49 protein-coding genes (1 of these 49 only partly in view) are annotated in these 56776 nt (G+C 65.5%); 31 read left to right on the forward strand and 18 right to left on the reverse strand.

Going from position 1 to position 56776, the window contains the following annotated elements; translation table 11 throughout:
- From G394_RS0110810 to G394_RS0110865, 12 genes are all read left to right on the forward strand, one after another.
- A protein-coding gene (locus G394_RS0110810; RefSeq protein ID WP_028577664.1) for a 50S ribosomal protein L25 crosses the window boundary here: on the forward strand, nt 1–505 show its 3' portion. Its footprint begins 86 nt before the window's first position; only the last 505 of its 591 coding nucleotides appear in the window; its start codon lies off the left edge, out of view; its stop codon occupies nt 503–505.
- 79 nt (nt 506–584) lie between these two features.
- Complete coding sequence (pth, locus tag G394_RS0110815) at nt 585–1181, forward strand: aminoacyl-tRNA hydrolase (protein ID WP_028577665.1); 597 nt, start codon at nt 585–587, stop codon at nt 1179–1181.
- 96 nt (nt 1182–1277) lie between these two features.
- Nucleotides 1278–1808: a CarD family transcriptional regulator gene (locus tag G394_RS0110820; protein WP_028577666.1), complete on the forward strand. Its 531-nt coding sequence runs from the start codon at nt 1278–1280 to the stop codon at nt 1806–1808.
- A 254-nt stretch (nt 1809–2062) separates the two neighbouring features.
- On the forward strand, nt 2063–3310 hold the full coding sequence (gene rho, locus G394_RS0110825; protein ID WP_028577667.1) for a transcription termination factor Rho: 1248 nt from the start codon (nt 2063–2065) through the stop codon (nt 3308–3310).
- Between the two features lie 9 nt (nt 3311–3319).
- Nucleotides 3320–4222, forward strand: a complete 903-nt coding sequence (nadE, locus tag G394_RS20235) for an NAD(+) synthase (RefSeq protein ID WP_028577668.1) — start codon at nt 3320–3322, stop codon at nt 4220–4222.
- On the forward strand, nt 4222–5637 hold the full coding sequence (locus G394_RS18870) for a beta-barrel assembly-enhancing protease (protein ID WP_043775531.1): 1416 nt from the start codon (nt 4222–4224) through the stop codon (nt 5635–5637). Before nadE ends, G394_RS18870 begins: the two co-directional genes overlap by 1 nt.
- Before the next feature lie 81 nt (nt 5638–5718).
- The gene (yajC, locus tag G394_RS0110840) at nt 5719–6069 is read left to right on the forward strand and encodes a preprotein translocase subunit YajC (RefSeq protein WP_028577669.1); all 351 of its coding nucleotides are present in this window, start codon (nt 5719–5721) and stop codon (nt 6067–6069) included.
- Nucleotides 6070–6218: 149 nt separating this feature from the next.
- Nucleotides 6219–7814 carry a protein translocase subunit SecD gene (gene secD / locus G394_RS0110845; protein ID WP_028577670.1) on the forward strand — a complete coding sequence of 532 codons (1596 nt, stop codon included), beginning with the start codon at nt 6219–6221 and terminating at the stop codon, nt 7812–7814.
- A gap of 10 nt (nt 7815–7824) precedes the next feature.
- A complete protein-coding gene (gene secF / locus G394_RS0110850; RefSeq protein WP_028577671.1) occupies nt 7825–8898 on the forward strand; it encodes a protein translocase subunit SecF in 1074 nt (357 codons plus the stop codon).
- Between the two features lie 373 nt (nt 8899–9271).
- Nucleotides 9272–10516: a sulfite exporter TauE/SafE family protein gene (locus G394_RS0110855; protein WP_028577672.1), complete on the forward strand. Its 1245-nt coding sequence runs from the start codon at nt 9272–9274 to the stop codon at nt 10514–10516.
- A 159-nt stretch (nt 10517–10675) separates the two neighbouring features.
- On the forward strand, nt 10676–11329 hold the full coding sequence (locus G394_RS18875) for a hypothetical protein (RefSeq protein WP_156902578.1): 654 nt from the start codon (nt 10676–10678) through the stop codon (nt 11327–11329).
- Nucleotides 11330–11396: 67 nt separating this feature from the next.
- A complete protein-coding gene (locus tag G394_RS0110865) occupies nt 11397–13103 on the forward strand; it encodes a PEP/pyruvate-binding domain-containing protein (protein ID WP_028577673.1) in 1707 nt (568 codons plus the stop codon).
- A gap of 66 nt (nt 13104–13169) precedes the next feature.
- Here the strand turns inward: G394_RS0110865 and nadB are convergent, their stop codons facing one another.
- The 3 genes from nadB to nadC are packed head-to-tail and all read right to left on the reverse strand — an operon-like array spanning nt 13170 to nt 16655.
- The gene (gene nadB, locus G394_RS0110870; protein WP_028577674.1) at nt 13170–14756 is read right to left on the reverse strand and encodes an L-aspartate oxidase; all 1587 of its coding nucleotides are present in this window, start codon (nt 14754–14756) and stop codon (nt 13170–13172) included.
- Between the two features lie 10 nt (nt 14757–14766).
- Nucleotides 14767–15786 (reverse strand): quinolinate synthase NadA, encoded by a 1020-nt coding sequence (gene nadA / locus G394_RS0110875; RefSeq protein ID WP_051307119.1) that lies wholly within the window; start codon nt 15784–15786, stop codon nt 14767–14769.
- On the reverse strand, nt 15783–16655 hold the full coding sequence (nadC, locus tag G394_RS0110880; RefSeq protein ID WP_028577676.1) for a carboxylating nicotinate-nucleotide diphosphorylase: 873 nt from the start codon (nt 16653–16655) through the stop codon (nt 15783–15785). The genes nadA and nadC overlap by 4 nt, the downstream gene beginning before the upstream one ends.
- A gap of 176 nt (nt 16656–16831) precedes the next feature.
- Here nadC and G394_RS0110885 point away from each other — a divergent pair, with 176 nt between their 5' ends.
- The 4 genes from G394_RS0110885 (at nt 16832) to G394_RS20240 (ending at nt 22054) form a co-directional block, all read left to right on the forward strand.
- Nucleotides 16832–19435, forward strand: a complete 2604-nt coding sequence (locus G394_RS0110885; RefSeq protein WP_028577677.1) for a tetratricopeptide repeat protein — start codon at nt 16832–16834, stop codon at nt 19433–19435.
- A gap of 64 nt (nt 19436–19499) precedes the next feature.
- Nucleotides 19500–21032 (forward strand): glycosyltransferase family 9 protein, encoded by a 1533-nt coding sequence (locus G394_RS0110890; protein WP_028577678.1) that lies wholly within the window; start codon nt 19500–19502, stop codon nt 21030–21032.
- Between the two features lie 61 nt (nt 21033–21093).
- A complete protein-coding gene (locus tag G394_RS0110895) occupies nt 21094–21711 on the forward strand; it encodes a DUF8043 domain-containing protein (protein WP_028577679.1) in 618 nt (205 codons plus the stop codon).
- Nucleotides 21704–22054 (forward strand): hypothetical protein, encoded by a 351-nt coding sequence (locus tag G394_RS20240; protein ID WP_028577680.1) that lies wholly within the window; start codon nt 21704–21706, stop codon nt 22052–22054. Before G394_RS0110895 ends, G394_RS20240 begins: the two co-directional genes overlap by 8 nt.
- Before the next feature lie 365 nt (nt 22055–22419).
- On the opposite strand, the gene G394_RS0110905 is transcribed toward G394_RS20240, so the two are convergent.
- Both G394_RS0110905 and G394_RS0110910 read right to left on the reverse strand, forming a co-directional pair.
- Nucleotides 22420–23157 (reverse strand): purine nucleoside phosphorylase YfiH/LACC1 family protein, encoded by a 738-nt coding sequence (locus tag G394_RS0110905; protein ID WP_028577681.1) that lies wholly within the window; start codon nt 23155–23157, stop codon nt 22420–22422.
- A complete protein-coding gene (locus G394_RS0110910; RefSeq protein WP_028577682.1) occupies nt 23154–23750 on the reverse strand; it encodes a 5-formyltetrahydrofolate cyclo-ligase in 597 nt (198 codons plus the stop codon). Before G394_RS0110910 ends, G394_RS0110905 begins: the two co-directional genes overlap by 4 nt.
- Nucleotides 23751–23816: 66 nt before the next feature.
- Here G394_RS0110910 and G394_RS0110915 point away from each other — a divergent pair, with 66 nt between their 5' ends.
- The 3 genes from G394_RS0110915 to G394_RS0110925 are packed head-to-tail and all read left to right on the forward strand — an operon-like array spanning nt 23817 to nt 25860.
- A complete protein-coding gene (locus G394_RS0110915; RefSeq protein WP_028577683.1) occupies nt 23817–24485 on the forward strand; it encodes a metallophosphoesterase family protein in 669 nt (222 codons plus the stop codon).
- Entirely contained in the window at nt 24482–25252 is a 771-nt protein-coding gene (locus tag G394_RS0110920) for an exodeoxyribonuclease III (protein WP_043775535.1), read from the forward strand. The genes G394_RS0110915 and G394_RS0110920 overlap by 4 nt, the downstream gene beginning before the upstream one ends.
- Nucleotides 25253–25284: 32 nt before the next feature.
- A complete protein-coding gene (locus tag G394_RS0110925; RefSeq protein ID WP_342663420.1) occupies nt 25285–25860 on the forward strand; it encodes a TetR/AcrR family transcriptional regulator in 576 nt (191 codons plus the stop codon).
- 106 nt (nt 25861–25966) lie between these two features.
- On the opposite strand, the gene G394_RS0110930 is transcribed toward G394_RS0110925, so the two are convergent.
- Entirely contained in the window at nt 25967–26317 is a 351-nt protein-coding gene (locus G394_RS0110930) for a DsrE family protein (protein WP_028577686.1), read from the reverse strand.
- A 199-nt stretch (nt 26318–26516) separates the two neighbouring features.
- Between G394_RS0110930 and G394_RS0110935 the strand changes: the two genes are divergently transcribed.
- The 3 genes from G394_RS0110935 to G394_RS0110945 are packed head-to-tail and all read left to right on the forward strand — an operon-like array spanning nt 26517 to nt 29746.
- Entirely contained in the window at nt 26517–27932 is a 1416-nt protein-coding gene (locus tag G394_RS0110935) for an RtcB family protein (RefSeq protein WP_028577687.1), read from the forward strand.
- A gap of 9 nt (nt 27933–27941) precedes the next feature.
- Nucleotides 27942–29051, forward strand: a complete 1110-nt coding sequence (locus G394_RS18885) for an aspartate kinase (protein WP_051307120.1) — start codon at nt 27942–27944, stop codon at nt 29049–29051.
- Nucleotides 29048–29746 (forward strand): TVP38/TMEM64 family protein, encoded by a 699-nt coding sequence (locus G394_RS0110945; protein WP_028577688.1) that lies wholly within the window; start codon nt 29048–29050, stop codon nt 29744–29746. Before G394_RS18885 ends, G394_RS0110945 begins: the two co-directional genes overlap by 4 nt.
- A 46-nt stretch (nt 29747–29792) precedes the next feature.
- Here the strand turns inward: G394_RS0110945 and G394_RS0110950 are convergent, their stop codons facing one another.
- On the reverse strand, nt 29793–30659 hold the full coding sequence (locus tag G394_RS0110950; protein WP_028577689.1) for a universal stress protein: 867 nt from the start codon (nt 30657–30659) through the stop codon (nt 29793–29795).
- Between the two features lie 88 nt (nt 30660–30747).
- Entirely contained in the window at nt 30748–32853 is a 2106-nt protein-coding gene (locus G394_RS0110955) for a transglutaminase-like domain-containing protein (RefSeq protein ID WP_028577690.1), read from the reverse strand.
- 151 nt (nt 32854–33004) lie between these two features.
- Between G394_RS0110955 and murJ the strand changes: the two genes are divergently transcribed.
- The 3 genes from murJ (at nt 33005) to G394_RS0110970 (ending at nt 36632) form a co-directional block, all read left to right on the forward strand.
- Nucleotides 33005–34540: a murein biosynthesis integral membrane protein MurJ gene (gene murJ, locus G394_RS0110960; RefSeq protein ID WP_028577691.1), complete on the forward strand. Its 1536-nt coding sequence runs from the start codon at nt 33005–33007 to the stop codon at nt 34538–34540.
- Between the two features lie 75 nt (nt 34541–34615).
- Nucleotides 34616–35839 (forward strand): LL-diaminopimelate aminotransferase, encoded by a 1224-nt coding sequence (locus G394_RS0110965; RefSeq protein ID WP_028577692.1) that lies wholly within the window; start codon nt 34616–34618, stop codon nt 35837–35839.
- Nucleotide 35840: 1 nt separating this feature from the next.
- A complete protein-coding gene (locus G394_RS0110970) occupies nt 35841–36632 on the forward strand; it encodes a tRNA1(Val) (adenine(37)-N6)-methyltransferase (protein WP_028577693.1) in 792 nt (263 codons plus the stop codon).
- Between the two features lie 33 nt (nt 36633–36665).
- Here the strand turns inward: G394_RS0110970 and G394_RS21205 are convergent, their stop codons facing one another.
- From G394_RS21205 to G394_RS18890, 3 genes are all read right to left on the reverse strand, one after another.
- Nucleotides 36666–36806 (reverse strand): hypothetical protein, encoded by a 141-nt coding sequence (locus G394_RS21205; RefSeq protein ID WP_156902583.1) that lies wholly within the window; start codon nt 36804–36806, stop codon nt 36666–36668.
- 93 nt (nt 36807–36899) lie between these two features.
- Nucleotides 36900–37565, reverse strand: a complete 666-nt coding sequence (locus G394_RS0110980) for a CBS and ACT domain-containing protein (RefSeq protein WP_028577694.1) — start codon at nt 37563–37565, stop codon at nt 36900–36902.
- A 107-nt stretch (nt 37566–37672) separates the two neighbouring features.
- Nucleotides 37673–38485: a carbon-nitrogen hydrolase family protein gene (locus tag G394_RS18890; RefSeq protein WP_084435548.1), complete on the reverse strand. Its 813-nt coding sequence runs from the start codon at nt 38483–38485 to the stop codon at nt 37673–37675.
- A 26-nt stretch (nt 38486–38511) separates the two neighbouring features.
- Between G394_RS18890 and larC the strand changes: the two genes are divergently transcribed.
- Complete coding sequence (gene larC / locus G394_RS0110990) at nt 38512–39672, forward strand: nickel pincer cofactor biosynthesis protein LarC (RefSeq protein ID WP_245578322.1); 1161 nt, start codon at nt 38512–38514, stop codon at nt 39670–39672.
- A gap of 49 nt (nt 39673–39721) precedes the next feature.
- Here larC and G394_RS0110995 read toward each other — a convergent pair whose 3' ends face one another.
- The 5 genes from G394_RS0110995 to G394_RS20245 form a co-directional block, all read right to left on the reverse strand.
- Nucleotides 39722–40189 (reverse strand): YaiI/YqxD family protein, encoded by a 468-nt coding sequence (locus G394_RS0110995; protein ID WP_245578323.1) that lies wholly within the window; start codon nt 40187–40189, stop codon nt 39722–39724.
- Complete coding sequence (locus tag G394_RS0111000; RefSeq protein ID WP_028577697.1) at nt 40186–41442, reverse strand: peptidase U32 family protein; 1257 nt, start codon at nt 41440–41442, stop codon at nt 40186–40188. Before G394_RS0111000 ends, G394_RS0110995 begins: the two co-directional genes overlap by 4 nt.
- Nucleotides 41443–41444: 2 nt before the next feature.
- Nucleotides 41445–42314, reverse strand: coding sequence for a PHP domain-containing protein (locus G394_RS0111005; protein WP_028577698.1), 870 nt, complete (start codon nt 42312–42314; stop codon nt 41445–41447).
- Nucleotides 42315–42419: 105 nt separating this feature from the next.
- Entirely contained in the window at nt 42420–42638 is a 219-nt protein-coding gene (gene infA / locus G394_RS0111010) for a translation initiation factor IF-1 (protein WP_028577699.1), read from the reverse strand.
- Nucleotides 42639–42753: 115 nt separating this feature from the next.
- Entirely contained in the window at nt 42754–44928 is a 2175-nt protein-coding gene (locus tag G394_RS20245) for an ATP-binding protein (RefSeq protein ID WP_051307122.1), read from the reverse strand.
- 441 nt (nt 44929–45369) lie between these two features.
- On the opposite strand from G394_RS20245, the gene G394_RS20250 reads away from it, so the two are divergent.
- Nucleotides 45370–47988: a PAS domain S-box protein gene (locus G394_RS20250; RefSeq protein WP_169725555.1), complete on the forward strand. Its 2619-nt coding sequence runs from the start codon at nt 45370–45372 to the stop codon at nt 47986–47988.
- Nucleotides 47989–48123: 135 nt separating this feature from the next.
- On the opposite strand, the gene G394_RS0111025 is transcribed toward G394_RS20250, so the two are convergent.
- Nucleotides 48124–49602: a protein adenylyltransferase SelO gene (locus G394_RS0111025; RefSeq protein WP_051307124.1), complete on the reverse strand. Its 1479-nt coding sequence runs from the start codon at nt 49600–49602 to the stop codon at nt 48124–48126.
- 181 nt (nt 49603–49783) lie between these two features.
- On the opposite strand from G394_RS0111025, the gene G394_RS0111030 reads away from it, so the two are divergent.
- From G394_RS0111030 to G394_RS0111040, 3 genes are all read left to right on the forward strand, one after another.
- Nucleotides 49784–50065: a hypothetical protein gene (locus G394_RS0111030; protein WP_028577701.1), complete on the forward strand. Its 282-nt coding sequence runs from the start codon at nt 49784–49786 to the stop codon at nt 50063–50065.
- Nucleotides 50066–50314: 249 nt separating this feature from the next.
- Nucleotides 50315–52108, forward strand: coding sequence for a diguanylate cyclase (locus tag G394_RS0111035; RefSeq protein ID WP_028577702.1), 1794 nt, complete (start codon nt 50315–50317; stop codon nt 52106–52108).
- Nucleotides 52109–52187: 79 nt separating this feature from the next.
- Nucleotides 52188–53747: a mercuric reductase gene (locus tag G394_RS0111040; protein WP_028577703.1), complete on the forward strand. Its 1560-nt coding sequence runs from the start codon at nt 52188–52190 to the stop codon at nt 53745–53747.
- A gap of 253 nt (nt 53748–54000) precedes the next feature.
- On the opposite strand, the gene G394_RS0111045 is transcribed toward G394_RS0111040, so the two are convergent.
- Entirely contained in the window at nt 54001–54894 is an 894-nt protein-coding gene (locus G394_RS0111045) for a YitT family protein (RefSeq protein ID WP_028577704.1), read from the reverse strand.
- A gap of 481 nt (nt 54895–55375) precedes the next feature.
- On the opposite strand from G394_RS0111045, the gene yjjJ reads away from it, so the two are divergent.
- Nucleotides 55376–56695, forward strand: a complete 1320-nt coding sequence (gene yjjJ, locus G394_RS0111050; RefSeq protein WP_028577705.1) for a type II toxin-antitoxin system HipA family toxin YjjJ — start codon at nt 55376–55378, stop codon at nt 56693–56695.
- The last annotated feature ends 81 nt before the right edge of the window (nt 56696–56776 follow it).

The following is a 56776-nucleotide window of genomic DNA, read 5'->3' on the forward strand; positions in this document are numbered from 1 at the left end:
TCCCGGTGTTTTCTACAACTCCAAGGGTGAAAACATCTCCTTTACCGTAGACAACATGGCTTTGGGCAAGGTTTTCGAGAAGGTTCGCTACTCGAAAATGCTCGAACTGCACATCGATGTCGACGGCCAGGTCGAGAAGCGCAACGCTCTGTTCAAGAAGCTGGTCTCCCATCCGGTCAAGCGCCGCTACGATCATGTGGACTTCATCGGCATCGAACTCGACAAGGAAGTGCAGGTCACCGTTCCGGTCGAGACCGTTGGACGCGCCAAGGGCGTGGTCCTGGGCGGCAAGCTCGAGATCCTCGAGGAGCGCGTCATGGTCCGCTGCCTGCCGACCATCATCCCCGACTCCATCGTCGTCGACGTGGCCGATCTGGACATCGCCGAGAAGGTCTTCGTCGAGCAGCTGGTGCTGCCCGAAGGGGTCAAGGCCGTTTACGACCGCAACTTCCCCGTCGTCACCATCCAGGCCGGTCGCGGCGCGAAGGCCGGCGAGGAAGAATAGTCCGTTCATTCCGGAGGCCCTGCCCGGCAGGGCCTCCGTTCTCTCCGTCCTGTCCATTTCTCTCCCCTGACGGTTCCCCATGACGTACGACGGCCTGATTGTCGGGTTGGGCAACCCGGGTCCAAAGTATGCCCGGACCCGCCATAATTTCGGTTTTCTTCTTGCCGACCGCCTCGTGGCCCATTGGGCCTCCGAGCCCGGCGCGTCGTGCGAAGCCAGGGGCGTGCGCTCCAAGGCCGAAGTGTGGGACGTGAGCGAGAATTATGGGGCCAGGCGATGGCTCGTGGTCAAGCCGCAGACGTTCATGAACCTGAGCGGCCAGTCCGTGGGCGAGCTCTGCCGCAAGAACGGCGTCACCCCGGAGCGCGTCCTGGTACTGCACGACGAGCTGGATCTGCCACTGGGCACGGCGCGCTTCAAGTTCTCGGGCGGGCTTGCCGGTCACAACGGCCTCAAGTCCGTGGCCGCCCATCTCGGGACCCGCGATTTTGCCCGGCTTCGGCTGGGCATCGGGCGGCCCGAAGGTCCGGAGGCCATGGCCGACTACGTGCTGAAGGGCTTTCTTCCCGCCGAGTGGGAGCAGGTCGGCCAGGTTCTCGACGCCGCCGTGACGGCGGTCCTGCAGTATTGCCGCGAAGGCCTGGACGCCGCGACGGCCCGTCTGCACGCGCGCTGACCACTGGCTGACTTCAGAGCTTAGTGGACGCCGTTTTGTTTTTGCGCTATTCTTTTTTTTCCATGCAGTCCGATTTCGTTATTGTGGAGGTCGCTTGTGTTTTCAGTTGATGAACTTGTCGTCTATCCCGCGCAGGGGGTCGGTAAGGTCGAAAGGATTGAGACCCAGGAGATCGGCGGCGTAGCCACGGAACTCATCATCGTGCGTATTCTGAGCAACAACGTCACGCTGATGGTCCCCGTGCGCAACGCCAAGAATGTCGGGCTGCGCGGCGTCTACACCTCTGCCCAGGCCGAGGAGATCCGCGAGTACCTGCAGGACCGCTCCGATTTCACGGGCTATTCCGGCCAGAACTGGAACCGCCGCTACCGGGAGTACTCCGAGAAGCTCAAGAGCAGTGACCTCAAGGACGTGGCCTACGTCCTCAAGGAACTCATTCTCATCGGCAAGGACAAGGAACTGTCCTTCGGCGAGCGCAGGCTTCTCGAACAGGCCATGGGGCTCATTTCCCTGGAGCTGTCCTTCGCCTTGCAGCAGGATCAGGCCGAGGTGAAGAAGTCCATCGAGGCGCTGTTTGCGGACATCCTCCAGGCCAAGGCCGAGGAAGATGAAGTCGAGGGCGATTAGCCGCCCTTGGCCCCTTGTTTTTTTCGATACGTTCAGATATTTCATTGTTCCATCCCTGCCAGACACTACAAGTCCTCAAGCAGAACACATATTGTCCGTGCGATCTCCTGAAAGGGTTTTTTACATTCATACCAGAGCACTTTTCTGACCCATCATTTTTCGAAATTCACAATACATAATTTTCGACCTTTAGGTCTGTTTCTTATCTCCTACGCTCACAGGCATAAGCCATTTCATTGTTACGAGGTTTCGTTATGAATCTTTCCGAGTTGAAAACCAAATCCATGGCCGAACTCATGGATATCGCCGCGGAGTATCAGATCGAGAACGTGAGCGGCCTGCGCAAGCAGGAGCTCATCTTCGCACTGCTCCAGGCCTGCGCTTCCCAGAACGGGTCCATATTCGGCGAGGGTGTCCTGGAGATCCTGCCCGATGGATTCGGTTTTCTGCGTTCGCCCACGTCCAGCTACATGCCCGGTCCGGACGACATCTACGTCTCGCCCTCCCAGATCCGGCGTTTCGCGCTGCGCACGGGCGACGTCGTCTCCGGCCAGATCAGGCCGCCCAAGGAGGGGGAACGCTATTTTGCGCTGCTGCGGGTCAAGGAGATCTGCTTCCGCGAGCCCGAGGAGGCCAAACGCATCGTCCTCTTCGACAACCTCACGCCCATCTATCCCGACGAGCAGTTCCGCCTCGAGATCGCCGACAAGAACTACTCGACGCGCATCGTCGACCTCATGACCCCGATCGGCAAAGGCCAGCGCGCCCTCATCGTGGCCCCGCCGCGCACCGGCAAGACCATGCTCATGCAGGCCATCGCCAATTCCATCAGCATCAACCACCCCGACGCGTACCTCATCGTCCTCCTGATCGACGAACGCCCCGAGGAAGTCACGGACATGGAGCGCACGGTCAAGGCCGAGGTCATCAGCTCGACCTTCGACGAGCCGCCGACCCGTCACGTGCAGGTGGCCGAGATGGTCCTGGAGAAGGCCAAGCGCCTGGTCGAACGCAAGGTCGACGTGGTCATCCTGCTCGACTCCATCACCCGCCTCGGGCGCGCCTACAACGCCACGACTCCGTCCTCCGGACGCGTGCTGTCGGGCGGCCTGGACGCCAACGCCCTGCAGCGGCCCAAGCGCTTCTTCGGCGCGGCCCGCAACATCGAGGAGGGCGGTAGCCTGACCATCATCTCCACGGCCCTGGTCGACACGGGCTCGCGCATGGACGAAGTCATCTTCGAGGAGTTCAAGGGCACGGGCAACTGCGACATCTACCTCGACCGTCACCTCGCGGACAAGCGCGTCTTCCCGGCCATCGACCTGAACCGGTCCGGCACCCGCAAGGAAGAGCTGCTCCTCGAACCCGACGTCCTGAACAAGGTCTGGATTCTCCGCCGCATCATGGGCCCCATGAACTCCGTGGACACCATGGACTTCCTGCTGGACAAGATGCGCGGCACCAAGAGCAACAAGGATTTCCTGGACATGATGAACTCATAGGGAGGAGGCATGGCCGCTTTGCCCCGCATGGAATGTCCCTGCGACGACGACTTCGATCTGTGGCTGGAGCTTCTGGAGGTCAAGGCCTCCGCGGGGCTCCTGGACGCCCTTGGCGATTTTCTGCAGGACTACCTGCGGGCTTCGGGGCTCAGGCTTTACGTCATGGGCCTCTCGGGCGGGATCGACTCGTCCTTCCTGGCGGCCCTGCTGCATTCCAGAGGCATCCCCTACCTGGGATTCTGCCTGCCCATCGCCTCCAACACCCCGGCCGAGATCGAGCGCGGGACGCGCGTGGCCGAAGTGTACGCCATGGCGCCCGAGGGCGTGGCCCTCACCCACAAGCATGACCTCACGGACCTCTACCGGCAGATATCCGCAACCTTCACGGGGATCTATCCGAACACGAATCCCGTGGCCGAAGGCAACCTCAAGGCCCGCACCCGCATGCTCTTCCTGTACCACGTGGCCCAGCTTCACGGTGGGTGCGTCCTGTCCACGGACCAACTCGACGAACTGCTGACGGGCTTTTGGACCCTGCACGGCGACGTGGGGGACGTGAGCCCCATCCAGCTCATCCCCAAATCCTCGGAGTATGATCTGGCGCGCATGCTCTGCGCCCGCCTGGCCGACCCGGCGCCCCTGCAGGCGGCCATCGAGGCCGTACCCACTGACGGGCTCGGGATCAGCCATTCGGACCTCGACCAGCTGGAGGCCGAATCCTACGCCCAGGTCGAGGACATGTTCCGCGAATATTTCCGGCTGCGCCGTGACGAGCGCGACAGCGGGCTGACCGCCGAGCAGGCGGCCCGCAAGGCCGTCCTCGAAGGGTCTGGTCCTGTCCGCCGCTTTCTGGCCAGCGGGTTCAAGCGCAACGGCGCGGTGCTGGTGGACCCGAGGGGTGCGCGGACGTGATGCGCACCCGCGGCACAAGGGCGACTGTGTGGCTGCTGGCCTTCCTCGTCGCCTGGACCTGCCCCCGCAGCGCCGCGTATGCGTTCGGCGAGTTCACCATCCGTGACGAACTCGAACTGGCCCGCAAATTCGACCTCATCATCGAGACGCGTTTTCCGGTCATCGAAGACACCCGCATCACGGGCTACGTGCAGACCCTCGTCGACCGCCTCGTGGCGGCCATGCCCCCCCAGCCCTTCCCCATCAAGGTCACCGTGGTCAGGAACGGGGCCTTGAACGCCTTCGCCTCCGCCGCGGGCCACATCACGATTTTCACCGGACTCATCACCAATCTGGCCGGCGAGGACGAACTGGCCAGCGTCATCGCCCACGAACTGGCCCATGTCTCCGAGCGGCACATCGCCAAGTCCATCGAGCAGGGCCAGCTGGCCGGGGCAGGATCGCTGCTGGGCATCCTGGCCGCCGTGCTCGTCGGTTCCCAGGGGGGAGGCGAGGGCGCCAGCGCCCTGGCCCTGGGCTCCGTGGCCGGCGCCAAGGCCATGCAGCTCAAGTACACCCGCGAGAACGAGACCGACGCCGACCAGTACGGGCTGGGCTTCTTGGTCGACGCGGGCTTCGGTCCGAGCGGCATGACCTCGGCCTTCGAAAAGATCCGCAAGCTGCAGTGGATTTCCGGGGGCGGGGATGTGCCGTCGTACCTGTCCACCCACCCTGGCGTCGACGAGCGCGTGGGCTACATGCAGGAGCGCGTGGCCAGGCTGCCCAAGGCGGTGCGCGAGCGGCGCTCCGACAATGCGGAATACGAGCGCGTGAAGATGCTCGTTCAGGCCTGGTACACGGATGCGAATTCGGCCCTGGCCCTGTTTTCGGCGCCGGTCAAGCCGACGTGCCGAGACCGTCTGGGCCGGGCCATCGCCCTGAGCCGCCTGGGTCGCGCCGAGGAGGCCGGCAAGGCCTTTTCCGAGGCCATGGCGTGCAACCCCTCGGACGTCCTGTGGAAGCGGGAGTACGGCCGCTATGCCTTCGAGTTCGGCGACCTCGCCACGTCGGTCAAGCTGTTGCAGGAAACGGTGCTGCGCGATCCGAACGATCTCTACGCCCTCTTTTTCTACGCCCGGGCCGTGGCCGAGCAGGGCAATTACGCGGCCAGCGTTTCGGCCATGGAGCGCGTAGCCAAGGATGTGCCGCGTGACTCCGAAGTGCTGGAGAACCTGGCCCGCTACCAGGCTGCCATGGGCCGCGGGTTCGACGCGCATCTCAACTACGCCAAGGCCTTTGCCTACAAGCGCCAGTTCACGAAGTACGCCTTCCACATGGAGACGGCCGAGGCCCTGGCCGCCGGCGGCAAGGACCGGGAAAAGATCGGCCAGGTGCGGAGCGAGATCGCCGAGTACAGGGAGATTCTGGGCATCTAGACGGTTTGGTCTTGAATTTCGTGCTGCCGCAGGGTAGCCAACGCGCGAACAACGCGACATCACGTCAACGGAGGAAACATCATGTTTTTTGAAAGTATCGCCCACGCCATGGGACAGGCTCCCGCGGCCGGAGGCCAGCCCGGCGGGCCCCTCATGACCTTCATGCCCCTCATTCTCATGTTCGTCATCTTCTACTTCCTGCTCATCCGCCCGCAGCAGAAGAAGCAGAAGGAACACAAGCAGATGCTCGACAACCTGTCGCGCGGCGACCGCGTCATCACCGCCGGTGGCCTGTACGGCCGGGTGGTGGAGGCCAAGGACGAGATACTGACCCTGGATTTGGGCAACGACTTGCAGGTGCAGGTCGGCCGCGCCTTCATTTCGGCCGTGATCACCGCCGACGCCGCCAAGGCCAAGGACAAGAAAAAGTAGCCTTTTGGCACGTCATACGCTAAGGCAGGCCTGTTTCCGCAACCGGGAACAGGCCTTGTTTTGTACGCGTCGCCGGAGGTTTCGCCCCCGGTGCGTGTTTTTTGTTGACGACACCCCTAACCTGTTTGCCTTGGATAAGGATGACGCTCATGGGTAGTTTGCGCTGGAGGGCATTGCTTGCCGCGTTCGTGATTGTGGTGGCCTTGATTTACGTCCTGCCGTCCATTCCTTCGATTCGCACTTCTTCGCTGGGGGCCGTGCTGCCGTCCGAAGAAATCAACCTCGGTCTGGACCTCAAGGGCGGCATCCACCTGACCCTGGGCGTGGATCTCGACACCGCCCTGGCCAACGCCATTACCAGCGCCGGCCAGGATTTGAGGGTCGAGGCCCGCGAAAAAAAGGTGCTCGTCCTGCGGCCTCGTCTGCTGGGCACGCGCCAGCTGGAGTTCACCCTGGTCAAGAAGGAGCAGCAGCCTGAGATCGACGACCTGCTCAAGGCGCGCTTCGGCAGCTTCGATGTGACCACGCGCGAGGAATCAGGCAACGGTCAGATGCGCTACGTACTGACGGCCTCGGAGAAGTACATCAAATATCTCGAGGATCTGACCATGGATCAGGCCCTCAAGACCATCCGCAACCGCATCGACCAGTTCGGCGTGGCCGAGCCCGACATCCGCAAGCAGCAGGACAACCGCATCATCGTACAGTTGCCTGGCCTCGACGACCCCAAGCGGGCCATCAACATCATCGGCCGCACAGCCCATCTCGAATTCAAGCTGGTCGACGAGGGTGCCGACGTCCAGGCCGCCGTGGCCGGCAAGGTGCCCGCCGAGAGCGAACTCGCCTATCTCGTCGACAAGCGCGGCGGTGCGGAGGTCAAGACCCCCATCGTCCTCAAGTCCGAGGTCGTGCTCACGGGCGAGTACATCACCGACGCCAACGTGCAGTTCGACTCGTACGGTCAGGCCTACGTCGGCATGAATTTCAACGCCCGCGGGGCCCGCATCTTCGAGGACGTGACCGCTGCCAACGTCAAGAAGCGCCTGGCCATCGTGCTCGACGGCACGGTCCACTCCGCCCCGGTCATCCAGGACCGCATCGGCGGCGGTCGCGCCTCCATCACCGGCCACTTCACGACCGAAGAGGCCCACGACCTGGCGGTCGTCCTGCGGGCCGGCTCCCTCCCGGCGCCCGTGACCATCCTCGAGGAACGGACGGTCGGTCCTTCCCTCGGGCAGGAATCCATCGACGCCGGCATGATCGCCGCGCTGATCGGAGGCGTGTTCGTGGTTGTCTTCATGTCGGTATACTACCGCAAGGCCGGACTCATCGCGGCCTTCGAGGTCGTTCTCGACATCATGCTGATCCTGGCCGGGCTGGCCGCCTTCGGCGCGACGCTGACCCTGCCTGGCATCGCCGGCATCATCCTGACGCTGGGCATGGCCGTGGACGCCAACGTGCTCATCTACGAACGCATCCGCGAGGAACTGCGCCACGGCGAATCCGTGGCGTCGGCCATTGGCAACGGCTTTTCCCGTGCGACCGTGACCATCCTCGATTCCAACCTGACCACGGTCATCGCCGCCGTCATCCTGTACCAGTTCGGCACCGGGCCCGTGCGCGGCTTCGCCGTGACCCTGACGCTTGGCATCCTGGCGTCCATGTTCACGGCGATCTTCGTGTCCCGCATCTTCTTCGACGCCTGGCTGGCCAGAAGGCAGCCCGGAACCCAACCGAGCATTTAAGGAGCCGACCATGTCCTTTGAACTGATCAGACACGACACGAATGTAGATTTCGTCGGGCTGCGCAAATACGCCTACATCCTCTCCGCGGTGCTGCTCATCGCCGGTACGCTGTCCCTGCTTTTCAAGGGCGGGCCGCAGTACGGCATCGACTTCGCAGGTGGTTTCAACGTCCAGGTGCGATTCACCCAGGATGCCGAACTCGACAAGATCCGCACGGCGCTCAACAGCCCGGTTCTGCCCGGTCTCGTCGTGCAGGACTTCGGTGACGCCGCCGACCACGAGGTGCTGCTGCGCGTCTCCTTCGCCGACCAGTCGACTAACCAGGTCCGCGACGCGGTTTCCGCCGGGCTCGACGCCCAGTTCGGAGCCGGAGCGCACGAGATCCAGCGTCTGGAAATGGTCGGGCCCAAGGTCGGTGCCGACCTGCGAGAGAAGGCGCTGCAGGCCATCTTCTACGCCGTACTGCTCATCGCAACCTACATTTCCGGACGCTTCGAGCAGAAGTGGATGGTCGCCGGCTTCATGGCCGCCGGGCTTTCCGCGGTGGTCTATGTCCTCGACCTTCTGAACGCACCCACGAGCATGTCCGTCATCGCGGCCACCGTCGCCACGCTGGTGCTGTGCGTGGTGCTGCGGCTCAAGTACGCCCTGGGCGCCATGGTCGCCCTCATCCACGACGTCATGATTCCGCTGGGGTTCTTCTCCCTCATGAACAAGGACGTCGACCTGACCATCATCGCGGCGCTCCTGACCATCGTCGGCTACTCCCTGAACGATACCATCATCGTCTACGACCGTATCCGCGAAAACCTGCGGGCCAAGGTCGCGCCCTCGCTGGATACGGTCATCAACCGTTCCGTGAACCAGACCCTGTCCCGGACCATCATCACCTCGGGCACGACCTTCCTGGCCGTCCTGGCCCTCTACATCTTCGGTGGAGGCGTGATCCACGACTTCGCCCTGTGCATGCTGCTGGGCGTCCTGGCCGGAACCTACTCCTCCATCTATGTCGCCGCCCCCGTGCTTGGCTTTTTCAAGCCGCGCATTGACGTGGAGGATGCTCCCAAGGCCGCTGCAGCCTGAGTCCGCTTCGGTTTCATCGTATTCAAAGCGCTCTTCGGAGCGCTTTTTTTTTTGGGGAAAAAAACGGGCTGTTACAATTTCTTTGCACCGGCTTTGAACGAAACGGGCGGAGTGTGACGGCGCATATTGTGAAATTTATAACTAAATGACGGTCAAAATGACAGGAATCTGCTCCTGCATTTGGTGAAAAATGTGACAAAAGGTGCAAGTGCCGTTATCGGCACGCGAAAGTTGCCAATTTTTCCGGAGTGGTGGTAGAGGGGGCTAACAATTTTTGCATGTTTTCGTCTCCAAAGGCGCTCTGTCGACGATGGCGAGGAAAATTTTCGGTCAGAACCACATCTTTGTACAACGGGAGAGAAAGGGAGGTTTTATGAAACGTTTTTATGTCATGATCGTAACCGCACTTGTCGCTCTGGCGTGCGTATCCGCGCCCCTGTGGGCTCAGGACAACGCTTCCGCCCCGCAGGCTGCGCCCGCGGCTGTCGAACAGGCCGCCACACCTGCCGCCGCCCCTGCCGCCGAAGCGACCAAGGCCGCCGCTCCTGCCGGCAACAAGCTGCAGATGGCCATCGCCAAGGCCCCCGTGGGCACCGAAAAGGGTCAGATCGATCCGGCCAAGCCCGCCGGCTTCCTGGGCATCCCCGGCGCGCCGCAGGTCAACGTCATTCTGGCTCTGATCTGGGCGATCTGGGTAGGCTGGATCTTCTCCACCGTCGGCGCTTTCGGCGGCGTCATGGCCGGTGTCGGCCACATGACGATCTTCGGTCTCGGCGCCTATGCAAAGACGTTCAAGGGCACCGCCCCTGAGCTGAACAAGACCGTCACGGACTCCATTCGTGCATCCAACCAGTTCCTGGTCGGTCTGTCCGCCCTGATCTCCTCCATCAACTACGGCAAGATGGGCCGCCTCGTGTTCCCTCTGGCCATCGCACTGGGCCTCGGCTCCCTGCTGGGCGCCTGGGGTTCCGCCACTCTGACCGCCGGCAAGGTGTCCTTCTCGCAGTATCAGGGCTGGTTTGGTCTGTTCGTCCTGGGTCTGGGCATGTTCCTGTTCTGGGATACTTCCGCCGCGGGTCAGGCCAAAAAGAGCAAGGCCAAGCAGGCTGCCAAGGCTTTTGAAGAGGCCGTCAAGGCTCAGAAGGCCGGCAGCGGCGCAGCCCCGACCGGCGTGAAGATTCTCGGCATGAGCATCTCCAAGGTCGACTTCACCTTCTGCGGCGTCAATTTCAGCTTCAACCCCATCCTGCCCATCGTCGGCGGTGTCGTCATCTCCGCCGTGGCCGCGTTCCTCGGCGTCGGCGGCGGCTTCCTGCTGGTGCCCTTCCTGACCGCCATCACCGAACTGCCCATGTACCTGGCCGCCGGCACTTCCGCCCTGGCCGTTCTGGTCAGCATGATCACCAGCATCCTGACGCTCATGACCAAGGGTACTCCCATTGACTGGGCCCTGATCGGCACCGAGATGGTCGGTATCGCCATCGGTTCCATCGTCGGTCCCTATACGTCCAAGTACCTCTCCGACAAGCTGCTCAAGCGCATCTTCATCGTGCTGGCGCTGTACGTCGGTATCGATTACGTCCTGCGCGGCTTCTTCGACTACAAGATCTTCGGCTAGTCGTTCCGCTTCTGCAGGCTGTCGCGAAGGCCCCGGTTCATGCCGGGGCCTTTTTTTCTCCCTTTTCACAATTGTCGAGGCCGTCGGACTCGGTTATGGCTTTAGGTCGAAGCACGGCGGGATCGTCCTCGCACTATTTCATCAAGGACTGACGAACCTATGGGTATGTTCCGGGATTTTCTTGTTGCCCTTGACCCCTTTGTGATCTGGGCATTCCGCGTGTCCGACGAACCCTGGGTGGGTTTTCTGGTCGGTTCCCTGATCCTGAACCTTGTTTGCGTGATGTTTGGCGATGTCACGTCCATTCTGGCCCGCAGGCTGAACAGGAAGGTCTACGGCGCCTATCACGACGAAATGGTCAAACATCACAATCTGTCGGTGCAGGCACTGCGCAGTTCCGACAAGGACGCTTACAAGGCCGTCAACAAGCAGGCCCATGAAGCCTTCGGCAAATATTTTTTCAGTCAGGCAGGAGCGTTCGCCCTGTCCATCTGGCCGCTGCCTTTCGCCCTCGCCTGGATGGAGATGCGCTTCGGCGGCATCTCCATGGATTTGCCCTTTTCGATCCCGGGTGTGGGGACCAGCGTTTTCTATCCGTTCTTTTTCATACCGATCTACATAGCGACGCGTCTCGCCTACGGAAAGATCATGCGCATGTTGCCTGCCTACCGTCGGGTCCTTGAATGGACCAGGCACGGCAAGGGCGAGGAAATGCTGTCTTTCGTGGAACTGCTCAAGCCTTCGCCGGAACGGGATGCCGATGCGACGGTTGTGAACGAAAAGGATGGGCCGGAGGGGAAGGAAAAGCCATGAGGCGGGGGATCGAGAACGTCCGGCGCGTTGCTGCCGGCCTCGTAACCGGACGGGGCGGGGAGAGGTGATGGGCGAATTCGGCCTCTTCTCTCACTGGACTTTCGAGACGTTCGCGCCCGGCTCGATTCCGCGCGTCAAATACAACGCATTCCGGGACATCCAGAGGCAGTCGGCCTTCTGCTTCTCATTGCTGGCCACCTATGACGAGCTCCTGACGGGCGACAGGGTCGTTGACTGGAGCATGATCTCGAAGCTGACCGACAGGCTGACCATAGGCATCCGGAAACTCGTGGACCTCCTGCAGGCCATGAATCCCGTTGAGTTCATGGATGCGCACGACTGGTTCACCAAACTCGCCTTCTACGCCAGGATGTCCACGGCACATGCGGCCATCGCCGCGACCCCTCCCTATCTTGAAGCCATTGCCGGCGTCCGTCCGGGGCATCCGCTGGCCTGGGTCCGCATGCATCTGCCCGATGCGGTCGGCGAGTCCGGGCTCGTCATCACGCCTGCCCTGTACCAGTATCTCGTCGAGGCCAACGACCTGCGTCCGCGACTCGACGCGCTGCTGCGCCAGCTCGACCTTTCCGACGAGGCCCTGGTCGAGGCCGTGAGCGAAAAGCTCGTGTCCATGCTCCTGTCCGCAAGACTGCCCGAACGCCTGTGCGCGGAACTGGAGATCGAGGCCACGGAGCTGACCACGGGGGGTGAACTGCTGGACGTGCTGGTGCTGGTCGGCAGCGGCGAGGATGCGGTGCTTATCGGCAGGCAGAGCGGGGTGCGTGCGGCCGACTTTTTCACGGCCTGGATCGGTGCGGTGTGCTGCAAATTCTCGCCGTCGTCCCTGACCCTGCGCCTTGGGCTCGGCCTGGCTGACGAGGAGCACCCCCTGACGGTGCTGGTCTATCCGGGCGGAAAGGATGCGGCGAAAGCCTGCGATCTGTGGCGGGGGAAGCCGGACGCCGGGGCCCTGTTGCGCCGTGTGGGGCAGATCGTCCCGCGAATCAGCCAGCTGCATGTCTTCCGCGCCCAGGGCGAGGCTCTGCGGCCCGAACAGTGCCGTTCCCTGCACGATCTGGTCTGCCTTTGCCTGGAACGCGGACTGTCCCAGATTTTCGCCTTCGCCGGCGAGCCTGCGCGCGGCCTGAGCGGCATCAAGCAGATGCGTCTGGAGATTCCGGTCGTCATCAACTCCTTCAACCTCGGCGGCGGCCTTTTTCCCACGGCTGCGGAACGGGCGGTCATCTCCATGGAGGACGTGCGTTCCATCCCGGCCTGGTCCTTCCTTATGGGCCTCGTCAACCCGGTCGTGACCTGGCCCGTGTCCGAGCACGGCGAAGCCCCGCACGGCGAGGCCTCGGCCATGCCGCACTACAGCAGCTACGCGGTCCTGGCCCAGTGCTTCATGCACTGCACCCTGCGGCTGGAGCAGAATCTGTATGTCGTGGAGTGCCGGTGTGAGGACGAAACCCCAGGCTATATCCAGTTCCGCTGCATGTTCGGCGGGCCGGGCGCCAGGGAGCGGGTGCGGCTGGTCGAGACTGTCCGCGCCATTCTGGAGGCGGAGGGGTTCGCGGTGGATTCGCGGGGCAACTATCTGACGGCTATGCGCAGCGGCGTGGAGGACGTGTTCATCCAGCGCAATCTGGTTGGACTGGGACTGCTGGTGGCCTGGCTGCAGGTCAGGGGCGCGGACGCGGCCGCCATGGACGCGGGGGAGGGGGCGGCCGCCTTTCGCCGGCTGGTCGTGGAAGCGCGTTCCAACCCCCTCTGATTCTCCCGGTCCCGTCCAGCCGACTGTTGAAAATTCAGGACGAGCAGGTCGTTGAAAAACGGCCCGCTAATCCTTGCGGTAGTGGCAGCCGCGCGTGGTCTTGTTGCGCAGCGCCGCCGTGGTCACGATGTAGGCCGTCTGGCAGCCGTGGAAGAGGTCCACGGATTCCTTGCAGACGCGGATGGAGCGATAGAAGGTGTGCAGCCTCTTGTTCAGGTTGCGCAGGTCCTCGAAGGCGCGTTCCAGGCGCGGCGTGGTGCGCACGATGCCCATGTAGTTCCACATGGTGCTGCGGATGGTGGCCCAGTCCTGGTTGATGAGGGCCGGGTCCTCCATCTCGGTCTTGCCGGAGGTGATCCAGTCCGCGATGGAGTCCTGCAGGCGCTGGCACAGGGCGCACGAATTTTCCGCATAGCGCTGGTTGATGTCGTCGGCCGCGCTCATCCCCCACAACACCCCTTCCAGCAGCGAGGTCGAGGCCAGGCGGTTGGCCCCGTGCACGCCCGTGCAGGCGATTTCGCCCGCCGCGTACAGCGCCTCCAGGGTGCTGCGCCCGCGCCTGTCCACCAGCACGCCGCCGCAGGAATAATGCGCCGCCGGGACCACCGGGATGGGGTCCTTGGACATGTCGATGCCGATTTCCTTGCACTTGGCGTAGATGGTCGGGAAGCGCTTGCGCAGGTTCTGATCCACGAAGTTGGCAGCGTCCAGGAAGACGCAGTCCTCTCCGCTTTTCAGCATCTCGTCGACGATGGCCCGGGCCACGATGTCGCGCGGGGCCAGTTCCATGCGCTCGTCGTAGCGGGCCATGAAGCGCTCGCCCTTGACGTTGAAGAGCCTGGCGCCCTCGCCGCGCACGGCCTCGGAAATGAGGAACTTGCGGTCCGAGCGGTGGAAGAGGGCCGTGGGGTGGAACTGGATGTACTCCAGGTTCATGACCGTGGCCCCGGCGCGGTGGGCCATGGCCATGCCCGAGCCGATGGACGAGGACGTGTTGGTCGTGTGCAGGAAGATCTGCCCGAGGCCTCCGGTGCACAGGACCGTGAAGTCGGCCAGGATGGTGTTTGGCTCGCCCGTCTCGCCGTTGAAGACGTAGGCCCCGACGCACTGGTTGTTCAGCTGGTAGCGGTATTCGAGTTTTGTGGAGTGGTGGCGGGTGGCCAGCAGGTCGATGGCCGTGCGGCGGAACAGGACCCGGATGTTGGGGTGGGCCAGCACGGCCTTGACCAGACTGTCCTGGATGGCCCGGCCCGTGTAGTCGGCGCAGGTCAGGATGCGGTGCACGGAGTGGCCGCCTTCCCGGGTCAGGTAGAAGTCGCCGCTCTCGGTGCGGTCGAAGGGCACCTGCACGCGCTCCAGGAGAATGCGCTCCACCGCCCGCGGCCCTTCTTCGCAGAGATGGCTGACGGCGTCGGCGTAGTTGAACTCCCACCCGGCCTTGGTGATGTCCCGCGCCAGCTGTTCCGGCGTTTCCTCGGGGTTTTTGTAGATGATGCCGCCTTGGGCCAGGGCGGTGTTGCCGTTGTCGAGGGTGGAGCCGGAAGAGAGCAGGGTCACTTCGCGTCCCTTGTCGGCCAGGCACAGGGCCGCGGTGCAGCCGGCGATGCCCGATCCGATGACCAGGACCTCGGTTTTCATGCGAGAGGATGTCATGACATGTGTCCTATCGGCAGGCGTCGAGCATGCGCTGCAGGGCTATGCGCGCGGGCTGGGCGATGTCGTCGTCGACCCGCACGGGCTCGGCCGTGTCCAGGGCCGTGAGAGTGCGGGCCAGGTTTTCTTCGGTGATCTTGGCCATGTTCGAGCACAGGGCCGTGCGCAGCGGACGGACGGTCCTGTCGGTGTGGCGCAGCGCCAGGCGGTTGACCAGATTCCACTCGGTGCCGACGTAGATGGTGCTGCCGGCCGGGGCCTCGGCCACGGCCTTGATGAGGTACGAGGTCGAGCCCGCGCCGTCGGCCATGGCCACGACCTCGGGGCTGCATTCGGGGTGGACCAGGACCAGGGCGCCGGGCTCGTCGCGGCGGATGGCCGAGACGTGTTCGGTGTGGAACAGGGCGTGGACGGCGCACAGGCCGGGCCAGAGGTAGATGCTCGCCGACGGGTCGGCGGCCGGCACGAAGCGTCCCTGGCCGCGGATGTCGAGGCGCATGGTCCGGGCAGGGTCGATGCCCAGGGCGCGCGCCGTGTTCCGTCCGAGATTGGCGTCGGGCATGAACAGCACGCCGTCGCCCTGGCCCAGGGCCCAGCTCATCATGGTCTTGGCGTTGGCCGACGTGCAGACGCTGCCGCCGTGCCTGCCGCAGACGGCCTTCACGGCGGCCGAGGAGTTGACGTAGGTCAGGGGGATGATGTGCGCCCCGTCCCGGTTGAGGGCCGTCAGGACCTTCTCCGCCAGGGCCGCGGGCACCATGTCGGCCATGACGCAGCTGGCGTTTTCGTCGGGGATGTGTACCTTCTGCCCCGTTCTGGCCAGGATGGCCGCGGTCTCGGCCATGAAGTGCACGCCGCAGAAGACGATGTGCTCGGCGTCCAGGCCGTCGATGCGCTGGGCCAGTTCGAGGGAGTCGCCCAGGATGTCCGCGTGGCGGACCACGTCATCGGCCTGGTAGTGGTGGGCCAGGATGCAGAGCTTCGTGCCCAGCGCTTCCTTGCGTGCGGTGATGGTCCGGGTCGGCGTCATGCGTGCCCCCTGTGGGTTGATGTCAGGCGCATGGAAAAGTCCGCCACGGGTGCGGAGTGGGTGATGGCGCCGGTGGAAATGAAGGTCGGCCGGAGTTCGGCCAGGGTCCTGATGGTCGAAAGCGTCACGTTGCCGCTGATCTCGGACTCGATGTGCGCCGGGACGAGGGCCAGGGCCCGGGCGGCCGTGTCGGGCGGCATGTTGTCGAGCATGATGCGCTCCGGGGACAGGGCCACGGCCTCGCGCACGTCGTCGAGGGTCCGGCACTCGATCTCCAGGGGCGGGCAGACGGCGTAGGCCGCCCGCACCCTGCGCACGGCCTCGGTGATGGAGCCGGCCTGGTCGATGTGGTTGTCCTTGAGCATGAGCATCTCTTCGAGGTTGGCCCGGTGGTTGTGGCCTCCGCCCATGCGCACCGCGTACTTTTCCAGGTAGCGCTGTCCGGGCGTGGTCTTGCGCGTGTCCAGAACCCGCACTCCCGTGCCCTCGACGGCCTGCACGAAGCGCCGCGTCGCGCCGGCCACGCCCGAGAGGTGGCAGACGAAGTTCATGATGACCCGTTCGGCCTTGAGCAAGATCGATGCCGGGGCCAGGATGCGGGCCACTTCCCGGCCGCTCTCGACCGTGTCGCCGTCGGACGCCAGCAGGGTCACGACGGGGTCGGCGCAGCCCATGCGCCCCAGCACCACGGAGATGAGGGGCAGGCCCGCCACCACGGCGTCCTCCTTGGCCACGATGGATGCCTGGAGCATCGACGCCGGCGGGAAAAGGGCTTCGGAGGTCAGGTCCAGCCCGTCCTCCTCCAGGGCCAGGTCCACCAGTCGATGCAGCATGGCCAGGCGGTCGTTGCAAAAGAATTGAGAAAACATGCGCGTTCCTTGCATGGGGGGTGTTGCGGTCAGGGTTTTTGACTAGGAAAAGCGCCTTCCGCCGTCAAGCCGCAATGGTTCGCCACGGGTTGCGCTCGGCGGGGCCGCGTGTCATGTTGGCCCATGGAGTGTATCCGAATGAACCGTCCTCGCAGTCCACGCAGCCGGAGGAGCGCATGACCTGCATCGAATCCCTGCTGACCAGGGTCACGAAGAACGTGAAGCCGCGGCTTCTCTGCAACGGCTATGCCTGCTGGCTCGTGCATGCCCAGGCCGTGCCCGTCAGCTTCTTCCAGTCCCTGACGGACATCGGGGGCTGGTCCCTGGCGACGGAGAGCACGCAGTCCCTGTGGTTCTTCCCGGCACCGGAGGTCATGCTTGGCCTGGCCCGCCTGCACAACTGGGCCCGGCTGCACCCCATGGCCACGGCCATCACGGTGTTCGAGGCCAGCCTGGTCGTGGACGAGCATCTCGAACAGTCCCTCAAGGTCAAGTCCGAGCTGCAGCGCCTCTGCGCGGAGTACCCCAAGCGCCTCACGGTCCGCGTCAGCGCCCGTCTGCGGGAGGTGGGGCGCAGTCTGGCCGGCCTGTCCTTCAAGCACGTCCAGAACCCCGACGGCCTGACCGGGGACTGGTTCGAACTGGACGCCAACGACCAAGTCAGCGTGTCCTTCAGCATGAGCTGGCTGTGGGTCATCCGCCCCCAGGGCGTCCGCCAGGACAAGCTCTTCTCCAAGGGCTGGCGCGGGTACTTCGAACGGGTCGAGAACATCCTGTCGCAACTGAAGATTTCGTATCTGCACGCCGAGGACCAGAACATCGTCCTGCGCGTCCAGTCTCCCCGCGTCATGGCCCGCCTGACGCAGGAGCTCCTGACCCTGCTCGAGGACAAGGAGCACCCTCCGTGGCCGTGCCAGTACATGGCCGTGGAGGCGGGGGACCAGTCCTTTTCGCCGGATTTCGCCTCCAAGGTCCGCTACATGCTGGAGCCTCTGGAAGCCAACACGCTGCACATGCCCCTGTCCACGATCTTTCAGATCGCGGACCCGCGGATCACCCCTGGAGACTCGCGGCAGTCCATGGACAGCTCGAAGATCTCGGACCTCTTCCAGGTCCGCTTCCAGTCGGGCAAGGGCGGCCGCAGACACGGCCGTCTCAATGTCTTCCTGCCGACCAGCCTCGTATCGGGTTCGGAGAGTCCGTGTTTCTACTGCGGCCTGCGTTCGCACATCCCCCGCAAGTGCCCGACCAGGGTCTTGCAGCCCGGCAACGTTCACGTGTCCGAAATGTCCCGCTTCGCGCGCATCGATCTCGACGCCCTGCCGGGCGTCATGACGGCCCTGGAAAAGGAGCTCGCACCCGACGTCCTGCGCGGACTCACGGCCCTCGTGGCCGAAAAGGGTGATCACGCCCTGACGGTGCAGGCCCTGTTCGAGGTCAACCTGGTCTGCCAGCTGCGCATGATGGCCATGGTCTGGAAGGCCAGGGGCAAGGAGTGGCCGCGCGGCATCGAGGACCAGCGCCCCCAGGTCGACGAGGACCTCCGCGACGCCCTGGACGGCATGCGGGCCGGGAACCAGGAACGCGCCATGGAGAAGCTCGACCGTTTCGTGCTCAAGTCCGCCAAGAACTACCAGCCCCGGGTTCTGCTGGGCTTCATGGCCATGGAGCGCGACGAGTTCAAGCGCGCCGCAGGGTTCTGGGAGGAGGCCGAAAGCCTGGCCTACACCGGGCTGCAGCGTTCCTACATCCAGATGCTGCAAGGGCGCCTGAAGGAGGTTTCGGGCGACTTCCGCGAGGCCATCAGGCTCTACAGCCGGGCCTGCAACGAGTCTCCCGGCCTGACCAGGGCCAGGTACCGGCAGGCCGTCTGCCTCATCAAGTCCGGCTATCTGAACGAGGCCCAGGCCGTGATCCGCGACCTGATCAGGGACGACCCGGACTATTTCAGCGTCGTCCTGCTGGACCCGGAACTGGAGTCGGGCCGTTCCCACCTGCTGGGCGACCTGTGGGAGGTGTGGGACGAGGCCCGGGCCAAGGCGGCCGAGGTCATCGGCTCCGTGGAGCATCTGCCGGACCTCCTGGCCAAGTGGCTGCCCGTGGACCACGACGCCTACCAGTCCTTCCACGAGCGCATCGAGGAACTGAACAGCTACGCCGGGGTCAACAACTACGCCTCCATGGCTCGGCTCTTGCGGGGCACCATCGTCATCCGCGCCGACATCCAGGCCAGGGTCAAGAAGGACATCCAGGGACTGTCGGTCCGGCGCAAGACCATCCTGGAACGGCTCAAGTCCATCCAGCGCGAGGCGTCCTGGTTCCCGTTCCCGTCGATGCTCGGGTCCTTCAGCAAACAGTTCAATGCCTGCGGGGAGAAGCTCAGCCTCATCAGCCATCTGGACCTCTACGTGCCCGAGAAGTTCCGGCAGGGGCACGAGGCCATGCGCGAGGCCGAGCAGGGGCTGGCCGTCCTCGAAAAGAAGCTCCTCTTCCTGCAGGGCGTGCGCAACGGCATCCTCTTCCTGTTGCTTTCGGGCAAATACCTGCTCATCTTCGAAATCGCGGCCCTGGTTCTGGCCGGCGCACTGTCCGCCGCATTCTACTATCTGGTGCCCGACCAGAATTTCATGGGCCGCGACCTGCGCCAGGACAGGTGGCTGATCCTGAACATCTCCCTCATCTTCTTCTCGTTCCTGGCCTTCGTCGGCACGGCCATCCGGGCCGCGTCCCGGTTCGAAGCCTACAAGAACGAGATTCTGGACAAGGACGAGGCCGGGTAGGGCCGTCCCTGCAGCCGGGCAGGGGCGCGCATGTCTTGGCACGCCTTTTGTTTGATCCTCTCGCATGCACACCCTGGTCATCAATCTGACCCGGTTCGGCGATCTTCTGCAGACCCAGCCCGTTTTCAGCGGGCTCAAGGGTCGAGGGTCCACAACGAGCCTGGTCTGCCTCGACGCTTTCAAGGGCGCGGCGGCATTGCTGCGCGACGTCGACGGCGTCCGCCCGCTGCCGGGCGCCAGGCTTCTGGCGCGACTGGACCAGGACTGGACCCTGGCCGCAGCGGAGCTGTGCGCCTGGCTGGACTCGGCCGCGGCCGACGCCCCGGACAGCGTCCTGAACCTCACGCCGACCCTGGCGGCCCGCCTTCTCGGGCGCGCCTCCCATGGCGGCGACGTCCAGGGCTTCGGCCTGGACCGCGACGGCTTCGGGCACTACTCCACGCCGTGGGCCGTTTTCCTGCAGGCTGCCTCGACCTATCGCGGCTGCAGCCCCTTCAATCTGGTGGACCTTTTCCAGCGCGTGGCCGGGCTCGCGCCCGGCGAGTTCCGGTTGCGGGCTCCGGACCAGGCAGCCCGGGCCCGGGCCGCCGATCTTTTGGCGGACACTCCCGGCGGTCATGTGGCCTTCCAACTCGGCGCCAGCCAGGACTATCGGCGCTGGCCCGTGGAGGCCTTCGTCCGCGCGGGGCACGTCATCCTGTCGCGCACGGGCCGCACGCCGGTGCTCCTGGGCACGGCGGCGGAAGGGCACTTGGCGCGTCGTTTCGCGGAACTGGCCGACTATCCCTGCACGGACCTGACCGGCCGCACGGACCTGCCTACCCTGGCCGCGGTCCTCTCGCGCATGGACTTCCTGCTGACCAACGACACGGGCACCATGCACCTGGCAGCCGGCCTCGGCGTGCCCGTCTGCGCCGTCTTCCTGGCCACGGCCCAGCCCTTCGACACGGGCCCCTATCTGGAAGGCTCCATCAGCCTGGAACCTGACCTGCCGTGCCACCCGTGCTCCTTCGGCGAGCGCTGCCCCCGCGGGATGGCCTGCCGGGAGGCCGTGGACGGCGGTGCCGTCGGCGAACTGCTGGCGTCGGCCATGTCCGGCGACCGGACGGTTCCGGCCGGGTTCCCCGCCAGGGTCTGGACGGCCCGCCGCGACGGGCGGGGGTACATGGACCTCGTCTCCCTGTCCGGGCATGGGCACGAAGACCGCAGCCTCTGGATCGGGATTCAGCGCGACGTTTATCGTCAATTTCTTGACCAGGACCGCGACGAGGTTCTTGCAGCCTGGTCCGGCGGGGACTCCGACTTCCGCCGCAGCCTCGCCGCGGAACTGGAGCGCTGCGTCCTCATGCTGACCCTCCTGGAGGAGCAGGGGCGCCTGCTGGCCCTGCGTCCGGATTCGCCCGTCAAGGCCAGATTCCTGGCCAACTGCCGCAATCTCGAGGATATTTTTGCAGGCAGCCCCTCTCTGGGGGTGCTCAATCCCATGTGGCGATACCAGTCGCGGGACCAGGCCGCGGACATGCCGGCCTTCCTGGCCCAGTGCGCGGCCTACCGCGAACTTCTGACGGCCTTCGGACGCCGGCTCGCGCTGGCATGAATGTTGATTAGCCCCTAGGCATCCGGAAAAATTATCCCCTGTCACTGCGGAGGACAGCACAATGATCATCGTAGACGGCCAGCGTACCCCCCTCGAGGTCCACAATTTCGAGAACCTCGAACAGATCATCGAAAAAATCATGTCGGACACGTCGATGCAGAGCCGCATCGTGACGGACGTCCTGGTCAATAACGAGGCATTTTCGGAGATCTATCCCCATCAGGCCGAGGACATGGAAGCCTCGTACATCGACCGGGTTGAGATCATCTCCGTGCACACGTCGGAGATGGCCCAGAGCATCACCCGCGAACTCTACAAGGTCGTGTCCCTCATGGCCACGGCCGGACGGCAGGTCGCCGACCTGTTCCGGCAGGCCGACGATGCACAGGCCCTGGAGCTGTACTCGGACCTGCTGGAGGTCAACCGCGACTTCATGAACATGGTCGGCGTGCTCAGAAACGAATTCGTGGCCGATTCGTCGATGGATTTCGAAGAATCCCTGGGCGATCTCTCCTCGCTCTTCTCGGAGATGATCGAGATCCAGGAGAACGAGGACTGGATTCTGCTGGCCGACCTGCTGGAATACGAGTACCTGCCCCTCGTCGAGAAGACCAAGACCATCGTGGCCCAGCTGCGCGAGTCCGTGAAGGCCTCGGTCAAGAAGAACAGCCATGGCTGAGGCAGGCGACGGCTACGAGCGTATCATGGGGCTGTGCCGGGAAGAGCTGGCCAGCATCGGGGAGCGGGACACGGATCGCCTGTGTTCCGTGCTCCTTGAACGCGAGCAGGCCATCGGCATGTATGTGAGCGACGAGTCGGCCAGGCAGGACGAGGCGTTTCTCGACAAGCTGGAGCAGATCCGGGACATGAATGCCATGCTGCGTCACGAGGCGCGCAAGCTGCATCAGTCCCTCAAGGAAGAGCTTCTGAAGCTGCGTCGGGAAAACAAGCGCATCACGGGCTACCGCAACGGCGCCATGGTCACCCCCCTGGGCCGCAGCGTGGTCAGCCGCAAAGGCTAGGCGATCGCCGTGGGATGATGAGATCCGCGTGCTCAATTCGAAGCCCCCAAGGATAATGACATCCGAGGGGGCTGCGTTTTTTGCTGGAAACGCGTTCCGTCGCGGGCCGGTCAAGGTTTGTCGGAACTTCCTCGCGGGCCTCGTAATGCTTCCCGGCCTTGAGTTTTGGGCAGAGGGGGGGCGCGTTGGGTGTTTGACGGCCGGGAAGCAAACGATGCCTGGCTCGGTCGGACAGCCGACAGTCCTTGCCCGACCCGCGGCGGAACGCTTGTGGCGATGCGAGAGGGATTGAGGAAAGAAAGAAATGAACGGGGTGCAGGGGACGAGTCCCCTGCACCCCGGAGGCATCTTTTCCGAAACCGTGGCTATTCGATCCAGATGATGCCGGTCTGGCGGCCTGTGATCTTGTCCCTGCGGTAGGAGAAGAATTGCGGGGACGAGGCGGTGCAGATGTCGAGGGAGAAGATGTTGCCGGGCCTGACGCCGGCGGCGGTGAGTTGGTCGCGGGTCAGGGCCCAGAGGTCCATGCGCCGGGTGGCGGGGTTGAACCAGGGGGTGAAGGTTGGTCCCCATTCGGTCTCGAAATTGACGAATTCGCTGTGGCCCGGACCCAGGCTAGGGCCGCGAACAACGAGCACGTCGGCGGGCGAAAGGTTGTAGCGTCCGCAGAATGCGCCTACGCCCGTCGCTGGAAAATTGACGGCGTTACCCCTCCACCCGCAGTGCAGGGCGGCCACGTGGCGCCCCGTCGTGTCCGCCATGAGCAGGGCCTGGCAGTCTGCGGTCTTCATGACCAAGGCATGTCCGGGCCTGTTCGTGCACAGGCCGTCCCCCTCCAGGACCGCACCCCCGATGAAGTCGTCCTCCAGGTCGAAGTGCATGGCCTGGCCGTGCACCTGCCGCAGTTCCTGCCAGACATTCAGACCCAGATTCCGGCGCAGTTCCTGACGGTTGGCCCGCACGGCGGCCTCGTCGTCACCCACCTCCAGGGAGAGGTTGGCCGACGCCCAGGGGCCGGCGCTGCGGCCGCCGTCTCTGGCGGTGAAGATGCAGCGCACCCTGTCCAGGCCTGGGAAACGGAAGTCGATGTGGTCGATGCTCATGGCTGGGGCTCCGCGAGGGTGCGGAGGGTCTCCGCCGGGGTGATGACGAGGTGGACCGGATGGTCCCAGGGCTCCGTTGGGAGCGTGTCCACGAGCTGGAAGGCGTAGGCGGGGCCGATGAGCAGGGGGCGGCATGCCAGGGCGGGCAGGAAGCGGTCGTAGTAGCCGCCGCCGAAACCCAGGCGGTAGCCGCGCCGGTCGAAGGCCAGGGCCGGGACCAGGACGACCTCGGGCTGCGGGTCGGGCACGCGCAGGGCCGCCTCGGGCAGGGGTTCCACCAGTCCGAAGCAGCCCGGGCCGAGCTCGGCCCGCGAGGACACGGCGAAGGCCTCCATGATGCCCGGCCGGCCGTCGCAGCAGCGCGGCAGCAAGACTTCGCTTCCGCAGGCCCAGAAGTGGTCGAGCAGGGGCCAGGTGTCGACCTCGTTTCGGGCGGGCAGGTAGAGCATGACGGAACGGGCCAGCCGGATGCGGTCCTCGGACATCAGCTGTTCGAGGATGCGTGCGCTGTCCGCCAGCACCGTCTCGGGGGGCAGGCTCTGGCGCCTTTGGCGCATGTCGGCGCGGAGAAGGGTTTTGCTGGACTCTTGCATGACGGTGGCCGCTCCTTTACCATGATGTGCGCATGGACACGTACTCAAAGTGAGGATGGGAGGCAAATGGCAAACCGGTTCTGGATCGTTTTCGGCGACATTCATGAGCGCATCTCCGCCGTGGAGCGGATTGACGATATCGGCCGGGCGGAAGGCGTCTTCCTGTCCGGCGACCTGACCAACCTGGGCACGCGGGAGAGGGCGGCCGGCATCGTCGATGCCGTGGCGGCCATGAACCCGCGCGTCCTGGCCCAGATCGGGAACATGGACACCCAGGCTGTGGACTGCGTCCTGACCGAGCGCGGTCTGAACGCCCACAACCGGGTCACGGACCTGGGCGGGGGCGTCTGCTTGGCGGCAGTGGGCTACTCCACGCCGACGCCCTTCGGCACTCCGTCCGAGGTCGACGACGCGCAGATTTGCCAGTGGGCCCACGACGCCCTGGAGGCGGCGGGCGCCTTCGGGCATGTCATTCTCATGATTCACACCCCCCCGCGCGGCGAGGTCGTCGACAGGCTGCCGTCGGGCGCCCACGTCGGCAGCCCGGGCGTGCGCGCCCTCATCGAGAAATACCAGCCGGCCGTTGTCGTCACGGGCCACATCCACGAAGGCGTCGGCGAGGAGCGGATCGGCCGCTCCCACGTACTGAACCCAGGGGCCTTCGCCGCCGGCGGCTACGTGCGCATCGACGAGACCCCCGAAGGTCTCGTGGCCGGCTTGAGGGGCGTGTCGTGAGCCTGCGTCTCTATTCCTGGAACGTGAACGGTTTCCGCGCGGTCCTGGGCAAGGGTTTCGCGGACTGGCTGGTGCGCACCGCGCCCGACGTGGTGGGGCTGCAGGAGGTCAAGGCCGACGAGCACCAGGTAGGGGAGGACCGGCTGTTCGACGGCTACCGCTGCTACTGGAACGCCTCGCGCGGCAGGAAGGGTTATTCCGGCACGGCCTGCTATTCGCGACTCGAACCCCTGGCCGTGCAGTTCGGCTTGCCCGACGACCGCTTCCGGGGGGAGGGGCGCGTCATCCGCCTGGAATTCGAGAAATTCCACTATTTCAACATCTACTTCCCCAACGGCCAGATGAGTCAGGAGCGCCTGGACTTCAAGATGGGCTTCTACGACGCCTTCCTGGCCCACGCCCAGGACCTGCGCCGTCACAAGCCCATCGTGGTCTGCGGCGATTTCAACACGGCCCACCGCGAAATCGACCTCAAGAACCCCAAGGCCAACGAGAACACCTCCGGATTTCTGCCCATCGAGCGGGCCTGGATGGACCGCTTCATGGCGCACGGCTATCTCGACACCTTCCGCCTGCGGCACGGCGACATCCCCGACGCCTATTCGTGGTGGACCTACCGTTATGGGGCCAGGTCGCGCAACGCGGGATGGCGCATCGACTATTTCTTCGTGTCCGAGGAACTGCGCGGCGCGGTCCGCGAGGCCTGGATCGAGTCCGAGGTTATGGGGTCGGACCACTGCCCGGTGGGACTTGAACTCGACGTGTAGGGGGTGGTGATGCACAATCTCGACAAGGATGGATGTTCGTGAGCAAACGTGACGAGATTCTGGCGGCGGCGCAGGCCCTTTTCGCCGAGTACGGGTACGCCGGGACGACCATGCGCATGATCGCCCAGCATGCCGGCGTGGCCTTCGGCCTCGTTTCCCATTACTTCGGGAACAAGGAGAAGCTCTTTCTCGTGGCCGGCCAGGAGATGATCGACGCCATGCTGGCCCTCATCCGCAAGGACATGGAGCGGGCCCGCAGCGGCCTGGAGGCAGTGGACATCTTCGTCTCGTCCTACTTGTCCTACACCCTGGCCAACCGCGCCACTTTCCCCACCCTGATCCGCTGCTCGCCCTTCAGCGACGACAACCCGCACCTTGACCGGCAGAAGATCGGGGCCAAGTTCCGGGAACTCATTGAGGAGATCGAGAAGATCCTCGAACGCGGCATCGCCGACGGGACCGTCGCCGAGGTCCCGGTCCGGGACTGCGCCCTGATGATCTACGCCGCCATGGTCGGCGCGGTGCGCACGGTCTTCCTCAGCCCCTTCGGCGATCCGGCCCTGTTCGACGAGACCCGCAGGTTTATCCTGCGGTCGCTGCGGAGATAGTCTGCGGCCGGTCCCGGGCCGGGACGTGTTTTCCGGTAAAGACCACCGTTCGGGAATCCATCATAAGTGCGTCCACGGCCGACCTGAAGCCGGGGCCGTGTCCCTCCTAGAAGTTGAACACCTTGGATTCGGCCGCCATGTCGATGAGGTGCGGCCCGCCGTCGAGCAGCATGTTCGGGTGGAAGCGCGCCTCGTCCAGGCCGCGGTTTCTGGCGCAGGGCGTGCAGACGCCGATCTCCACCTCGGATTCCACCAGATAGGGCAGATAGTCCGCCGGGCAGTCGCCGGTGGTGGTTTTGACCCTCAGGTCGCGGGCAGTGTCGGCCCAGGTCACGCCGCCGTCGATGAGGAACAGGTTGACGTGATGCCCCTTGCCGTGGGCGATGCGCGCGAACTGGAAGCAGCGCGTGGCCGATTCGTTGTCGTCCCTGCTCAGGATGAAGAGAAATTTCGCCATAAGGTCCTCCCAGGTTTCTTCGCCACTGCCTCACTAGAATGATTCGTTCGGAAGATCAATATGTTCGGAGAATGACCGTTTGTCTCGGCCGCATTTTGCCGTTCGTCGTTCGGTATCCGTCCGCAGGCTGAATCCGGCCCGGTTTTCCATCCCGGCGGATTGTCTTGGAGAAACGGGAAAAAGGGGCTAGACTTCCACCATGTCCGCCAAGCGCAAACAGAACGACCTGCCTTTCCGGCTCGCGGCCCTGGGCATCCCCGAGGAGCTGCTGCCCGTGGTCCGCGGGTGCGTGCGTGAGCTGGAGGAAGAGGGGGTGCGCGGCAAGGCCCTGCGCCGTCTTTTCAACCGTCTTGCGGACAGACCCGAATCCTTCGCCGAGCATCCCATCCTGGGGGCCCTGGCCGGGATGCTGCGGTCGGGCGCGTCCTGCGGGGCCGCAGAAAGCGGCGTCCCGTCTCCGGCCGTGCGCACGGAGGGAGCCCCATGGCGTTCCTGGGGCGAGGACCTGGACCCCCAGGCCGTGAAGCAGATGCGCGACGGCGCGAGCCTGCCCGTGGCCGTGTCCGGGGCGCTCATGCCCGACGCCCATGTGGGCTACGGCCTGCCCATCGGCGGGGTCCTGGCCGTGGACAACGCCGTCATCCCCTACGGCGTGGGCATGGACATCGCCTGCCGCATGAAGATGAGCGTCTTCGCCGTGCCGCCCGACCTTGTCGACGAGCATGCCGACGATCTGGCCCAGGCCCTGGAGCACGAGACGTGCTTCGGCGTGGGCGGCAAGTTCACGGCCCGCAAGGATCACCCCGTCATGCACGAGGACTGGGGCTTCTCGCCCGTCACCGCGCGCATGCGCGACACGGCCTGGGGTCAGCTCGGCACGAGCGGGTCCGGCAACCATTTCGTCGAGTGGGGCGTGCTGGACGTGCCCCGCGCTCTGTCCGGACTGGCCGAGGGGCGCTACCTGGCCCTGCTGTCCCACAGCGGCAGCCGGGGCACGGGCGGGGAGGTGGCCAAGTACTATTCCTCCCTGGCCAGGCGGCTGCACCGCGAGCTGCCAAGAGAGCTTGGGCATCTAGCCTGGCTGGGCCTGGACACGGATCCGGGCCGCGAATACTGGGCCGCCATGGAGCTCATGGGCCACTACAGCGCGGCCAACCACGCCCTGATCCACGCCGCCGTGGCCGGGCATCTGGGCCTCTCGCCCGTCTGGGGAGCCGAGAACCACCACAATTTCGCCTGGAAGGAAACCCACGGCGGCCGCGAGGTCATCGTGCACCGCAAGGGCGCCACGCCGGCCGGGGCCGGGGTCGTCGGCATCATCCCCGGGACCATGATCGACCCGGCCTACGTGGTCGAGGGACTGGGCAACCCCCTGTCCATGTGCTCGGCAGCCCACGGAGCGGGCCGGACCATGAGCCGCCAGGAGGCGCTGAAGCGCTTCCGGCGGGGGGATCTGGAACACGTGCTGCGGGAACACGGCGTGCGGCTGCTTTCGGGCGGCCTGGACGAAGTGCCCATGGCCTACAAGGACATCCGCGCGGTCATGGCCGCCCAGGCTGACCTGGTGCGCATCCGCGCGACATTCATTCCGCGCATCGTCAAGATGGCGCCGTAAGGAGAGAAAATGGCTCTGGTCGTTCAGAAATACGGAGGCAGCAGCGTGGCCACTCCGGAACAGATCCGGGACCTGGCCAGGCGCATCGTGGCCCGGCACGAGGCCGGGGATCAGGTTGTGGTCGTGGTCTCGGCCATGGGCAAGAGCACTGACGCCCTGGTGCGCCAGGCCCACGAACTGGCCGAGCACCCGGACCCGCGGGAGATGGACATGCTCGTCTCGGCCGGGGAGCGCATCTCCATCGCCATGATGAGCATCGCCATAAGCGGCCTGCGGCCGGGGCTGGCCGTGTCCTTCACGGGCTCCCAGATCGGGCTCATCACCGACTGCAACCACGGCGACGCGCGCGTTCTCGAAATCAGGGGCGACCGCCTGCGCCAGGCCCTGGACGAGGGCCGGATCGCCGTGGTGGCGGGCTTCCAGGGCGTGTCCACGGCCCGGGAGATCACCACCCTTGGCCGCGGCGGGTCCGACACCACGGCAGTGGCCGTGGCCGCCGCCCTGCAGGCCGACGTCTGCGAGATCTACTCCGACGTTGACGGGGTCTACACCACGGACCCGCGTCTGGCGCCCTCGGCCCGCCGCCTGGACACGGTGGACTACGAGACCATGCTCGAAATGTCGGCCGCCGGGGCCAAGGTCCTGAAAGACGATGCCGTGGAGTACGCCCGCCGCCTGGGCGTGCGCATCGCCGCCGGTTCGAGCAGCTCGGGCCGCATCGGGACCATCGTCTCCAGCGAGAACCTGAACCGCGAGACTCTGCAGTCCATGGTCTACTACGACCGGCTGCGCTGGATCGCCTTCGGCGCCGGCGTGCCCTTGCCTCCTGATTGCCGCCTGTGCCAGTCCGTCGAGGGCCGCACCGTCGTGGTCGTGGACGAGAAGCACGCCGCGGCCATGGAGGGCGTGCCCTGCGTCAGCCTGTCCCTCATCGGCTCGCGCGTGGCGGCCCAGCGCGAGCGGGTCGACGCGGTGCTGGGGATGCTCGAAGAGGCGGGCAACCGGGTCCTGGCCATCAGCAGCACGGCATCCAAGTACGAGATATTCCTCGAAGACCCGCTGCCCCAGCCCTTGGTGGCCGCCATCCACGACGCGCTCTTCACGGCTGGCGGGCAATGAGGAAGAGGCTCTGGCTGGGCCTGGGCGTCTTGGCCGCCGTGGCCCTGTTCTTCGCCCTGGACCTGCAGCGCTTCCTGAGTTTGGCTGCCGTTCAGGGCTCCCTTGGTGCCCTACGGGATGCCTACGCCGAGCACGGCCCGCTCATGGTCGGCGGGTATTTCCTGTGCTACGTGCTCATGGCCGCCCTGAGCCTGCCCGGGGCCACGGTCATGGGCCTGGCCGGCGGGGCGGTCTTCGGCTTCTGGGTGGGCACCCTGGCCGTGTCCTTCGCCTCGACCATCGGCGCGACCCTGGCCTTCCTCATGTCGCGCTACCTGCTGCGCGACGCGGTCCAGCGCCGCTTCGGCGACAGGCTCGCGGCAGTGAACGATGGCGTGGCGCGGGAGGGGGCCTGGTACCTCTTCACCCTGCGCCTCATCCCGGTCTTCCCCTTCTTCGTCATCAACCTGGTCATGGGCCTGACGCCCATGCCTGCGCGGACCTTCTACTGGGTCTCGCAGCTGGGCATGCTCGGCGGGACCATGGTCTACGTCAACGCCGGCAGGGAGCTGGGGCGCCTTAAGTCCCTGTCGGGCATCCTTTCCCCCTCCATGCTTCTGGCCTTTGCGCTGCTGGGCCTTTTTCCCCTGATGGTGAAAAAGGCCGTAGCCCGGGTCCGGGCGCAAAAAAAGGGGCGCACTGCGCCCCTGTCGTAAAAATTCCCTCAGAATTGAAATCAGCGTGGAGGGTTTCCCTTCCTGCCTAGTGGCTGATCCAGAGCGTCGCCGATTCGAGGTGCTTGAGCAGGTTCATGCTGACCGAGCCGAGCAGGTGCAGGCTGCGGGTTTCGCCCCGGCCCGTGCGTCCCGTGGCCAGCACGCCATAGCCGCCTTCGCGGGCCACGCTCAGGATGGTGTCGGCGGTGTTCACCCCCTCGACGACCTGCTGTGTGATGCGGTTGGCGGCGATGCCATTGTCCTCGAGCATGCGCCGTGTGGCTGCCAGGGCCTCGGCGGGGACGGCGGAAGAGGCGTGGGCCACGACGTGCAGCAGGTCGACGCGGTGTTCCGGCTCGTTCTTCAGCATGAACCCGACGTGGTCGGCGCAGCGCAGGCTGGCCGGGGAGCCGTCCGTGCAGAGCAGGATCTTGGGTTCCGGCTTCTCGTGACCGCGGCATATCCACAGGGGGATGTCCATGGGCGTGGTGAATACCTGCTTGCTGACGCTTTGGTCGATGAGCTCCTCCAGGCGCGACAGTCCGCGGCGGCCGAGGGCGATGGCGTCGTACATGCCGGTGATGCCCTCCTGGATGATGTCGTTGGCCGTGCCGAGCTGCTTGAAGGCGATCTTCCGGTGGATGTTCTCCTTGGGGAAGCGCTTCATGATCAGGATTTCCTCGGCCTTGTCCAGGGCCGTCTGGGCCAGGTTGCGCGTCTGCGCCTCCCGCCGGGACAGGTTGCCGTAATCCTGCAGTATTTCGGCCTCGGTCAGGCCGGCCTTGGGGTTGGGAGCGACATAGAGCAGGGTTATGTTCAGGTCCTCGAAACGGCTGAAGAAACCTGCCGTGAAACGGACGGCGAAAAGGGAACTGTAGTTGTCACTGACGGTCAGCAGGATGTGTCTGTTCATGGTCAAGCCTCGCGGGGTGGTGTTTCTGCCCATGGTGTAGAGCAAACCGGGCGGGCTTGCAATGCGGCCGGCCCGGTTTGTCCGGATGTCACTGGCCTGCCGCGTTCACGCCCTGGACGGTTTCATCGGTCACGGCGTCGGCGGTGACGGAGAACTCCTTGAGACGGACCGTGGCGCGCAGTCCCTCCCGGCGCGGCAGGACGAGCAGGTACGGCCCCGGCTGCAGGGCGCAGCGCAAGGCCTCCCCGTCCTGCTCCCACGGCAGGTCGTCCAGGGGGCGCAGGTGTCCCTTTTCGACCCGAGCCACGCCGAAATCGAGCAGCGGCCTGAGTTCCCCTTCTCCCGTCAGCCGCAGGGCCCCGCTGGCCGGGGCGCGAGGCTCCAGTTCCCAGAAGTTCCATTTCGCGCCGTCGAAGTATTCCACGCCGTCGAAATCGGGCTGGTAGCGGGCCGGAACACCCAGGGTGCGCAGGGCGGCCGTGGCCAGGACGCCCTTGTCCATGGACGTGGCGAGGTAGCCAGCGGCGTGGGTCTGGGCCGGCGTGAGGGGGGAGCCCATGATGGACGGCTCCAGCTTTTCGAGCTTCTCGACCCGCTTGCGCACGGTCTCGACCTTGGCCCGCACGGGCTGGGACAGGGAGCCGCCGAGCCAGGGCAGCAGTTCCGAGCGCCAGGGGGACCACGGTTCGAGATGGATGCGCGGGGAGAGGACGTAGCGCAGGAACGTCTCGTCGTCCACGGCAAGGCCCGCCTGTTGGGCGGCCCGTCGGGCTTCGATGGCCAGTTCCGTCTCCCGGGCGAGGGCGTCCGGGTCGGCCTGCAGGAGGTCCTTGTCGTCCAGGGATTCGAGCAGGGGGAGGATCCAGGGCGAAGCCGGCTCGGACCTCAGGAGGCGCAGCCAGTCGGCCGCGCGGTCGCCCGCCAGGGCCAGGTTCTGGCGCAGGGGTTTCGGCAGACCCTGCAGCAGCGGGTCCCAGCGTTTCGCGCGCTCTTCCCGCAGGCGCCCCAGTTCCGGGCTGGGCGTGGCGTCGAAGGGCTCGGCGGACGCCTCGGGCGACGCGAATTGCAGCACGCCGGGCAGGGGGCGCGGGGAGTCCAGGGACAGACGGATCTCCATGTCCTCCATGTCGCGGGTGTCGAGCATGGTCCAGGCCAGGGACTCGCCTGCGGAGCTGGAGACGAAAAAGACGCCCGGACCGAGGGTGGTCGCGGCCAGGCCGCGGTTGTCGGTCACGGCCTTGGTCACGGGCCGCACGCCGCCCAGGGAGTAGACGGAGAAATAGACGTCGTGCCCCGGCACCGGCTGGTCGTGGGCCACGGTCACGCGGACCCGTACGGGCACGGGGCGGACGTAGGGGGCCGTGTTGTCGGCCAGGGAATAGCCGGGACCGGTGCGGTACACCGAAGGGTCCGAGGACCGGCCGAAGACCAGTGCCGCCACCTTGGGCATGCGCGGGGCCTGGGCCGCGAACCAGGTTCGGTTCAGCTCGGAGAACTCCGTGCCGCTTTCCAGGAATTTCCAGCCGTCCTCGGTCCAGGCTTCGACCCAGGCGTGGTTGCCGTCGGCGTGCTGCCACCACGGGACCATGGCCTGGCGCACGGGCAGGCCGGCGGCCCTGGCCGCGGCGATGAACAGGATGTTGGTCTCCTCGCAGCGCCCCCACCCGGCGTCGAGGATGGACCGCACGCCCAGGTCGCGGCGCGAGGTTGGGCGGTACTGCGCCTTGGCGGCACACCACGCCCCCACGCGCGACAGGGCCTCCTCCGTGCTTTCGGCCGTGGCGCACAGAGGCCCGAGCTCGCGGAAGAGCATGGCCCGGTTGGGCTGGAACGGCTCCTGGCTGGTGCGGTGGGGCAGGACGTAGTGCAGGAAGACGTCCCACGGCACGCGGGAGCCCCAGGGCATGAGGCTGCGGGCCAGGAAGGCGTAGTCGACGTTTTCGCGCAGGTCGGCGGCGGTCATGGACAGCCGGTCGGACAGGGGCAGGTTTTCGAGAAGAAAGGCGGCGGCTCTGGCTTGATCCGATCCTTCCGGGTAGGCTTGTGCGAAGGCGGCCATCTCCGCGGCGTTGGGGTTGGCCGAATCGGGCATGGAGGCCGTGGCGGGTTCGGCCGCACGGTGCGCGGCCGGTTTGGCGCAACCCGCGAAGAGCAGGGCGAGGACAAGGATCGCGGCATGGATGAGGTGTTTCATGGACCGGTGATGTACCGGCCCGTGCCGCCTTTTGTCCAGCAAGCCCGGGCCTCGCGCGGAAAAAGCGGGTGGACGCGGTGCCCTGCCCGCGTTAGGGAGGTGCGTCTTCCGGCCTTCACGGCCCCACGTCAACCCTTCAAGGACCAAGCTCGTGTCCACCAACAGAACCATCGCCAGGAACGCCTCCATCGTCTCCGGCGCAACCATGCTCAGCCGCGGGCTGGGGCTCGTGCGGGACCTGATCATGGCCTATACCCTGGGCGCGTCCGTGCTGGCCGACGCCTTCTTCGTGGCCTTCCGCGTGCCCAACCTGCTCAGGAGCCTCTTCGCCGAAGGGTCCCTGACCATGGCCTTCGTGCCGACCTTCGTGCGCTTGCGGCAGGAGCAGGGGGACCGGGCCGCCTTTGTCCTGGCCCGCTCCATTCAGTTCTGGCTGGTCGTCATTCTGGGAATCCTGACTCTCCTCGTCCTGCTTTTTCCCAAGGCCGTGACCCTGCTCATCGCCTCGGGCTTCGCGGCCAAGCGACCCGATATGTTCGAGCTGACGGCCTCCCTCGTGCAGATCTGCTTCCCCTACATCCTGTTCATTTCCGGCGTGGCCCTGTGCATGGGCGTGCTGAACAGCATGGGCCACTTCCTCGTGCCCGCCCTGGCGCCGTGCATCCTGAACATCGTGCTCATCGCGGCCAGCCTCCTGGCCATAGCCGTGGGCGGGAACGTGGCCGTGTACCTGGCCTGGGGCGTGCTCGTGGCGGGCCTGGGACAGTGGCTCCTGCAGCAGCCCATCCTGCGCGCCAAGGGGTTCTCCTGGGCCGGGCCCGTGGAGCCCCTGAGCCCGGGTGTGCGCCGCATCGGCGTCCTGATGTTGCCGACCATCCTGGGCTCGGCCGTGTACCAGATCAACATTCTCATCGGCACGGGCATGGCGTCCTTCCTGCCCGAAGGGTCGGTCTCCTATCTCTACTACGCCGACAGGCTCTTCCAGTTCCCCCTGGGCGTTTTCGGCGTGGCCGTGGGCGTGGCCACCCTGCCGTCCCTGTCCTCCCTGGCCGCGCCCGAGCGGCGGGAGGAGTTCCGGGACACCCTGGCCTCGTCCCTGGGCCTGACGCTGTTCGTCAACCTGCCGGCGGCGGCCGGGCTGGCCGGGCTGTCCCTGCCCCTGGTGGAGCTGCTCTTCGGTCGCGGGCAATTCTCGGAGACTGCGGTGCACGGGACGGCCCTGGCCCTGCTGGGCTACGTCATCGGCCTGCCCGCCTTTTCGAGCGTGCGATCCCTGGCCTCGGCCTACTACGCCCTGGGCGACACGCGGACCCCGGTGCGTGTGGCCATGGGCTGCCTTGTGGTCTACGTCGCCACGGGCTTCGTCTCCATGCAGTATCTGGGGCACGTGGGACTGGCCCTGGCCTCGTCCATGTCGGCCTGGGTCAACGTGCTGCTGCTGGGGTATTTCCTGCGCCGCCACCTGGGGCCCTGGTTCCGGGTGGGCCGCGACCTCCTCGCGTCTCTGGGCCTGAGTTTTGCGCTGCTGGCCGGATGCTGGGCCAGCACGGGGCTTGGGCGCGTCAGCCTGCTCCTCATCCCGCTGTGGGCGGCGGCGTACATGGCCCTGGGCCTTGGCCTGGGAGTGAGCCAAGCCCGCCTTTTCGCCGACGTCCTGGGCCGCCGCCTGGGTCGCGGCAAGGCCTGACTTGAACAACGCCGGCTTTGCCGCTAGACGTTTCTTTTTCGACGAACCGCCAACTCCCCCAGAAGAGGACCGCATATGATCCGCATCAACGAGAACTACCTGAAGCTCAAGGCCTCCTATCTGTTCGCCGACATCGCCCGCCGCGTGAGCACATTCCAGCAGGCCAACCCGGACAAGAAGATCATCCGCCTGGGCATCGGGGACGTGACCCAACCCCTGCCGAGGGCCGTGGTGGACGCCTTCCACCAGGGCGTGGACGAGATGGCTGACGCCGCCACCTTCCGCGGCTACGGTCCCGAGCAGGGCTACGACTTCCTGCGCGAACTGATCGCCCGCGAGGATTTCCAGTCCCGCGGCGCCGACGTCGCGGCCGACGAGATCTTCGTCAGCGACGGCGCCAAGTGCGACACGGGCAACATCCAGGAGCTTTTCGCCGGCGACATCCGCATCGCCATCCCCGACCCGGTCTACCCCGTCTACGTGGACACCAACGTCATGGCCGGCCGCACGGGCGGCAGCGTGAACGGCCGCTACGAGGGCCTGGTCTACCTTGACGCCACCAGCGCCAACGGCTTCATCCCGGCCCTGCCCGACCAGCCCGTGGACCTCATCTACCTGTGCTACCCCAACAACCCCACGGGCGCGACCATCACCAAGGCCCAGCTCAAGGAGTGGGTCGACTACGCACGTGAGCACAAGGCCCTGATCCTTTTCGACGCGGCCTACGAGGCCTTCATCCGCGACCCCGAGCTGCCTCGGTCCATCTACGAGATCGAGGGCGCGCGTGAGGTGGCCATCGAGTTCCGTTCCATGTCCAAGACCGCGGGCTTCACGGGCACACGCCTGGCCTTCACCGTGGTGCCCAGGTCCTGCATGGCCTGGGACGCGCAGGGCAACGCACACAGCCTGCACGCCATGTGGAACCGCCGCCACACCACCAAGTTCAACGGCGTGTCCTACCCCGTCCAGAAGGCCGCCGCGGCCGTCTACTCGCCCGAGGGCAAGGCCCAGGCCACGGCCCTGGTGGACGGATACCTGCGCAACGCCGGCATCATCCGCAACGAGATGACGGCCCTGGGCTACGAGTGCGTGGGCGGGGAGAACTCCCCGTACGTCTGGATCGACGGCAAGATGGGCTCGTGGGACTTCTTCGACATGCTCCTGAACAAGGCCGCCGTGGTCTGCACGCCCGGCGCCGGCTTCGGGGCTTGCGGCGAGGGCTACATCCGCATCTCGGCTTTCAACAGCCTGGCCAATGTCCAGGAAGCCATGGAGCGCCTGCGCTCCGTGCTGAAGTAGGATGGACCAGGCGGCTGTCGGCCTGGCCCGGGAGCGGTTTCCGCGCGGGCTGTCCCAGCCGCCGCACGGATTCCGTTTTTCTCTCGACGCGCTCCTGCTGGCGGCCTTCGCCGGCCGGGAGCGGGTGCGGGGCCGGGTGCTCGATCTGGGCACCGGTTGCGGGGTGGTGGGGCTCGGTCTGGCCCTGGAGCATCCCGATTTTTTTGGGGTCGGTCTCGACGTGAATCCGGGCATGCTCACACATGCCCGGGAAAACGCCCGCCGTTTGGGCCTTGCGGACCGCTTCGCCTTTCTGGCCGGGAATGTGCGCTTTCCCGGCTGCCTCGCGCCCGAGAGCGCGGATCTGGTGCTGTGCAATCCGCCCTACCGTGATCCGTCCAGTGGCCGGGTCTGTCCGGACGCGTTCAAAACCATGGCCCGGTTCGAGGCCGGGGCGTCCCTCGCCGACTTCGTCCGCGCCGCGGCCCTGACCGTGCGCAACCGCAAGCCCTGCGCCTTCATCCACCTGGCCGAACGCGCAGACGAACTGCTCCATCTGCTGCGCCAGGCGCGGCTCCAGCCCAAGGAAATCCTCTTCGTCCACCCGAATCTCCACAGCCCCGCCCGTCTGGCGCTGGTGCGCTCCCTGAAGAACGGCGGCCCGGGCCTGACCGTGGCCGCGCCGCTCAGCCTGCACGAAGGGGAGGGGGAGAGTTCCCGGCTGACAGCCGGCGCCCTGGCTTTCTGCCCCCGCCTGGCCTGCAACGCGGGCGGCGGCGAGGGCGGGGCGCAGGGCAAAAAAAACCCCGCGTGACGCGGGGCCGGGAGGCGTGAAACGCGGCCGGAGCTATCTGCTCATGCGGCCGATGATGAACGAGATGATGGCCGTGGCCACCAGCAGCCCGATGACGTAGTCCGTGTCCAGGGCGATCTGCAGCGTGTTGATGATCTCGTTTAAGGTGTCCTTGATGGGGTAGTGCTCTTCCATGGGTTCTCCCGAAAGTTTCCTGTTTGCGCCGCTCACGAAACGAGGCCCGCGGATGCTTCCGCGGGCCTTTGCGTTGCGGGTGGTGGTGGCCGTCTAGTTGATGCTGTCCCGGACCCAGAACATGAGGTCGTACTTCTCGCTCAGTTCCTTCTTCAGTTCGTTCAGCACGGATTTTTCCATGTCCATGACGCGCAGGAAGACCTGCCTGTATCCGTCCTCGACCTTGTCGTAGGACGTCAGGATGGAGATGACCCTGGCCTTGTGGCCGCGCAGGCAATCGAGCACTTCCTTGAGGGTCCCGCGCTGGTCCGGCAGCTTGAGGCCGATCTGGATTCCGCCGTGGTAGATGCCGGTGATGCTCAGCAGCACCCTGTAGACCTCGTTCTGGGTCATGATGCCCACGAGTTCCCCCTGCTCGTTCAGGACGGGCAGGCCGGAGATCTTCTTGTCGTGCATGATAGCCGCGCATTTCACGACCGTGTCCGTGTCCAGGATGGTCAGCGGATTGGGGCTCATGATGTTTTTGACCTTGATCTCCGAGAGCAGGTAGTAGAGCTCGTGCACGTCCAGGGTCGTGGCCTTGGAGGGCGAAGCTTCCTTCACGTCGCGGTCGCTCAGCATGCCGACGACCTTGCCCTTGTCGTCGACCACGGGCAGGCGGCGAATGCCCTTTTCCTTCATCAGCTTGGCTGCGCGCATCATGGAGGTTTCGGGGTCCACCGTGATCACGTCCTTGGTCATCCAGTCCTTGATAATCATATTGTGTCTCCTTGGAAGCGGTGGTGTACGCCCTTGGTCAAGCGCGTGCGTACAAGGTCATGAATGCATGTAAGTAAGTGGATGCATAATGTCTTTTGATCATGTCGTCAAAGAATCTCTGCCGAATTGTCCGGAACTTCGGCATACACGTCCGGGCGCCGGTGGTTCAGCGCAGGTATCGTCCGGCGGATTTCAAGGACGGTCTGAAGATCGACGTGCCCGGGGACGAGCCCCTCGCTCCGTTCGTCCGCGACCGTGACTTCGCCCGTGGGGGTGACGAAGATCGAGCGGCCGCCGAAGGGGAAGGCGCCCTGTTTTCCGACCTTGTTCGCGCCCAGCAGGCAGCACTGGTTTTCCACGGCCCGGGCCACGCACAGGGGCTCCCAGACGCCGATTCGCGCGCGGGGCCAGGCCGAGGCCAGCAGCAGAGCGTGGCAGCCGGACAGGGCCATGGTCCGGAAAAGTTCGGGGAAGCGCAGGTCGTAGCAGACGGCCAGGCCGAAGCGCACCCCGTCCAGGTCGAAGGTTACGAGCTTGCGGCCCGGGATGAAGACGCGCGTCTCGTCGGCGTCGCCGCCCTTGAACAGGTGGACCTTGCGGTACTGGGCCAGGATGGTCCCGCGGGGGCCGAAGGCGACCAGGGCGTTGAAGATCCCGTCCTCCCCGGGCAGGCAGACGCCGCAGACCAGGCAGACCCCGCATTCGGCGGCCAGGCCGAGGAGGCGTTGCCGGACCAGGGGCCACGAGCTGCCTCCGAGCTGGCCGATGACGGGCATGTCGTACCCCAAATCGGCAATTTCGGGGAAGAGCAGGAGCCGGCAACCGGCCTCGGCTCCGGCGCGGGCATGGGCGGCGATGGCGTCCAGGTTGCCCTGCACGTCGCCGGGGATTGTGGCCATTTGAACTGCGGCGACTTTCATGGCATGCACCCTCCGAGCAGCACAACGTGAACCTGGGGAGAAACATGCCCGAGTTGCATCTTGATTGTCCAGTCGGCATTGCCGGCGACATGTTCCTGGCGGCCATGGCCGGTCTGGGCGTTGATTTTGAGCCCTTGGCGGAGGCCTTCGGTCGGGCCGGGCTGGAGGTGTCCATCGTCGCCGGGGAGGCGCGGGACAAGGGTGTCGCGGGCAAGCGCATGGAGATCGGTTCCGCCGGGGCGCAACCTCTGCGCCATCTGCACGACCTGACGGACATGGTCCGCAGGATGCCCCTGTCCGAGGCCGTCAGGGCCGGGGCCGAAGCCGCCTTCGTCCGCCTGGCCGAGGCGGAGGCCGCGATCCACGGCTGCGGCCTTGAGGATGTTCACTTTCACGAGGTTGGGGCCGTGGACACCCTGGTCGATGTGGTCGGCGCCTTCTTCGCCCTGGAAGCCCTCGGCGTGACGCGCGTGACCTGTTCGAGCCTGCCCTGGTTCACGGGCACCGTGCGCTGCGCCCATGGCTTCATGCCGCTGCCCGCACCGGCCACGGCCATGCTCCTGCAGGGCAAGCCAGTCTATCCCACGCAGTTCGACAGGGAGATCATCACCCCCACCGGCGCGCTGCTGCTGGACCGCCTGGTCGACGATTTCGCCGAGGGGCCCACGGGCCGCCTGCTGGCCTGCGGCCTGGGCCTGGGAAACATGGAACTCGGGGTGGTCAACGGACTGCGCGCCTTCCTGCTTGAAGCCGGCGGCCCTGTCATGGAGCGGGTCATGGTCCTGGAGACTAACGTGGACCACTTGACCGGGGAGGAAATCGGGGGGGTGTTCGGGGAATTGCTGGCGGCCGGGGCCTTGGACGTGCTCTTCCTGCCCGGCGTAATGAAGAAGAATCGCCCCGGAGGGCTGCTGCAGATCCTGTGCAGGCCCGAGGATCTGGCGCGCATCAGGGACCTGGCCTTTGCTCAGACCATGAGCCTGGGCCTGCGCATCACCGAGACGCGTCGGGCCGTGCTGCCCCGCGCCGCGACCACCTGCCCCACTCCCTGGGGCGACCTGCCCGCCAAGGAAACGACCGTGGACGGCGAACGCTACGCGCGCCCCGAGTTCGAGGCCCTGCAGGCCCTGGCCCGCCGCACGGGCCGCTCCGTGACCCAGCTGCGCTACCTCCTGAGCGAAGACTGAACGTCCATCCCGTCCATTAGGTCCGCAGCGTCCATCAGGTTGGGCCTCGTCAGTACCCCCGCGCCCGCAGAAGCCTGTCCAGCTGGTTGGAGAACTCCTGCCGGTCCTTGGGCCGCAGGGCCGACGGCCCGCCCGTCATGACGCCGCTGCCGCGCAGCTCGTCCATGAAATCGCGCATGGTCAGGCGGCCGCGGATGTTCTCGGCGGTGAAGACCTCGCCCCTGGGGCTCAGGCCCGTGCCGCCCTTTTCGATGACCCCGGCGGCCAGGGGGATGTCTGTCGTGACCACCAGATCCCCGTCACCGGCCAGATGGATGATGGCCTCGTCGGCCTTGTCGAAGCCGGAGCCGACCTGCAGAAATTCGATGCGCTCGGATTTGGGGACCGCGAAGCGGGAGTTGGCCACCAGCACGAGACTGACCCCACGCTTGTCGGCCGCCCGGTAGAGGATGTCCTTGACGACTCGGGGGCAGGCGTCGGCGTCCACCCAGATGCGCATGGCGGGGGCGTCGCTCATACGCCGCGGATGCCGTAGGCTTCGGGATTGGCGGCGCGCAGGAAGAGGCCCGGCTCCAGGTCCGGATGGCCGCATCTGAACGTCACCCGCATCCCGCCGTGGGCCGTGTCCAGTCTCAGGCCTTCGGCGTTCTCCACGCCGTAGTCGCCTGGACGTAGCACCGGACGCCGCAGGCCCGGCAGCAGGAGCTCCAGGGGCGCGTCGGTTTCGAAGCGGTGCTTGACGTCCATGATCCATCCGTCGTTCCCGACGGGCTCCACCAGTCGCCCCACGACGTTCTTGGTCAGTTCGCGGGACAGGGCCGGGCGCAGGGTCACGGGTGCGGGCGTGAAAAAGGACGTGGACAGGGGGCGGGTGGCCAGCTGCTGCAGTTCCTCCAGGTAGAGGCCGGGCCGGAAGGTTCCGGCCGCGAGATCGTCCAGGGCCGTGCGGTACACGTCCGTGACCTGGGCCAGGTAGGACGGGGTCTTCATACGGCCTTCGATCTTGAGGCTTGTGATCCCGTTTTGGCGGAACCACTGCAGGTACTTGACCAGACAGAGGTCCTCGGCGGCCATGACCTGGCTGAACTCCCCGTCGCACCTGACCTCCCACGTGTCCCTGCCGGGGCGCAGGCGCTCCTCCAGCCGCACGGCCGTGACCGCGTAGTCGTAGCGGCAGGGGTGGGTGCACTGGCCGAGGTTGCCGGAGCGGTCCGTGAGATGGGCCGAGAGCAGGCAGCGGCCGGACACGGCCATGCACATGGCGCCATGCACGAAGACCTCGAATTCGAGGTCGGGCACCTTGGCGACCATGGCCCGGATGCGGGACGCGCCCAGTTCGCGGGCCACGTTGACGCGGCGCGCGCCCAGGTCGAGCCAGAAGGCGGCCGCGGCGGAATTGGAGGTGTTGGCCTGGGTGGAGATGTGGACGGGGATGTGCGGCGCGCGGCGCCTGGCCATGGCCGCGATGCCCGGGTCGGCGATGATGACGCCGTCCACGGCGATGTCCGCCAGCTCATCCAGGTAGGCCTCGACTCCGGGCAGGTGCTCTTCGCGGGCCAGGAGGTTGAGGGCGAAATAGACCTTGGCGCCCTTGCCGTGGGCCAGTTCCACGGCGCTGCGCAACTCAGGGAAGGAGAATCCTTCGGTCTTGGCGCGCAGGCTCAGGGCGCGGCCGCCCAGATACACCGCGTCGGCGCCGTAGGCCAGGGCCGTGGCGAGCTTGTCCGGGTTGCCGGCCGGGGCGAGAAGTTCGGGGAGCGGTTTGGGCATGGTCAGGAGCAGGACGGAAGGGTCAGACCCTGCGCCACGCGACGTTCCTTCATGCGCCGCACCAGTTCGTAGGACGGGCGCAGTCCGCCCTTGCCGCGTCCCAGGGCGATGCCGGGCTTGTTGTCGCCGTGAAAGTCGGACCCGGCGCTCGGCAGCAGGTCGAGCCTGCGGCAGAGGTCGGCGTAGGCGTTGGTCTGGGCCTGGGTGTGCATGGAATAGAAGACCTCCACCCCGTCGAGCCCCCAGTCCTTGAGTTCCCTGACCACCTCTTCGAGACTCCTGCCCTGCGGGCGCAGGGTGCAGGGGTGGGCCAGGATGACCGTGGCGCCTTCGCCCTTGAGCAGCTCGATGCCCTGGCTGGGCAGGAGCTTCTCCTTGGGGGCGTAGCCTTTGGTCCCCGGCCGCAGCCAGTTGAGAAACGCGTCCTGGAAGTTGACGGCCACGCCCTTGGCCACCAGAAGCTGGGCGATGTGCGGCCGCCCGACGCTGCCGCCGGCGATCGCCTCCAGTTCGTCGTAGGTGACCTGTACCCCGTACCTGTTGAGGTTGCCGATGATGGCCTCGTTGCGCTGCCTGCGGAGCACGGTCAGGTGGTCCAGGGCCGCCTGGAGCCTGGGCGACCGCAGCGGGAGCCACAGCCCCAGCAGGTGCATGCTGCCGTGCTCCGACTCGACGCTCAGCTCACAGCCGCCGATGACTTCAAGCCCCAGTTCGCTCCCGGCGGCGCAGGCCTCGGGCAGTCCCTCAACCGTGTCGTGGTCCGTCAGGGCGATGGCCTTGAGGCCGGCCCTTACGGCTGCGGCGATGAGTTCCGCGGGACGGAGGGTGCCGTCGGAGGCGGTGGAGTGGGTATGCAAATCTATTTCAGCCATGGGTACGGGGTACGGCAGGTGTTGTGTGATGACAAGGCGGAAGTGGGCAATAAAAAAAACGGCACGCGCCAAAAAGGCGCGTGCCGGGAACTCGTGCGCGGGGGATTACTTGAAGCGGTAGGTGATTCTGCCGCGGGTCAGGTCGTACGGAGAAAGCTCGACCTTGACGCGGTCGCCGGGCAGGATGCGAATGTAGAACTTGCGCATCTTGCCGGAAATGTGCCCGAGCACCTGATGCCCGTTTTCCAGACGTACCAGGAACATGGCATTGGGCATGGCTTCCTCGACGACACCTTCGACTTCAATTGACTCTTCCTTGGCCATATAAAACGAATACCTTCTTACGTGTTTTCAGGAGTTTTTGGTTAAAGCCAGCACTCCTTACCCGCTTGATGCGCAAATGACAAGGCCGGATATGCCCTGGCCCAGCCGGCGTCCGTCAACGCGGAACCCTTCGGGAGCCGGTTGCGTTCTCGATGGCCGCGGTCAGGGCGTGGAAGTCCATGGGCTTGGCGATGAAGTCGTTCATCCCGGCCGCCAGGAAGCGCTCCCGGTCCCCGAGCATGGCGTTGGCGGTCACGGCGATGATCGGGGTCTCGGCATGAGCCCGGAATTCGGGCGCGTTGCGGATGATGCGGGCCGTTTCCACCCCGTCGAGGCCGGGCAGGTGGATGTCCATGAGAATGCAGTCGAAGTCGGATTCCTGCAGCACGTGCAAGGCCTCCAGGCCCGTGTCGACCTCGCTCACGGCGTATCCGGATTTTTCGAGCAGGGCTTTGGAGGTCTTCTGGTTGAACAGGTCGTCCTCCACGAGCAGGATGCGATGCCCCGACCGTTTTTCCGCACCGGTCGGCAGTGCTGGCGCATCCTCCTGTTCATCGGCCAGGCCGAAGGGCAGGGTCACGGTGACGGCCGTGCCTTCGCCCGGCCGGCTCCGGGCTTCGATCCGGCCGCCCATGAGTTCGACCAGGCGGCGGACGATGGCCAGGCCCAGGCCCACGCCGCGGTTGCAGGCCTGGGTGAGCTGCTCGAAGGGTTCGAAGATGAGGCCGAGCTTGTCCTCGGGGATGCCGCAACCGCTGTCGCAGACGCGGAAGGCCACGTTCAGCCTGTTGCCGGCGTCGGAACCCAGGAGCGACGCCTCGACGCGCACGAAGCCGCGTTCGGTGAACTTCAGGGAATTGCCGACGAGGTTCAGGAGAATCTGCCGCAGGCGCGTCTCGTCGCCGACAAGGCGGTCCGGCAGGAGCGGGTCGAGTTCGAAGCTGGTGCGCACGTCCCTGCGGGAGCTGACCGGCTTGAAGATGTCCAGGACCGAGCGCCTGACCTCGCTCATGGAAAAGGGGGCTTCCTGTAGGGTCAGCTTGCCGGCCTCGACCCTGGAGAGGTCGAGGATGTCGGACAGAAGCCGCGTCATGCGCCGAGCCGCCTGGGTGGCCATGTGTATGTATTCGCTCTGTTCGGCGTCCAGACTCGTGGTGTTCATGAGCTGCAGCATGCCGAGTATGCCGTTTAAGGGGGTGCGGATCTCGTGGCTCATGTTGGCCAGGAATTCGCTTTTGGCGTCGCTGGCCGCCTGGGCCTTGAGGCCGGCCAGCCGCAGGGACTCCTCGACTTCCCGGCGCAGGCCGATGTTGACGAGCATGCGCGCGAACATGGCCAGGAGGGTGTACTCGTCGTCGCAGAACGGCCTGGCCTGCCGGACGGAGTCGAAGCCGACGCAGCCGATGCACTGCTCCCCGCGCAGCAGGGGCACGGTCATGAGGCTCCTGATCCCCTGCGGTTCGAGGGTGCTCCGCAGGGGCCCTGGGGGCAGGGCCGTGACGTCCTCGACATGGTGGGGCCGGCCGCGGGTCAGCTCCGCCAGGCCTTCGCCGATCTGGTCCAGGGGCAGTTCCCGCAGGTTCTGGATCTGGGCGGGTATGCCCTCGGCGCACCATTCGTGGGTGTTGACGGCGATGCCGCGGTCGAAATGGAACTCGAAGATGTAGGCCCGGTCGGCGTCGACGAACCTGCCCATCTCCTCCAGGCAGCCGTGGATGGCCGCGTCGACCTCGTCCAGGGGGATGTTGATGCAGGTGGCGGCGACATTGACCAGGATGCGCTGGAAGAGAATCCGCCTTTTGGCGTTCTCTTCAGCCAGCTTGCGGGCCGTGATGTCGCGGACCACGACCAGCACGCCGCTGCATCGGTTCTCCTGATCGAGAAGGGGGCTTTTGGTCGTGCTGACCCAGATGGGCTGTCCGGAGCCTTTGGCCTGTTCCTCGATGTTGCGGGGGGCGAGACTCTCCATGACCTGCGCGTCCAGAGCCTGGTACGCGGCGGCCAGGTCGGGCGGGAACAGGTCGAAATCGGTGCGTCCGAGGATAATCGCCTCGGGCTTGCCGAGAAACCGGCACATGGCCGGATTGACGGCCCTGTAGACGCCGCAGGTGTCCTTGATGGCCACAATCTCCTGCATGGCCGCCAGAATGGCCCTGCCGGAAAGGTTGCGGAGCGTGCTCGACGTGTCGGTCCCAGCCGCCGGGCCGCCGGGTCCGGGCCACCTCGTGTCGTTGACGCCTTTTCCGGTTTCGGATTGGTGCAGTTTGCCCGGGTCCGTCTCGAATGCCATGCTTCCCCCCCACTGAAACTGCGACGCAATGTGTCGGGATGTCCGTACTCGGCATGCGCGTATGACAACATCTCCCGCAAGTGTGTGAAAAGAGCCGGTCCGGCAAGTTTCGGGAGAATTGTCATACGACACTCATGTACCATGAGCATTACAGAATACACGTCGGGTTTCAATGCAGACGATCATGAAATTGTGCATCTTGATCAGATGCATGAACGCTGAAGCGTCATTCCCTTCCTCGGGAAGTGCGCATGCCCTGTGCCTCTGTTCCTGTCGCGGGGACGATGCGCCTTTGCCGGTCTGGGGCCTGCGGGATGAGGATTTTTCTCGAAAAGAAAAGATTTTTGGGGTACAAGGGCACTGTGCCGCTGCGGCGTCCCGCTTGGGCTTTCGGGGATGACCGCGGGCATGAGACGCATCCCGTACGGACCGGAGCCATACATGCCTTCTCCCGTTGCGCAGCCTTCCTTGTCCAACCGCCTGTCCCTGTCCCTGGGCATCCTCAGCACGGGCATCGTGCTGGTCGTCACGGCCATGGTCTTCCTGTTCCTGACCTGGCGGGTCGGGGTGCAGATGGAGGAACGGTCCGAGAGCACCATCGCGTTTCTGTCCAGGTCGCTCGAAACGCCGTTCTGGACCCTGGACAAGGACAGCGCCGTGGCCGTGGCCCAGGCCACGGTCATGAACCCCGCCGTGGGGCTGCTCGAACTGCGCGACGGTCGGGGAGAGACATGGTTCGTGCACGACGGCGGAGGCAAGCTGTTCATCCTCCGCGAGGCCGACGTGCGCTACGAAGGGCAGGTCATCGGCCACATCCGCCTGGGTCTGGACGAGTCGGACAGGATCAGAACCGTGACGAGCATCGGCCTGGCCGGGGGCGGGATCGCCCTGTTCATCATCGGCGTGCAGTACTTTCTGGCCGCGCGCCTGCTGCGGCGCTATTTCCGCGGCCCGTTCAGCGCCCTGGACGCGCTGGTCGGCGCCTATGCCAGGGGCGCGTACGATGTCCCCCCTCCCGACGTGGAATATGCCGAATTCGTTCCCTTGAGGCGGACCTTCCTGGGCATGGGGCGGACCATCGAACGGCAGATGGCCCAGTTGCGCGAAAGCGAGGAGCGATACCGGGCCATTTTCGACAACTCCCCGGTCGGCATTTTCCGGACGACCTTCGAAGGAGCCCTGCTGGAGGGGAACCCGGCCCTGGCGCGCATGTTCGGCTACGTCGACCAGTATGAGTTCCTGGCTTCGGACGACGCCAATGTCCAGTCCGTCTACGCCGACCCCGCCTCCAGGCGGCATTTCCTGCAGACGGTCCTGCAGTCGGACAGGCCGGTCAGCATCGAGAACGCGTTCGTGCGCAAGGACGGGACCGCATTCGACGCGGTCCTGACGGCCTCGGTCCAGCGGGACGACGGCGGACGGCCCTTTCTGCTCAACGGCGTGGTCGAGGACGTCAGCGCACGCAAGGAGGCCGAAAGGTCCCTGGCACGAGAGCGCCAGCTCATGGCCGCCATCTTCGAGAGCGTCCCGGGCCTCCTGTTCCTGTACGACAGCCATGGGCGCCTCGTGCGCTGGAACAGGGCCCACGAGGTCATGACGGGGTATTCCTCGCAGGAGATATCGGGCAGGACCCTTTTCGACTGGTTCGTCGGTCCCCGGGAGAATGTCTCCCGAGTGGTCGATGCGCTGCGCCGCGGGAAAAAGGACGGCGCTGCCACGGTGGAGGCCGAGATGACGGCCAAGGACGGCCGCAGGATACCGATGCTCTTCTCGGGCGTCGGGGTGGACGTGGACGGCGAACTGTTCCTCACGGGCATCGGCATCGACATCACCGAGCGCAAGGAGGTGGAGGAGCGGCTGCGGCAGTCCGAGGAGAAGTTCTCACGCCTCTTCCGCCTGTCCCCCGACGCCATCGTGCTCTTGGACCTCGACCATGGCCGCATCGTCGACGTCAACGAGGCCTTCTCGCGCGTCGCCGGCTACTCCTGGGACGAAGCGGTGGGCAGGACCGCCAGCGACCTGCTGCTCTACGGACGGCCCGGCGATCGGGACGCGTTGCGGCAGGCCATCCGGGAGCGTGATCTCGTCGAGAACGTCAACTTCGCCCTGGGCCGCAAGGACGGAATCGTGGTCGCGTGCGTGCTCTCGGCCCAGCGGGTCCAGTTGGAGGGGCGCGAGTGCGTGCTGTGCGTGCTGCGTGACGTCACGGAGCTCAAGCGCATGCAGGACATGATGATCCAGACCGAAAAGATGATCTCCGTGGGCGGCATCGCCGCGGGCGTGGCGCACGAGATCAACAACCCCCTGGGCATCATCATGGTCACCAGCCAGAACCTCGCGCAGCGCACCAGGCCGGATTTCCCGAAGAACATCGAGGTGGCGCGCGGCATCGGCCTCGACATGAACCTGCTCGACCAGTACATGCGGGCCCGCGGCCTGTACGGGTTCATCGAGAACATCCAGCAGGCGGCCCTGCGCGCGGCCGACATCATCCGCCACATGCTCGACTTCAGCCGACGCAGCGAGTCCAAGCGCAGGGTCTGCGACCTGCGCGCCATCATCGAACGCTCCCTTTTCCTGGCCGAAAGCGATTACGACCTGAAGAAGAACTACGATTTCAGGAGGATCCGTATCGTCTGGGAAAGCGACAGCGGCCCCCATCTGGTCAACTGCACGGAGACCGAGATCGAGCAGGTCTTCCTCAACCTGCTGCGCAACTCGGCCCAGGCCATGGCTTTGGCCAGGCCCGAGATTGCCGACCCGAGCATCACGATCCGACTTTCCGCCCACGACGGCAGGGTCGCGGCGCAGGTCGAGGACAACGGGCCGGGGATGCCGCCAGACGTCCAGCGCAGGGCCTTCGAACCCTTCTTCACCACCAAGCCGCCCGGCGTGGGCACGGGGCTCGGCCTGTCCGTGTCCTACTTCATCATCACCCGCAGCCATGACGGCTGCATGAGCCTCGAATCGGCCCCGGGCCGAGGGGCGAAATTCACCATCGACCTTCCCGCTCTCGGGCAAGAGCAGACACGGGAGGAAGCGTGCGCCCAATTGCCATGATCATCGCTGGGGGCGCGTAACTCCGCACGAATACTGCCGCGGGACAATGAACCACGGCTCCGGACCGGCCGGAAAGACGGCGGCCCGGTGGTGGCGGAAATTCCATCCGCAGCGTGACGGACGGGGTTGACGGCGTCATGTCCCGCAAAACGTCCTGTACTGCGCGTTCGAGGTCGCAGGTGGCGCGGCGAAGGCGGCGTGGGCCGGGTTGTCCTCGTAGGGTTTCTCCAGGGCCCGCAGGAGTCGCGTCATGGCCGTCATGTCGCCGTTTTCGGCGGCTTCCAGGGCCTCCTCCACGCGGTGGTTGCGCGGGATGACGGCCGGGTTGCGGGCGAGCATGAGGCGCCTGGCCACGTGCAGGGGTTCGTGCTGCCGCGTGAGACGCGCCTGCCATCTGTCGTGCCAGACTTTGAAACCTTCGCCGCGGAAGAAGGGTGTGTCGGGCAAAGGGTCGCGGCAGAGGTCGCGCAGGGTGCGCGTGTAGTCCGCCCCTTCCTCGCGCATGAGCGTGAGCAGCGCCTGGGCCAGGTCTGCGTCGCCGTCCTCGCGGCCGAAAAGGCCCAGCTTGGCGCCCATGCCCTCAAGCCAGAAATCGCGGAACACGGCCGGGAACGTTTCGAGCACCGCCGTGGCCATCTCCACCGCCTGGTCCTCGCTGTCGTGCAGCAGCGGCAGCAGCGTCTCGGCGAAGCGCGTCAGGTTCCACTGGGCGATGGACGGCTGGTTGCCGTAGGCGTAGCGCCCCCCGTGGTCGATGGAACTGAAGACCGTGGCCGGGTCGTAGGCGTCCATGAAGGCGCAGGGCCCGAAGTCGATGCTCTCGCCGCACAGGGACATGTTGTCGGTGTTCATGACCCCATGGATGAACCCGACGTGCAGCCACCGGGCCACCAGGGAGGCCTGGCGCGCCAGGACAGAGGCCAGGAGGGCCGGGATGGGGTCTTCGGCCTCGCGCAGTTCCGGGAAATGCCGGTCGATGGTGTACAGGGCCAGGGCGCGGAGGTCTTCGGGGTTGCCCTGCGATGCGGCGTATTCGAAGGTGCCGACCCGGATGTGGCTGGCCGCCACGCGGGTCAGTATGGCGCCGGGAAGTCTGGTCTCGCGGTGGACGTGTTCGCCTGTGGCGACCACGGCCAGGCTGCGCGTGGTGGGGATGCCAAGAGCGTGCATGGCCTCGCTGACGATGTACTCCCGAAGCATGGGCCCCAGGGCCGCGCGCCCGTCGCCGCGGCGCGAGAACCTGGTCCGGCCCGAGCCCTTGAGCTGGATGTCGAAGCGCTCTCCGTGCGGCGTGACATGCTCTCCCAGGAGGATGGCGCGGCCGTCGCCGAGCATGGTGAAATGCCCGAACTGGTGTCCGGCGTAGGCCTGGGCGATGGGCAGGGCGCCTTGGGGCACGCTGTTGCCCGCGAACACGGCCGCGCCAAGGGCGCTGTCCAGGGCCCAGGCGTCGAGGCCCAGTTCGGCCGAAAGCGCGCGGTTGAGGATGACCAGGCGCGGGGCGGCCACGGGGACGGGCCTGGTCCGCTCGAAAAAATGTTCCGGCAGTCTCGCGTAGGTGTTGTCGAAGTTGAAGCCCAGACCGGCCGGGGCAGAGGAGGTCGTTTCGTTCATGGGCTTTCCTTATTTTTGAGAATGATTACTGTTTTGTTCTCGGTTTCGCAATCGTGGCCGAAAAAGAAATCCGTCACGAGCATGGCGATGACTTTTGCGCTTTGTCATTGTGCCGCGCTTCTGGCACACAGATATGCAGAGTGGACAGTTTGTCGAGTGAACGGAAACCCTGGAGGCGAGCATGAACGTCAAGGCCAGCCAGCTGATTGAGAAGATCAGGGAGATTCACCCTGAAATCGAGAAGAACGGCGTGCAGGTCACCTGCTACTTCGAGGACACGACCCAGTCCTGGGTGGTGGGCCTGAGTTTCGGGGACCATGAATTGGAGACCCGCCTGGACAAGGCCGACGCCGAGGACTGCCTGGGCGGACGCAAGTGCGTGCACCTGGGCGTGCAGATCGGGCGTTTCGTGGAAAATTACTGCCTGCGCGAGGACGTCTGCCCCACGGGCGTCAGGAAGTGAAGTCCGCCTTAGGGCCGGTTCGGACGGCGGCGTTTTTCCGCTTCCCTCCGTGCAATGCTTTATCCGGCGGGCCGGGGAGGCCTGTTGCTTTCCCGAGACTGTGGTGATGTAATGCGACGTCCCTGAACCGGAGGCTGACCCATCCCCCGTGTTGCCATCCGTCCAGCATGGGCGGGAATGGATGTCGCCCTTCGGCCAACCGTCACGCGTACCGCAGAATCCGGGCGACCGGTTCGTCAAGGAGAGCGCATGCTGCCGCGCAAGCAGTTCAATTTGTCCGACGTGATGCGTTGCCGGAAAACATTGGTCTGGCTGCTGGTCATCGCGCTTTCGGCGGCCTGCGCGGATTACGCCATGTGCCGCCTGCTCGCGCGACAGTTCCGCCAGGACCAGGAAATAGCCGTGACCCTTGAGCTCGGGGCCTTCCGGGCCAGGCTGGAGGAGCGGATCAACACGAACCTCTATCTGGTCCACGGCATGGCGGCCAACATCGCCGTGCGGCCGGACATGTCCGCCAGGGAGTTCAACGATTTGGCCCGCGCCCTTTTGAGCACGCGAAATTCACTGCGAAACATCGGGGCCGCGCCGGATTTCATCATCCGCTTCATGTACCCGCCGGAGGGCAACGAGAAGGCCCTGGGGCTCGATTACAGGACTGTCCCGGACCAGTGGGACAAGGCCCTGGCCGCCAAGGAGAGCGGCCAGATGGCCGTGGCCGGCCCGCTGGACCTCGTGCAGGGCGGCGTGGGCCTGGTCGCACGGGTCCCGGTTTTCCGGGATGGCGACGGGGACTTCTGGGGACTGGTTTCGGCGGTCATCGATCTCGATACGCTGCTGGAACTCGCCGGGGAAGGCGCCCTGGCCTCCAGGCTGGACCTAGCCATGCGGGGCCGGGACGGCAAGGGTCTGCGGGGAGAGGTCTTTCGCGGCACGGCCGCGCTCTTCGACGAAGGCGCGCAGGCCGTGACCATGAACGTGTCCCTGCCTTCGGGGTCGTGGGCCATGGTGGCCGTGCCCAAGGGCGGATGGGCGACGGGGTCGCCCTATGCCTGGGCGGTTCACGCGTCCGTGCTCCTGCTGGCCGTCGTCGGCTGCTTCGCCAGAATCCAGAGCAGCTGCAATCGGCTTTCCCTGGCCGAAAGCGAGAGCCGCATGCGGGCCATGAGCCAGGCCAGCCACGACGCCCTGGTCATGATCGACGCCGATGACCGCATCACCTTTTGGAATCCGGCGGCCGAGGCCATGTTCGGCTATGCCGAGGCGGAGATGCTCGGCCGGAACATGCACGACGTCATCGTCAAGCCAACTCAGGTCGAAACGGCGAAGCATGCCATGGCGCGGTTCGCGAAGACCGGCACCGGGCCGGTCGTCGGCCGCGTCATGGAGATGGAGGGCGTGCGCAAGTCCGGGGAGATCTTTCCGGTGGAGAGGTCGGTGGCTGCCGTGCAGCTTCGCGGGCAGTGGTTCGCCGTCGGCAGCATGCGTGACATCTCGGCGCGCAAGCTGGCCGAGCGGCGGCTGAGCGAACTGGCCACGCTGGACGAGCTCACGGGGCTCGCCAATCGCCGTCATTTCATGGTCCTGGCCGAGGCGCAGCTCCGGCAGGCCATCCGCTACCGACAGGATTTCTGTTTTCTGATGTTCGACCTCGACCACTTCAAGACCATCAACGACACCTTCGGGCACGACATCGGCGACGAGGTGCTGCGCCGCGTGGGACATGTCATGCGGCAGGTCATGCGCGGCACGGACATATTCGGCCGGGTGGGCGGCGAGGAGTTCGCGGTGGCCATGCCCGAGACGGATCTGGCCGCGGCCCGCAGCGTGGCCGAGAGGCTGCGCGAGAAATTCATGGAGGTGACGGTCGACGCCTGGGGCAAGACCGTCGGCTTCACCGTGAGCATCGGCCTCGCCCGTCTGCAATCGCCGGAGACGGTGCTCTCCCAGCTCATGAAACGGGCGGACCTGGCCTTGTACGAGGCCAAGCGCGGAGGGCGCAACCGGGTCGTCAGCGATGAGGACGGGGATCGGCAAGACGCCTGACCGGCCCGATGAGGCCGGCGTCGCCGGGGGCCGCCTGTTTCGGCGGCGTCCGGAATCATGACATGCCAAGGAGCCGTACATGTCTGAGACCGCGCACCGCAATGCGACCATGGAGCCCCGGGACGAGCACAACCAAAGGCTTTTGTCCCTGGTCCACCCCCATGACTGGACCAATCCCGCACCCAAGTCCCGCTACAACCTCGTGGTCGTCGGGGCGGGCACGGCCGGGCTGGTCTGTGCGGCCGGCGCGGCCGGGCTCGGGGCCAGGGTGGCTCTGGTGGAACGGGACTTTCTCGGCGGCGACTGCCTGAATTTCGGCTGCGTCCCGTCCAAGGCGCTGCTGGCCGCGGCGCGCGCCGTCGCCGCGGTCCGCGGAGCCGGGGAGTTCGGCGTGCGCGTCTCCGGGGAAGTGGAGGTCGATTTCGGGAAAGTCATGGAGCGCATGCGCCGGCTGCGCGCCGACATCGCGCCCAACGATTCGGCCCGGCGCTTCCGGGACCTGGGCGTGGACGTGTTCCTGGGGCAGGGGCGTTTCCTGGACGCGCACACGCTTGAAGTCGGCGGGGCGCGCCTGTCCTTCGCCAAGGCCGTCATCGCCACGGGGGCGCGCGCCGCGGCCCCGGCCATGGAGGGCATGGACGGCCTGCCGTACCTGACCAACGAGACGGTTTTTTCCCTCACCGGGCTTCCCCGCCGGCTGGCCGTCATCGGCGCCGGCCCCATCGGCTGCGAGCTGGCGCAGGCCTTCGCCCGTTTCGGCTCCGAGGTGCTGCTGTTCGAGTCCGCGCGCGGCGTCCTGCCCAGGGAGGACCGCGAGGCGGCCGCCATCGTGCGCGCGGCGCTGCTGCAGGACGGGGTGAAAATTCTGGGCTGCGGCAAGAGCCAGAAGGCCTCGGCCGCCGAGGGCGGCGGGATCAGGCTGCAGTCGGCGGGCGAGGGCGGCGGGATCAGGCTGCAGTCGGCGGGCGAGGGCTGCGACGTGGTCGTGGACGAGGTGCTGGCGGCCGCCGGGCGAAGGCCCAACGTCGAGGGGCTGGGTCTGGAGGAGGCGGGGGTGGAGTACTCGGACAAGGGCGTCCGGGTGGACGACCACCTGCGCACCACCAACCCCGACATCTTCGCCGCCGGAGATGTCTGCTCACCCTACCAGTTCACCCACGCCGCGGACTTCATGGCCCGCACAGTCCTTCGCAACGCCCTGTTCAGGAGCCGGGCCAGGGCCAGCGCCCTGACCATCCCCTGGTGCACCTACACCGACCCGGAGCTGGCCCGTGTTGGGCTGACCGAGGCGGAGGCCAGGGAAAGGGGCGTGGCCGTCGAGACCTTCACCCGGGAACTGGCCCACGTCGACCGCTCCATCCTCGAAGGCCGCACCGACGGCATCGTGCGCATCCATGTGCGCAAGGGCACGGACAGGATCGTCGGCGCAACCGTCGTGGCCGAAAACGCCGGCGACCTCATCGCGGAAATCTCCCTGGCCATGACCAATGGGATCGGCATGGGCCGCATCGCAAACACCATCCACCCCTATCCCACCCGCGCCGAGGCCATCCGCCAGGCGGGCGACGCGTACAACAGAGGCAGGCTCACGCCGCTGGTCAGGTGGCTGTTCGGGAAATGGCTGTCCTGGACCTTGTGAGGGCGCAGGCGCTTCTTCTGTAGACAGATTCTCCCATTGCAGCGCTTGGATCCGGCTGGTCGGTCCATGTGGGGAATCCCGACGATGGCGCGAAAAGAGCTTGGGTTGGGAGTTCTTCCGTTGCGTTCTTTTCCGGTGCCCCGCCGCAGCTTTGCCGTGGTGCGCCGGGGATGGCCGCGTGGCCGGAGGGCCCCTGCCGGCCGGTCGGAGGGCTTACGGCATGCGGAGGTCCCTGGATATCGGCCCGGAGGATTCAGTAGATCTTGCGCTTGGAGAAGCTCGATCCCAGCACGGAAAAGGTGTTTTCGACGATGAACAGGGCGTGGGGATCGTGGGTGAAGGTGATTTGTTCGAGCTTCTTGAGCTGGATGTTGTTGATCACGGTCATGAGGACGTTTTTCTCGCGCTTGGTGAAGGCGCCCATGCCCCGCAGGAACGTGGCGCTCTGCTTCATGGAGTCCAGGATGGTCTGGGCGATGGCCTCGGAATGGTCGGAAACGATGAACACGACCTTGCGCTGGGAGAACAGGGACAGCGTGTGCTCGACCATGACCGAGGAAATGAAGACCATGATCAGCGAAACGATGACCTGGTCGATGGGCATGATGGCCAGGCAGAAGAGATACAGGGCCGCGTTGAAGGCGAAATAGACCTTGCCGACGCCGATGTTGAAATTCTGGAAGAGCCAGACCGCGATGATGTCGAGTCCGCCGCCCGAGCCCAGGGAGCGCAGGATGAGCCCGCCCCCGAGGCCGTTGAGCACCCCGCAGGCCACTGCCGCGTAAAGTTGCTCGTGGATGTCCAGGGTTGCGTCGATAAGTTCGTAACAGACCGATGTCGCCACCATGGCGTAGAGGCTGTAGAGAACGAAGCGCGGGCTCAGCTTGGTCCAGCCCAGGACAAAGGCGGGCAGGTTCAGCAGGAAGAAGAATATGCCCGGCGAGAGCCAGCCTGTGGTGTAGTAGATGATCGAGCCCACGCCGAAGAACCCGCCGGGTATGAATTGCTGAGGCAGGGCAACGGCCTTCATGGCGAAGGAGTAGAGGATGGCGCCGGCGGTGATCAGTAGCAGATTCCAGCGGACGGAGTAGGTGAAATCGAATCTGGTGCGTTTCGTGGCCTCAGTCGATGTCTGTGAAACGAACATTCCTGCTCTCCGGATCGCCCGTGGCCAGGATGTCGGGCATGAAGCCTGCCAGGGCGGAGGTCTGCCGGGAAGGAAACCCACGGCCATGTTGCGGCGCGGGCGAGGGTGAAGGCTGTGCGAGGCCATGCCGCGTCCCGAGTGCGGCGCGGGCTGGCCCATTCGTTGTCCCGTCCGTGTTCAGCTCCCCCTGGAGGGGACGGGCACCTTTTCCCGGTCATTGAAAGCCTACAAGTAGCCCACACACAGGTGCACTGTCGAGCGCAGGCCGTCCGGGCTTCGATGTGACGCGAGGCGACAGGGCTATGACCGGGTTTCTTGTCCTGATTGACAGGGAACATGGCAGGTTTTATTTTGCATATAAATCTAGTCAATATTCTATTCAATTTATACTAAATATATTTGATTAATAAACATATAATTATCAAAATACTATGCATTGTTCTAGGCAAATCGTATTAAAATTCGAGTCGAAGGTGACGCTGTGGCACTGTCGCTGACGGAATTTCTAGAACACGGGCCGGCCACGTCCAGGGAGATCCAGGACGCGACCGGGTTGTCGCAGGCTGCCGTGTCGAGGCAACTGCGGAAACTGGGGCATCGCGTCGTGGCAATCAGGAGCGGCAGGACTCCGCGATACGTCCTGACGCGAAACGCCTTCGGCGGTGGGGACCGGCTGCCTTTGGCCGTGGTCGATGCGCACGGCGACGCCGTCGTCGTCGCTCATGTCCGTCCCTTGGTCACGGGAGGTTTCCTTGTCGAGCCGACGCCGGGGATGTCTTCGCTGCTGTTGGGCGACAGCGGCGACGGGTCGTATGATGATCTTCCGTATTTTCTGCAGAACATGGGGCCCCAGGGATTTGTCGGGAGGCAGATCGCCAGGGCGATGAGCGCTCGTTTCCCGGAATTCCCGGATGATCCAAAATGGTGGACGACACATCATATAGGAAGATTTCTGATATCCAATGGGGACGATCTCCCCGGCAACTTCACGTTCGGGGAGCAGGCGCTGCTTCGCGTGCGCCGCAGGCCTGACGCCGTCGATGACGCGGAGTATCCTCGTCTGGCAGACAGAGTCATGGAAGGCGAGGTGCCGGGATCTTCGGCCGGAGGGGAGCAGCCCAAATTCACCGCGTTCAGCGGAAAGAGCATGTCGCATGTCATCGTCAAGTTTTCGCCGCCCGGCAACGGCGAGATGTCGAGACGGTGGCGTGACGTGCTCATTACGGAATATCATGCCGCTGTGACATTGCGTGAGAACGGTTTTCAGGTTGCGGAAACGAGATTGCTCGAGACGGGCGGACGGCTGTTTTTGGAGTCGCGACGGTTTGACCGGGCCGGAGAATACGGCCGGATGTCGATGATCTCCCTTGCGGCCGTTGATGTGGAGTTCGTCGGGTCGGGTTCAAGCTGGCCGCGTGCGCTCAAGGCGCTGGCCGGGAGAGGGTTGATCGCCCCGGAGCATGTTGTTGCTGCCGAGTCGTTATGGTGTTTCGGGAAACTCATTCACAACACGGACATGCATCTGGGAAATCTGAGTCTGGCCCTGGACGGAGACGCCTTCCGGCTGTTGCCCGTGTACGACATGTGTTCCATGGGCTTCGCCCCGCGAAGCGGCGGGGAAGTGAGGCTATATGCCTTTGCACCGCGCCATCCGCAGCGACTTGTCATCAATGACGAAACATACGGTGCAGCCCGGCGAATGGCCGCCGGTTTTTGGGACAGCGTTGCCCGGGATGGCAGGATTTCCAGCGAATTTCAGGAATTCTTGCGCCAGGGCAATCCTGTGGAAATGATGGAGTGATCCGGGAATGGGGGCCATCCGGACCTCCAATGCGACGCATCGTGGCAAGGTCGGAGCCCCAGATGTGACAGTCGCTCGGCA

The organism is Desulfomicrobium escambiense DSM 10707, from assembly GCF_000428825.1.
GTDB classification, from domain to species: Bacteria; Desulfobacterota; Desulfovibrionia; order Desulfovibrionales; family Desulfomicrobiaceae; genus Desulfomicrobium; species Desulfomicrobium escambiense.

Excerpts from the sequence above, each read along its gene's own strand:
- pth (WP_028577665.1), top strand. The coding sequence starts at position 585 with ATGACGTACGACGGCCTGATTGTCGGGTTGGGCAACCCGGGTCCAAAG.
- rho (WP_028577667.1), top strand. The coding sequence starts at position 2,063 with ATGAATCTTTCCGAGTTGAAAACCAAATCCATGGCCGAACTCATGGAT.
- nadE (WP_028577668.1), top strand. The coding sequence starts at position 3,320 with ATGGCCGCTTTGCCCCGCATGGAATGTCCCTGCGACGACGACTTCGAT.
- G394_RS18870 (WP_043775531.1), top strand. The coding sequence starts at position 4,222 with ATGCGCACCCGCGGCACAAGGGCGACTGTGTGGCTGCTGGCCTTCCTC.
- yajC (WP_028577669.1), top strand. The coding sequence starts at position 5,719 with ATGTTTTTTGAAAGTATCGCCCACGCCATGGGACAGGCTCCCGCGGCC.
- secD (WP_028577670.1), top strand. The coding sequence starts at position 6,219 with ATGGGTAGTTTGCGCTGGAGGGCATTGCTTGCCGCGTTCGTGATTGTG.
- secF (WP_028577671.1), top strand. The coding sequence starts at position 7,825 with ATGTCCTTTGAACTGATCAGACACGACACGAATGTAGATTTCGTCGGG.
- G394_RS0110855 (WP_028577672.1), top strand. The coding sequence starts at position 9,272 with ATGAAACGTTTTTATGTCATGATCGTAACCGCACTTGTCGCTCTGGCG.
- G394_RS18875 (WP_156902578.1), top strand. The coding sequence starts at position 10,676 with ATGGGTATGTTCCGGGATTTTCTTGTTGCCCTTGACCCCTTTGTGATC.
- G394_RS0110865 (WP_028577673.1), top strand. The coding sequence starts at position 11,397 with ATGGGCGAATTCGGCCTCTTCTCTCACTGGACTTTCGAGACGTTCGCG.
- nadB (WP_028577674.1), bottom strand. The coding sequence starts at position 14,756 with ATGACATCCTCTCGCATGAAAACCGAGGTCCTGGTCATCGGATCGGGC.
- nadA (WP_051307119.1), bottom strand. The coding sequence starts at position 15,786 with ATGACGCCGACCCGGACCATCACCGCACGCAAGGAAGCGCTGGGCACG.
- nadC (WP_028577676.1), bottom strand. The coding sequence starts at position 16,655 with ATGTTTTCTCAATTCTTTTGCAACGACCGCCTGGCCATGCTGCATCGA.
- G394_RS0110885 (WP_028577677.1), top strand. The coding sequence starts at position 16,832 with ATGACCTGCATCGAATCCCTGCTGACCAGGGTCACGAAGAACGTGAAG.
- G394_RS0110890 (WP_028577678.1), top strand. The coding sequence starts at position 19,500 with ATGCACACCCTGGTCATCAATCTGACCCGGTTCGGCGATCTTCTGCAG.
- G394_RS0110895 (WP_028577679.1), top strand. The coding sequence starts at position 21,094 with ATGATCATCGTAGACGGCCAGCGTACCCCCCTCGAGGTCCACAATTTC.
- G394_RS20240 (WP_028577680.1), top strand. The coding sequence starts at position 21,704 with ATGGCTGAGGCAGGCGACGGCTACGAGCGTATCATGGGGCTGTGCCGG.
- G394_RS0110905 (WP_028577681.1), bottom strand. The coding sequence starts at position 23,157 with ATGAGCATCGACCACATCGACTTCCGTTTCCCAGGCCTGGACAGGGTG.
- G394_RS0110910 (WP_028577682.1), bottom strand. The coding sequence starts at position 23,750 with ATGCAAGAGTCCAGCAAAACCCTTCTCCGCGCCGACATGCGCCAAAGG.
- G394_RS0110915 (WP_028577683.1), top strand. The coding sequence starts at position 23,817 with ATGGCAAACCGGTTCTGGATCGTTTTCGGCGACATTCATGAGCGCATC.
- G394_RS0110925 (WP_342663420.1), top strand. The coding sequence starts at position 25,285 with ATGTTCGTGAGCAAACGTGACGAGATTCTGGCGGCGGCGCAGGCCCTT.
- G394_RS0110930 (WP_028577686.1), bottom strand. The coding sequence starts at position 26,317 with ATGGCGAAATTTCTCTTCATCCTGAGCAGGGACGACAACGAATCGGCC.
- G394_RS0110935 (WP_028577687.1), top strand. The coding sequence starts at position 26,517 with ATGTCCGCCAAGCGCAAACAGAACGACCTGCCTTTCCGGCTCGCGGCC.
- G394_RS18885 (WP_051307120.1), top strand. The coding sequence starts at position 27,942 with ATGGCTCTGGTCGTTCAGAAATACGGAGGCAGCAGCGTGGCCACTCCG.
- G394_RS0110945 (WP_028577688.1), top strand. The coding sequence starts at position 29,048 with ATGAGGAAGAGGCTCTGGCTGGGCCTGGGCGTCTTGGCCGCCGTGGCC.
- G394_RS0110950 (WP_028577689.1), bottom strand. The coding sequence starts at position 30,659 with ATGAACAGACACATCCTGCTGACCGTCAGTGACAACTACAGTTCCCTT.
- G394_RS0110955 (WP_028577690.1), bottom strand. The coding sequence starts at position 32,853 with ATGAAACACCTCATCCATGCCGCGATCCTTGTCCTCGCCCTGCTCTTC.
- G394_RS0110965 (WP_028577692.1), top strand. The coding sequence starts at position 34,616 with ATGATCCGCATCAACGAGAACTACCTGAAGCTCAAGGCCTCCTATCTG.
- G394_RS0110970 (WP_028577693.1), top strand. The coding sequence starts at position 35,841 with ATGGACCAGGCGGCTGTCGGCCTGGCCCGGGAGCGGTTTCCGCGCGGG.
- G394_RS21205 (WP_156902583.1), bottom strand. The coding sequence starts at position 36,806 with ATGGAAGAGCACTACCCCATCAAGGACACCTTAAACGAGATCATCAAC.
- G394_RS0110980 (WP_028577694.1), bottom strand. The coding sequence starts at position 37,565 with ATGATTATCAAGGACTGGATGACCAAGGACGTGATCACGGTGGACCCC.
- G394_RS18890 (WP_084435548.1), bottom strand. The coding sequence starts at position 38,485 with ATGAAAGTCGCCGCAGTTCAAATGGCCACAATCCCCGGCGACGTGCAG.
- G394_RS0110995 (WP_245578323.1), bottom strand. The coding sequence starts at position 40,189 with ATGAGCGACGCCCCCGCCATGCGCATCTGGGTGGACGCCGACGCCTGC.
- G394_RS0111000 (WP_028577697.1), bottom strand. The coding sequence starts at position 41,442 with ATGCCCAAACCGCTCCCCGAACTTCTCGCCCCGGCCGGCAACCCGGAC.
- G394_RS0111005 (WP_028577698.1), bottom strand. The coding sequence starts at position 42,314 with ATGGCTGAAATAGATTTGCATACCCACTCCACCGCCTCCGACGGCACC.
- infA (WP_028577699.1), bottom strand. The coding sequence starts at position 42,638 with ATGGCCAAGGAAGAGTCAATTGAAGTCGAAGGTGTCGTCGAGGAAGCC.
- G394_RS20245 (WP_051307122.1), bottom strand. The coding sequence starts at position 44,928 with ATGGCATTCGAGACGGACCCGGGCAAACTGCACCAATCCGAAACCGGA.
- G394_RS20250 (WP_169725555.1), top strand. The coding sequence starts at position 45,370 with ATGCCTTCTCCCGTTGCGCAGCCTTCCTTGTCCAACCGCCTGTCCCTG.
- G394_RS0111025 (WP_051307124.1), bottom strand. The coding sequence starts at position 49,602 with ATGAACGAAACGACCTCCTCTGCCCCGGCCGGTCTGGGCTTCAACTTC.
- G394_RS0111030 (WP_028577701.1), top strand. The coding sequence starts at position 49,784 with ATGAACGTCAAGGCCAGCCAGCTGATTGAGAAGATCAGGGAGATTCAC.
- G394_RS0111035 (WP_028577702.1), top strand. The coding sequence starts at position 50,315 with ATGCTGCCGCGCAAGCAGTTCAATTTGTCCGACGTGATGCGTTGCCGG.
- G394_RS0111040 (WP_028577703.1), top strand. The coding sequence starts at position 52,188 with ATGTCTGAGACCGCGCACCGCAATGCGACCATGGAGCCCCGGGACGAG.
- G394_RS0111045 (WP_028577704.1), bottom strand. The coding sequence starts at position 54,894 with ATGTTCGTTTCACAGACATCGACTGAGGCCACGAAACGCACCAGATTC.